The organism is Actinoplanes subglobosus, assembly GCF_042650585.1.
Classification (GTDB): Bacteria; Actinomycetota; Actinomycetes; order Mycobacteriales; family Micromonosporaceae; genus Actinoplanes; species Actinoplanes subglobosus.
On the sequence record NZ_JBHSBL010000020.1, the window covers coordinates 602,933 to 649,150 of the forward strand.

The 46,218-nt window shown below is 69.7% G+C and carries 49 protein-coding genes; 31 read left to right on the forward strand and 18 right to left on the reverse strand.

From position 1 onward, the window contains the following. Both ACFO0C_RS31915 and ACFO0C_RS31920 read right to left on the reverse strand, forming a co-directional pair. Window positions 1–1,028 (reverse strand): hypothetical protein (locus ACFO0C_RS31915; RefSeq protein ID WP_378070432.1); only part of this gene is annotated, 1,028 nt, incomplete at its 3' end. Window positions 1,029–1,291: 263 nt separating this feature from the next. After that, window positions 1,292–2,074, reverse strand: coding sequence for an SGNH/GDSL hydrolase family protein (locus ACFO0C_RS31920; protein WP_378070433.1), 783 nt, complete (start codon window positions 2,072–2,074; stop codon window positions 1,292–1,294). A 188-nt stretch (window positions 2,075–2,262) separates the two neighbouring features. Here ACFO0C_RS31920 and ACFO0C_RS31925 point away from each other — a divergent pair, with 188 nt between their 5' ends. Then, window positions 2,263–2,424: a hypothetical protein gene (locus tag ACFO0C_RS31925; protein ID WP_378070434.1), complete on the forward strand. Its 162-nt coding sequence runs from the start codon at window positions 2,263–2,265 to the stop codon at window positions 2,422–2,424. Window positions 2,425–2,480: 56 nt separating this feature from the next. Continuing rightward, window positions 2,481–2,933 (forward strand): hypothetical protein, encoded by a 453-nt coding sequence (locus ACFO0C_RS31930; RefSeq protein WP_378070435.1) that lies wholly within the window; start codon window positions 2,481–2,483, stop codon window positions 2,931–2,933. A 9-nt stretch (window positions 2,934–2,942) separates the two neighbouring features. On the opposite strand, the gene ACFO0C_RS31935 is transcribed toward ACFO0C_RS31930, so the two are convergent. Further along, on the reverse strand, window positions 2,943–4,952 hold the full coding sequence (locus ACFO0C_RS31935) for a M6 family metalloprotease domain-containing protein (protein WP_378070436.1): 2,010 nt from the start codon (window positions 4,950–4,952) through the stop codon (window positions 2,943–2,945). A 61-nt stretch (window positions 4,953–5,013) separates the two neighbouring features. Here ACFO0C_RS31935 and ACFO0C_RS31940 point away from each other — a divergent pair, with 61 nt between their 5' ends. The 7 genes from ACFO0C_RS31940 to ACFO0C_RS31970 all read left to right on the forward strand — a co-directional run bounded on the left by ACFO0C_RS31940 (window position 5,014) and on the right by ACFO0C_RS31970 (window position 10,191). After that, window positions 5,014–6,780, forward strand: a complete 1,767-nt coding sequence (locus tag ACFO0C_RS31940; RefSeq protein WP_378070437.1) for a CocE/NonD family hydrolase — start codon at window positions 5,014–5,016, stop codon at window positions 6,778–6,780. Between the two features lie 102 nt (window positions 6,781–6,882). Further along, a complete protein-coding gene (locus ACFO0C_RS31945; RefSeq protein ID WP_378070438.1) occupies window positions 6,883–7,035 on the forward strand; it encodes a hypothetical protein in 153 nt (50 codons plus the stop codon). 220 nt (window positions 7,036–7,255) lie between these two features. Further along, window positions 7,256–7,585, forward strand: a complete 330-nt coding sequence (locus ACFO0C_RS31950) for a hypothetical protein (RefSeq protein ID WP_378070439.1) — start codon at window positions 7,256–7,258, stop codon at window positions 7,583–7,585. Continuing rightward, entirely contained in the window at window positions 7,582–8,310 is a 729-nt protein-coding gene (locus ACFO0C_RS31955) for a hypothetical protein (RefSeq protein ID WP_378070440.1), read from the forward strand. The genes ACFO0C_RS31950 and ACFO0C_RS31955 overlap by 4 nt, the downstream gene beginning before the upstream one ends. After that, window positions 8,307–8,621: a type VII secretion target gene (locus ACFO0C_RS31960; RefSeq protein ID WP_378070441.1), complete on the forward strand. Its 315-nt coding sequence runs from the start codon at window positions 8,307–8,309 to the stop codon at window positions 8,619–8,621. The genes ACFO0C_RS31955 and ACFO0C_RS31960 overlap by 4 nt, the downstream gene beginning before the upstream one ends. A gap of 14 nt (window positions 8,622–8,635) precedes the next feature. After that, window positions 8,636–9,427, forward strand: a complete 792-nt coding sequence (locus ACFO0C_RS31965; RefSeq protein WP_360327385.1) for a hypothetical protein — start codon at window positions 8,636–8,638, stop codon at window positions 9,425–9,427. A 230-nt stretch (window positions 9,428–9,657) separates the two neighbouring features. After that, window positions 9,658–10,191, forward strand: coding sequence for a hypothetical protein (locus ACFO0C_RS31970; protein ID WP_378070442.1), 534 nt, complete (start codon window positions 9,658–9,660; stop codon window positions 10,189–10,191). A 536-nt stretch (window positions 10,192–10,727) separates the two neighbouring features. Here ACFO0C_RS31970 and ACFO0C_RS31975 read toward each other — a convergent pair. Genes ACFO0C_RS31975 through ACFO0C_RS31990 form a run of 4 tightly spaced genes read right to left on the reverse strand, consistent with a single transcriptional unit; the run spans window position 10,728 to window position 13,372 of the window. Further along, window positions 10,728–11,285, reverse strand: coding sequence for a hypothetical protein (locus ACFO0C_RS31975; protein WP_378070443.1), 558 nt, complete (start codon window positions 11,283–11,285; stop codon window positions 10,728–10,730). Further along, window positions 11,282–12,664 (reverse strand): hypothetical protein, encoded by a 1,383-nt coding sequence (locus ACFO0C_RS31980; RefSeq protein ID WP_378070444.1) that lies wholly within the window; start codon window positions 12,662–12,664, stop codon window positions 11,282–11,284. Before ACFO0C_RS31980 ends, ACFO0C_RS31975 begins: the two co-directional genes overlap by 4 nt. Next, complete coding sequence (locus ACFO0C_RS31985; protein ID WP_378070445.1) at window positions 12,661–12,984, reverse strand: type VII secretion target; 324 nt, start codon at window positions 12,982–12,984, stop codon at window positions 12,661–12,663. The genes ACFO0C_RS31980 and ACFO0C_RS31985 overlap by 4 nt, the downstream gene beginning before the upstream one ends. Next, window positions 12,974–13,372, reverse strand: a complete 399-nt coding sequence (locus tag ACFO0C_RS31990) for a hypothetical protein (protein WP_378070446.1) — start codon at window positions 13,370–13,372, stop codon at window positions 12,974–12,976. Before ACFO0C_RS31990 ends, ACFO0C_RS31985 begins: the two co-directional genes overlap by 11 nt. Window positions 13,373–13,470: 98 nt before the next feature. On the opposite strand from ACFO0C_RS31990, the gene ACFO0C_RS31995 reads away from it, so the two are divergent. Then, window positions 13,471–14,790, forward strand: coding sequence for a TIGR04013 family B12-binding domain/radical SAM domain-containing protein (locus ACFO0C_RS31995; RefSeq protein WP_378070447.1), 1,320 nt, complete (start codon window positions 13,471–13,473; stop codon window positions 14,788–14,790). On the opposite strand, the gene ACFO0C_RS32000 is transcribed toward ACFO0C_RS31995, so the two are convergent. After that, a complete protein-coding gene (locus tag ACFO0C_RS32000) occupies window positions 14,769–15,320 on the reverse strand; it encodes an NAD(P)H-dependent oxidoreductase (protein WP_378070448.1) in 552 nt (183 codons plus the stop codon). The genes ACFO0C_RS31995 and ACFO0C_RS32000 overlap by 22 nt on opposite strands. 71 nt (window positions 15,321–15,391) lie before the next feature. Here ACFO0C_RS32000 and ACFO0C_RS32005 point away from each other — a divergent pair, with 71 nt between their 5' ends. Continuing rightward, entirely contained in the window at window positions 15,392–16,156 is a 765-nt protein-coding gene (locus ACFO0C_RS32005) for a hypothetical protein (RefSeq protein ID WP_378070449.1), read from the forward strand. 26 nt (window positions 16,157–16,182) lie between these two features. Continuing rightward, complete coding sequence (locus tag ACFO0C_RS32010; RefSeq protein WP_378070450.1) at window positions 16,183–16,710, forward strand: holin; 528 nt, start codon at window positions 16,183–16,185, stop codon at window positions 16,708–16,710. A 38-nt stretch (window positions 16,711–16,748) separates the two neighbouring features. On the opposite strand, the gene ACFO0C_RS32015 is transcribed toward ACFO0C_RS32010, so the two are convergent. Together ACFO0C_RS32015 and ACFO0C_RS32020 are read right to left on the reverse strand one after the other, a co-directional pair. Next, window positions 16,749–17,915 (reverse strand): 4-hydroxybenzoate 3-monooxygenase, encoded by a 1,167-nt coding sequence (locus ACFO0C_RS32015; RefSeq protein WP_378070451.1) that lies wholly within the window; start codon window positions 17,913–17,915, stop codon window positions 16,749–16,751. Between the two features lie 40 nt (window positions 17,916–17,955). Beyond that, window positions 17,956–18,696 carry an IclR family transcriptional regulator gene (locus ACFO0C_RS32020; RefSeq protein ID WP_378070452.1) on the reverse strand — a complete coding sequence of 247 codons (741 nt, stop codon included), beginning with the start codon at window positions 18,694–18,696 and terminating at the stop codon, window positions 17,956–17,958. A 69-nt stretch (window positions 18,697–18,765) separates the two neighbouring features. On the opposite strand from ACFO0C_RS32020, the gene pcaH reads away from it, so the two are divergent. From pcaH to pcaDC, 5 genes are all read left to right on the forward strand, one after another. Next, a complete protein-coding gene (gene pcaH, locus ACFO0C_RS32025) occupies window positions 18,766–19,527 on the forward strand; it encodes a protocatechuate 3,4-dioxygenase subunit beta (protein ID WP_378070453.1) in 762 nt (253 codons plus the stop codon). Next, entirely contained in the window at window positions 19,524–20,087 is a 564-nt protein-coding gene (pcaG, locus tag ACFO0C_RS32030; RefSeq protein WP_378070454.1) for a protocatechuate 3,4-dioxygenase subunit alpha, read from the forward strand. The genes pcaH and pcaG overlap by 4 nt, the downstream gene beginning before the upstream one ends. A gap of 523 nt (window positions 20,088–20,610) precedes the next feature. Then, entirely contained in the window at window positions 20,611–20,748 is a 138-nt protein-coding gene (locus tag ACFO0C_RS32035) for a hypothetical protein (protein ID WP_378070455.1), read from the forward strand. Between the two features lie 735 nt (window positions 20,749–21,483). Continuing rightward, entirely contained in the window at window positions 21,484–22,695 is a 1,212-nt protein-coding gene (locus tag ACFO0C_RS32040) for a lyase family protein (protein WP_378070456.1), read from the forward strand. 129 nt (window positions 22,696–22,824) lie between these two features. Continuing rightward, entirely contained in the window at window positions 22,825–23,937 is a 1,113-nt protein-coding gene (pcaDC, locus tag ACFO0C_RS49060) for a bifunctional 3-oxoadipate enol-lactonase/4-carboxymuconolactone decarboxylase PcaDC (protein WP_449191353.1), read from the forward strand. Between the two features lie 128 nt (window positions 23,938–24,065). Here pcaDC and ACFO0C_RS32055 read toward each other — a convergent pair whose 3' ends face one another. Next, complete coding sequence (locus ACFO0C_RS32055; protein WP_378070457.1) at window positions 24,066–24,611, reverse strand: hypothetical protein; 546 nt, start codon at window positions 24,609–24,611, stop codon at window positions 24,066–24,068. 349 nt (window positions 24,612–24,960) lie between these two features. Further along, on the reverse strand, window positions 24,961–26,067 hold the full coding sequence (locus ACFO0C_RS32060) for a lytic polysaccharide monooxygenase auxiliary activity family 9 protein (RefSeq protein WP_378070458.1): 1,107 nt from the start codon (window positions 26,065–26,067) through the stop codon (window positions 24,961–24,963). Window positions 26,068–26,261: 194 nt separating this feature from the next. Between ACFO0C_RS32060 and ACFO0C_RS32065 the strand changes: the two genes are divergently transcribed. Further along, window positions 26,262–26,837 (forward strand): DUF2087 domain-containing protein, encoded by a 576-nt coding sequence (locus ACFO0C_RS32065; protein ID WP_378070459.1) that lies wholly within the window; start codon window positions 26,262–26,264, stop codon window positions 26,835–26,837. Between the two features lie 186 nt (window positions 26,838–27,023). Here ACFO0C_RS32065 and ACFO0C_RS32070 read toward each other — a convergent pair whose 3' ends face one another. Both ACFO0C_RS32070 and ACFO0C_RS32075 read right to left on the reverse strand, forming a co-directional pair. Further along, window positions 27,024–28,208: an MFS transporter gene (locus ACFO0C_RS32070; protein ID WP_378070460.1), complete on the reverse strand. Its 1,185-nt coding sequence runs from the start codon at window positions 28,206–28,208 to the stop codon at window positions 27,024–27,026. 105 nt (window positions 28,209–28,313) lie between these two features. Beyond that, window positions 28,314–29,243, reverse strand: coding sequence for a LysR family transcriptional regulator (locus tag ACFO0C_RS32075; protein WP_378070461.1), 930 nt, complete (start codon window positions 29,241–29,243; stop codon window positions 28,314–28,316). Between the two features lie 112 nt (window positions 29,244–29,355). Here ACFO0C_RS32075 and ACFO0C_RS32080 point away from each other — a divergent pair, with 112 nt between their 5' ends. The 5 genes from ACFO0C_RS32080 to ACFO0C_RS32100 are packed head-to-tail and all read left to right on the forward strand — an operon-like array spanning window position 29,356 to window position 34,418. After that, entirely contained in the window at window positions 29,356–30,450 is a 1,095-nt protein-coding gene (locus ACFO0C_RS32080) for an FAD-dependent monooxygenase (RefSeq protein WP_378070462.1), read from the forward strand. Window positions 30,451–30,461: 11 nt separating this feature from the next. Continuing rightward, window positions 30,462–31,403, forward strand: coding sequence for a VOC family protein (locus tag ACFO0C_RS32085; RefSeq protein WP_378070463.1), 942 nt, complete (start codon window positions 30,462–30,464; stop codon window positions 31,401–31,403). A gap of 14 nt (window positions 31,404–31,417) precedes the next feature. Then, complete coding sequence (locus ACFO0C_RS32090) at window positions 31,418–32,353, forward strand: fumarylacetoacetate hydrolase family protein (RefSeq protein WP_378070464.1); 936 nt, start codon at window positions 31,418–31,420, stop codon at window positions 32,351–32,353. Further along, window positions 32,354–33,496, forward strand: coding sequence for an alpha/beta hydrolase family protein (locus ACFO0C_RS32095; RefSeq protein ID WP_378070465.1), 1,143 nt, complete (start codon window positions 32,354–32,356; stop codon window positions 33,494–33,496). Continuing rightward, entirely contained in the window at window positions 33,480–34,418 is a 939-nt protein-coding gene (locus ACFO0C_RS32100; RefSeq protein WP_378070466.1) for a cyclase family protein, read from the forward strand. Before ACFO0C_RS32095 ends, ACFO0C_RS32100 begins: the two co-directional genes overlap by 17 nt. A 47-nt stretch (window positions 34,419–34,465) precedes the next feature. On the opposite strand, the gene ACFO0C_RS32105 is transcribed toward ACFO0C_RS32100, so the two are convergent. Beyond that, a complete protein-coding gene (locus ACFO0C_RS32105; RefSeq protein ID WP_378070467.1) occupies window positions 34,466–34,780 on the reverse strand; it encodes a DUF3817 domain-containing protein in 315 nt (104 codons plus the stop codon). Window positions 34,781–34,902: 122 nt separating this feature from the next. Between ACFO0C_RS32105 and ACFO0C_RS32110 the strand changes: the two genes are divergently transcribed. Then, window positions 34,903–35,439 (forward strand): hemerythrin domain-containing protein, encoded by a 537-nt coding sequence (locus ACFO0C_RS32110; RefSeq protein ID WP_378070468.1) that lies wholly within the window; start codon window positions 34,903–34,905, stop codon window positions 35,437–35,439. Between the two features lie 248 nt (window positions 35,440–35,687). On the opposite strand, the gene ACFO0C_RS32115 is transcribed toward ACFO0C_RS32110, so the two are convergent. Continuing rightward, on the reverse strand, window positions 35,688–36,476 hold the full coding sequence (locus tag ACFO0C_RS32115) for an SAM-dependent methyltransferase (protein ID WP_378070469.1): 789 nt from the start codon (window positions 36,474–36,476) through the stop codon (window positions 35,688–35,690). Window positions 36,477–36,554: 78 nt separating this feature from the next. Between ACFO0C_RS32115 and ACFO0C_RS32120 the strand changes: the two genes are divergently transcribed. Continuing rightward, window positions 36,555–38,861 carry a PAS domain S-box protein gene (locus tag ACFO0C_RS32120; RefSeq protein WP_378070470.1) on the forward strand — a complete coding sequence of 769 codons (2,307 nt, stop codon included), beginning with the start codon at window positions 36,555–36,557 and terminating at the stop codon, window positions 38,859–38,861. 4 nt (window positions 38,862–38,865) lie between these two features. Here ACFO0C_RS32120 and ACFO0C_RS32125 read toward each other — a convergent pair whose 3' ends face one another. Next, window positions 38,866–39,324 carry a hypothetical protein gene (locus ACFO0C_RS32125; protein ID WP_378070471.1) on the reverse strand — a complete coding sequence of 153 codons (459 nt, stop codon included), beginning with the start codon at window positions 39,322–39,324 and terminating at the stop codon, window positions 38,866–38,868. Window positions 39,325–39,385: 61 nt separating this feature from the next. Then, window positions 39,386–39,742 (reverse strand): cupin domain-containing protein, encoded by a 357-nt coding sequence (locus tag ACFO0C_RS32130; RefSeq protein ID WP_378070472.1) that lies wholly within the window; start codon window positions 39,740–39,742, stop codon window positions 39,386–39,388. 117 nt (window positions 39,743–39,859) lie between these two features. Between ACFO0C_RS32130 and ACFO0C_RS32135 the strand changes: the two genes are divergently transcribed. The 6 genes from ACFO0C_RS32135 (at window position 39,860) to ACFO0C_RS32160 (ending at window position 46,178) form a co-directional block, all read left to right on the forward strand. Then, on the forward strand, window positions 39,860–40,906 hold the full coding sequence (locus ACFO0C_RS32135) for a sporulation protein (RefSeq protein ID WP_378070473.1): 1,047 nt from the start codon (window positions 39,860–39,862) through the stop codon (window positions 40,904–40,906). A 357-nt stretch (window positions 40,907–41,263) separates the two neighbouring features. After that, on the forward strand, window positions 41,264–42,289 hold the full coding sequence (locus tag ACFO0C_RS32140) for an ABC transporter substrate-binding protein (protein WP_378070474.1): 1,026 nt from the start codon (window positions 41,264–41,266) through the stop codon (window positions 42,287–42,289). Further along, window positions 42,286–43,086 (forward strand): ABC transporter ATP-binding protein, encoded by an 801-nt coding sequence (locus ACFO0C_RS32145; RefSeq protein ID WP_378070475.1) that lies wholly within the window; start codon window positions 42,286–42,288, stop codon window positions 43,084–43,086. Before ACFO0C_RS32140 ends, ACFO0C_RS32145 begins: the two co-directional genes overlap by 4 nt. After that, entirely contained in the window at window positions 43,079–43,900 is an 822-nt protein-coding gene (locus tag ACFO0C_RS32150) for an ABC transporter permease (RefSeq protein ID WP_378070476.1), read from the forward strand. The genes ACFO0C_RS32145 and ACFO0C_RS32150 overlap by 8 nt, the downstream gene beginning before the upstream one ends. Before the next feature lie 11 nt (window positions 43,901–43,911). Next, window positions 43,912–44,808, forward strand: a complete 897-nt coding sequence (locus tag ACFO0C_RS32155) for a TauD/TfdA dioxygenase family protein (protein ID WP_378070477.1) — start codon at window positions 43,912–43,914, stop codon at window positions 44,806–44,808. Beyond that, window positions 44,808–46,178 (forward strand): LLM class flavin-dependent oxidoreductase, encoded by a 1,371-nt coding sequence (locus ACFO0C_RS32160; protein ID WP_378070478.1) that lies wholly within the window; start codon window positions 44,808–44,810, stop codon window positions 46,176–46,178. The genes ACFO0C_RS32155 and ACFO0C_RS32160 overlap by 1 nt, the downstream gene beginning before the upstream one ends. Window positions 46,179–46,218 lie beyond the last annotated feature (40 nt).

The following is a 46,218-nucleotide window of genomic DNA, read 5'->3' on the forward strand; positions in this document are numbered from 1 at the left end:
GCCGACTCCGGTGGCCGGGGCCGGCGGAGTCGGCGCAGCAGGGCCAGCCCGGCCGGCGTGAGGGCCAGCAGTACGGAGAACACGAAGATGCCGGACGCCAGGAGACGGCGCTGGTCGAGGGACGAGATCCGGTCGGCGAGCCCGATGTCGATCTGGGTGAGCAGTGCCGCGGAGAGGTCGGCCGCGGCGGCCTGCATCTCGTCGCGGGCCCGGCCGACCTGCTCCGGGTCGACGCCGGTACGGCCCGACTGCAGCGGCGTCAGCAGGGGCAGCAGGGTGTCGACGGACCGGTTGAACCGGTCCAGCCGGCTGAGCAGCGCGCTGCCGAGACTCTGGCTGCCGGTGCCCTCCACGGCGAGCCGTACGTCGTCGGAGAGGTCCCGCGCGTTGCTGGCCAGCGCCGATCCGGCGGTGCTGACGTCGATCAGCGTCGCCGACCGCTCGGCCGGCGACAGGTCGGACAGCGTGGTCAGGAGGTTGGTGAACCGGGCGGCCGCCACGATGCTCTCCGGCAGCTCCTGGGTCGCGCCGTCACCGAGGTAGTAGAGGTCGGCGTCGGGGTCGCGGACCAGCTTGGAGCTGTTGCGGACCTTGTCCATCAGGGCCAGCAGCAGGTCGCCGACGGTGCCGTAGGCGGCGATGATCTCCGCGTCGTCGCCCTCGGACGGCAGGGCCTCGATCTTGGCGCGCAGCCCGGACCAGCGGTCCTGGGTGCTCAGCCGTTCGCCGAGTTCCCGGTCGACGGCCGCCACCGCGTCGACGGCCCGGCCGAGCTCCTCGGGCGCCGCCTCCCGGTCGTTGACCGCGGCCGAGCCGGCGTTGGTGAGCGCGATCTCCAGCGGGCCCAGGGCCTGGATGTAGCGGACACCGTCGCGCTCCAGCTCGGCGAAGTCGGACTGCTCGCCGACCGACTGCCACACCATCGCGAACAGCGCGGTCACCGACATGGCCAGAAAGATCGGGAGCAGCAGCCGTGCCACGGCGCCGATCGGCCGGCCACGTTGGTGCTGGCGTGCCCTTGCGGTCATCATCGCTCGCTCTCCGGACGGCGTCGCTGCTCGCCCGCCCTTGAACAGTCCGGCCCCGGGAGGCCACAGGTTCGTCGGGAGAACGTACGACTGCGGGAGCGCATGGAGTGACGGCGACTCGACCGAATGTCACCGCGTATCGGCCGATAGATGGAAACGTTCGGTTGCCAGTGAGGTTTGTCACTTTGCAGGCGATCATGAGGCGCGTAGTGTGGCGCACCCCGTCCGGGGCCCCGTTGTCAGCGGAGCCCCGGGCCCTCCGGTCAGCCGGCCGAACCGGTGAAGGCGGGCAGGTAGCCGCTGGCGTAGCCGCTGTTGTTCGGGTGGTACGAGTTGGTGGCCGGGATGAGGGTCACGCCGTTGATCCACGCCGAGGAGGAGCACACCTCGTGCCCGGCGAACTCGTCACGGACCTCGGAGTAGACGAAGCCCGCAGCCTCCGCCCGCTCCTGGATCTTCGCGTCGAGGACCCGGGCGCCGTCGTTGATCGCCGCCTGCTTGGCGGTGCTCAGCGTGCAGCCGGTCGCCGGGGAGGCGTAGATCAGCGGGTACGACAGCACCACCACGCGTGCGCCGGGCGCCTTCGCCTTGATCGCGGCGTAGACCGCGTCCAGTTTGCCGCCGAGGGTGCTCGCCGCGTACGCCTTGGCCTCGTTGACCTTGGCGACACACCCCGAGTCGGTGGTGGTCCAGCAGGTGATCAGGGTCGACGTGAACCCGACGTCGTTGCCACCCACGGTGAGGCTGATCAGGTCGGCGCCGCTGCTGAGCGTCGGCACCTGGCCGGTGCGGACGTCGTCGGTGGTGGCGCCGGTGCAGGCGAGGAACTGGAACGACGCCGGGCTGTTCTTCGCCGCCCACAGTGGTCCGTAGGCGTTGTTGCTGCGCAGGCACGATCCCGACTGCCCGCTCGCGCCGACACCGGAGGAGTAGGAGTCGCCGAGTGCGGCGTAGTCGATGCTGCTGGCCGCTTGCGCGGGCGCGGCGAGTCCCAGGGCGAGTACGGACGTGGTGACGAGACAGGCGAGGGGGGTAGCCCTACTCATCGATGGCCTCCGGTGGCGGTAGCAATGGTTACCGGAGAGTAGATTTCGGTCGTGAGAAAAAGAACATCGTGAATTTCTTGTTACCGGCAGATATCATCAGCGGTTCCCGAGCAGGTCGGGCCGGGGTCTTGCCCGACCCCGGAGTCCAGCTTGAGGCTCCGCAGAGGTTGCTCGCCCAGGCTTGCCCCATGACGAACTCCCCGGCACTCGCCCCCGCCCGCACCGCCGAAGCCTCCCGCCGCCACACCGCCCCGGCGACCGAGCAGTCCGAGCCCGACATCAAGGCCCTGTGGGCGCCGCTGCTCCAGCTGCTCAACGGCTCCCCGACCGGCTACACCCCGTCCCGGTAGGGTTGCGCCGCTCGGCTACTCCTCGAAGGTGAGTCCCGCCGCCGAACGGAGAAGCGATGCGTGCCCTGAGAGCGACCCTCCTCGCCCTGACCGCCATGGTGGCGCTGGCCGCTTGCGGTGGCTACGAGTCCGAGAGCGGCCTGCCGGCCGACACCCAGAAGGCGCTGATCGACCAGGGCCGGATCCGCGAGGGCGAGAACGTGCTCTTCTACACCAGCCGCGGTGAGGACATCGCGGAGGCGGGCGCCTTCTTCACCGAGACGAGGGTCGCGGCGTACTGGCTGGTGGACGGCGACGACGAGGACATCAGCATCGACCTGAAGGACATCACCGCCCTGCAGCTGAAGAACAACGACGACTCCTGGACCCACGCCGACTACGTGACCGTCACCTGGGGCCCCGACAACCAGAAGACGAAGGTGTTCCTGCAGTCCGACGGCGAGGACTTCCCGGAGCACTTCTACGAGGCCCTGAAGAAGCAGTGGGAGAAGACCAGAGCCCCCGCCTGACCGCCGGCGTCACTTTCGTACGGTGCAGGCCGTCACGGCTGTTGCGGCAGGGTCGCTCTCCGATCTGACCTCGACCGTCGCCGCCGGTGCGCCCTTGACGTAGACCTCGACCGAGGCGGACCGGCGCCCTGCCACGGCGACGACCGCCCGGGGCAGCACCGCCCCCGGTGCGGAGATCCGGAAGACGTCGGTGGCCTGGCCGGTGTTGCGGATCGGGACGGTGCACCGGGCCCAGCCGGACGGCCCGGGGCGGGCCGTGGCCGGTGACGCCTTCACGCCACGGACCGACGGGCCGGCGCCGTCGAGGGAGCGGACCGCCACCTCGTACGAGAGCACGCCCTGCCGGTCCCGTTTGCGGTCCAGGACGTAGAAGTGCAACCGGTTGGCCGTGTCCGCGTACTCGAAGAGGCTGCCCGATCCGGTGCCGGCGTGGAACAGCGCGTCGGAGAGCTGCCGGTAGTCCCCGATCGTCATCTTCTGCGGTGTTCCGTCCGGCAGCACGAAGTCGACCTTGTCGATGTCCTGCGGGTTGGCGTCGACGGTCCAGATGAACGGCGCGGAGTCGTTGTTCTTCGTCTTGGCCAGCAGCACACCGGAGTCCGGGGTGAACGAGTCGAAGCCCATCCGGTCGACGACCTCGAGGGTGTAGTTGTGGTAGCCGCCGCCGTCGCAGTAGGGGTCGGTCGCGGTGTTGCAGGCGGGACTGCGGTCGCCGCCGTCCAGGGTGACGTTGATCCCGGCCAGCCGGCCGGGGCCGGGATCGACCGCGCGCGCCGTCACCCGGGTCACCACGACGCCGGACTCGGCCAGGGCCGCACGGGAGAGCTTCAGCACCGCGCTGTCGTCGACGATGCCGAGCTTCATCTTGTTGCGCAGCATGTGCTGCGCGCCCATCGACGAGCCGCCGGTTCCCGGGATCAGCCAGCGGCTGTGCGGTCCGCCGGGGCCGTTGAACGTGCCGCGGCTCAGCATCTCCCACGGTCCGCTGTAGTCGCGGCGGGCCGGGACCGAGTACGGGTTGTTGTAGTTGTCGCCGATGCCGAGGATGTGGCTGAACTCGTGGGCGTACGTCGACATGCCCGAACTCTCCGCCTGCAGTGAACTGCCCTGGGTGGCGTTGGGCCAGATGTTCGCCGAGGCCTGCCAGGAGGTCCACTCGACGTAACGGGTCGCGTTCCAGTTCGTCAGCGACGCGTCCGGTGGGCCGAACTCCTCGCTCACGTCCTCCTTGGTGGTGAACTTCATCGGGCCGAACTCCTGCCAGGTGGCCGACTCGTCCTGGCCGGCCGAGAGGAAGAAGACGAAGTCGTACGAGGCCGCCTCCTGCTCGCCGACTGCCGCGATCCAGGCGGCGCGCGCGTCGGTTCGCAGGTCGCGCCCGCAGACGTCGCCGGCCGGGCAGCCCAGCCCGCGCTGCATGGAGTTCTCGATGCCGTACTCGTGGCTGGCGTGCGGCATCTCGTACACACCGAACGCGCTCAGGTCGATGCCGAAGCGCCCGTTCGAGTCCTCCATCCAGTATTCGTGGATGGTGTGGCCGCGGTTGAGCGTCCCCGGCTTGTTCAGGAAGTCGCGGTAGAACGCCGGCACTTCGGAGCGATCCAGATTCTGTACGCCGGACGGATTCCCGTAGATCGTCGAGTTCGCCGGTTGCGTGACCACGAACGGCTGGTTCGGGTAGTCGACCAGCACCAGCGCCCCGTGGAAGGTGCGTTCCGAGCCGTGCACCGCCGGGTCGGCCCAGTCGGTGCCTGGTACCGCCCGGTAGTCGTCCCAGGTCATCGTGTCCGGCAGCTCGTACCGCTGGGGGTCGATCGGCTGCGGCGTGCCGGCCGGGCCGCCCAGGGTGACCGCCTCGTCGACCTGCCAGGGCTGGGTCTGCGGCCAGTGCCGCATGCGCCACGGCGTGTCCGGGTCCGCGGGCGGCGGTGCGGCCGTCGCCGGTGCGGCGTTGAGGGCGCCGGCCACCACGAGCGCCGCCACGGACAGTGCCGAGAACAACCGTCGCCCCGTCGTCATGGCGTCATCCTGGCAAACTTATCGACACTGCTCAATGGATGGCCGATTTTTTGGAGGTCGGATGAATCTACGCGGACGGGCGGCGGCCGCAGCCGGCGCACTGATCACGGTTGCCACTCTCGCGGTGGGCGGCCCGGCGACCGCCGGCGCCGTCTCGCCACCGGGTGTCACCCACGAGGAGAACCCCCGCGTACCGGAAGGTGCGGTGTGGACGGAAGCCTACTTCCCGTCCGCCGACGACAGCGGCGTCGAGCTCCACGCCGACATCCTGCGGCCGGCGCATCTGCCGTCGCACGCCCGGACACCGGTGATCCTCGCTGTCAGCTCCTACTTCAGCCACGCCGGCCAGACCGGGCCGGAGGGGTGGACCCGGACCGGCCCGTCCAGCCGGTTCGCGGACTTCACCACCGGCACCGGCCTCTTCGCCCGCGGCTACACGTACGTCATGGTCGACCTGCGTGGCTTCGGCGGAAGCACCGGCTGCCTCGACTGGATGGGCCCCGGTGAGCAGGCCGATGTCAAGGCCGCGATCCAGTGGGTGGTGGCTCAGCGGTGGTCGACCGGCAGAGTGGGCATGTACGGCAAGTCGTACGACGCCGTCACCGGGCTCGTCGGCAACAACCTGCGCCTGCCGGCCCTGAAAGCCGTCGTGGCGCAGGAGCCGGTGTGGGACATGTACAACTACCTGTTCAGCAACGGGGTCCCGCGGCCCAACGTGACCGGCACCCCGAACGCCTACAACGGCATCGCCACGATGGCGCCACTACCCGACGACACCTCCCGCTACCAGGCCAACGCTCAGTACGAGCAGAGCCACCCTTCGTGCCTCGTGGACAACCTCACCAACAACAACAATCCCGATCCGGATTCGCCCTACTGGCGGGCCCGCGACCTGGCGGCCCAGGCCAGGGGTACGAACACCCCGCTCTTCGTCACGCAGGGCTTCATCGAGAACAACACCAAGCCCGAGGACATGCAGGAGTTCCTCGACAACCACCACGGCGTCGAGCGGGGCTGGCTGGGGCAGTGGGAGCACGTCCGCGGCAACGAGACCAATGATCAGGGTCAGCTGCTGATGGGCCGCGCCGGGTTCTTCGACGAGGTCATGCGCTTCTACGACCGCTACCTGCTGGGCACCCGGCCGGCGGTGCACGACCCCGCCTACGCCGTCGAGGACAACACCGGCGCGTGGCGCGCCCAGCCGACGTGGCCGGCGCCGTCCTCCCGCACCAGCGCGGCCCTGGCCGACGGGCAGTACGTCGACGACGGCCTCGCCTCGGCACTGGCCGCACCCGCCGCTGCCGAGTGGGACATGGAGCACTACACCGATCCCGCGCCGACCGCCGCCCGGGGTCTCGCGCCGACGTCGAGCTACTTCACCTGGTCCACGCCGGTCGAGTCACCGCTGCGGATCACCGCCACCCCGCGGATCACGGTGCACGCGAGCGCGACGGGCAATGTCATGGTGAAGTTGTGGGACGTCGCCCCGGACGGGACCGCGGTGATGTTCGACGAGAACGTGGCCCTGATCGAACAGGCGGGCCGCGTCGCGTTCGACCTGAAATCCACCGACTGGACCCTCGATGCGGGCCACCAGCTGGGCGTGCAGATCGGGACGATCGGCAGCGGCAGCTGGCGCGACACCCCGAGCGGCAACACCATCGGGATCACCCGCGCCCGGCTGGACCTCGCGCTGCAGAACCCGCGCCTGGACGTGCCGACCCAGGGCGACCGGTCACCGTTCCTCGACACCTACCTGAGGCAGTACACCCGAACCCTCACCGGCGTCGGCCCGGGAACCTTCCCGCTCACCCTGCGCCGGCCCTGACGAGCCGCCAGCCGCCTGCCCGGCCGGGCAGGCGGCTGACAAATCACGGCATGAGCGGTCCTGACCTCGTCCTGGTGCTGCATTACCGCAAGGCGGTGGCAGGTGCACCGAGCCGCAGATCCGGGCCTGGCGGACGGCCCTGACGTCACCCACCTCGCCGGGGGAGCGCACGCCACCGCCGAGCCGGTGCAGACCCTGGACGCCGGCTGGGACATGGCGGCGATCGGTGAGGGCGAGTCGACTCTGCTGAGCTGAACCGATGGACCGTAGACGGCGTGTACCGCTTTGAGGGTGCGTTGCAGTTCCAGGCGGGAGATCCATGTCTGCCATCGGCTTGCTCAGCTTTGCGGCCAGACGCTCCCTGGCCTGCTCGTGCTTCGGAGGTAGTCAGGTGCCAAGAGAATCAGTCGAGTCGCAGCGTACGGGAGGGCTGGGCCTTTTCCTGTTCGCGGCGCCGGCCGTGGTGGAGTCCAGCGTGGCGGCGCTGGCTGCCGCGATGTTCGCGGAGATCGCGGACGTATCGCCTTTGGGCCGGATCGGCACGATTGCTGTCGGCGTTGCGGCAGCCGTGCTGTCGGCGTTCGGCGCGGTTCTTGCCTTTCGACGTACGGTTGGTGCCTTGGCCACGATTGTCGCCCTCGGGCTGGGCGTCGTCGGCGGACTCCTGGCGCTGATCGCTTTTGCTTTCCTCTTCGCCGGTGGAGCATCGCTGATCTTCGGCGTCCTACTGGTGCATGCGGTGTTCTCGATCGCGATGATCGTCCGCGCGGTGACGCACTCCCGATCGGAAGGAGCGACACCGTGAACAGCGACGTGCGACCAGAAGGCCTGCAGCTACTGCATCAGCGGGCCAACCGGTTGCGACGACTGGCGGGTGAACTGACCGCAGCGATCCCGCAAGAGTCCGAGGGTAGCGACTCGACTGGACGGGTATCCGTCTTCATAGGCCCGGCTGGGCTCCCCGTCGAGATCCGGGTCCATGAGGGCTGGGAACGTCGACTCGGACCGGAAGAACTCGGCGCGGCGGTCATGGACGCGTACGCCGATGCCGTCCGCCGGGCTATGCATGCCTGGGCTGGCCGTCTCGACGACGCTCGGTGGTGGAGGCGGCAACGGGACGCGGAGGAGAAACCGGACGTAAGCAGCGCCCCGCTTCCGCCGTTGTCGATGGACGGCCGGGTACGCGCGAACGTCCAGTTCAGCGAACCGGTCCTCCAGGCTTTGCACGCGGCCGGCCGTATCGTGGGGGAGCCGACGGCCTCGGCCGAAGCGTCCGACGACGGAGGCAACGCCATCATCCGGCTCGGTGCGGGCGGTCTGACCGGTTGTGAGATATCGCCGGACTGGGCGCGCAACCGAGAAGGGGCGACGATCAGTGCCGCCCTGGCGAGGGCTCTCATGAACGCGAGCCGTCAAGCGGCCGAGGTTAGGCGGGAGTTGCACCCGGGCCTCGACATGGGTCTCAGTGATGCCTTGGCGACCCTTTCGGCGTTGTCGGACCATTCGCCGAATCGCGGTGATCAGAGATGAGTCTGCCCACCCCGGACGAAGTGTCGGCCGCGACGAGCGTGCTACGCAGCGAAGCCGGCCAGTGGGAGGAGCAGGCCGAACGCCTCAGCGCTCTGAGTACCGAGGCGAGCGGCATGGAGTTCGGCAGACTGGAGGCAGGCCTCTTCCAAGTAATGGTCGGTCCTTACAACGATGTCATTCGGGCCGTCTCCAGCCGCTGTGCTGAGGGGGCGATCGCCATGACAGACATCGCGGCAACCCTCCGCAGAGCTGCGGACACCTACGAAGCCGAGGATCGAACAGGCGCACATCAGATCAAGGACATCTACTGACGGGGAGATCGGCGGTGTTCAGTCAGGCGCAGTACGAAGCTGTCATCCAGGAGATCGATCAGGGGACCAGGACACTTCAGGCCAAGCTCGCCGAGGTGAAGCCTGCCGCGCGGGAGGCGACCGATCGATGGTGGATCGATCCGGTGTCTGCTGAAGCGATCAACTGGGTCGCGGACAAGACCGTCGAGATCGGTACCACGATGCTCGAATGGATCATTGACGTCCTCAAGGGCGCGACCGCCCCGATCTGGATGTTCGTCGACTCCTATCATTGGACTGACCTTCGCGCGGCGGCGAACGCCGTATCCACTGATCTGGCGATGCAGAACCTGGTCATCGACGACTCCGACTGGTCGGGCAACGCCCGTGACAGCTACCTTGTCGTTGCTGGCGCGCAGGCCGGAGCCGCGGCCCGGGTGGGCTCGATCGCGACGACCACCTCCACGACGCTCGCCGGTTGCGCGGCAGCGGGACTGCTGTTCTACATCGCCGTGGCAGCGGTCCTCGCCAAACTGACCGCCGCGACGGTGGCCGCCATTGCGGCGTTCGGCTCGGCGGTCTTCTCCTGGGTCGGGGCTGCACTGGTCATCGAGGAAGCCGGTTTCAACACCGCGGTACTCGCCGGTGCGTCGGCCACGCTTGCCACGTTCCTCGCCGCCCAAGCCGGGGCCATGTCCGTTCTCCACGGGGAAGCGGTGGACCCGGGCGGATTCCCGGGCGGCAACTGGCCGCGGTCGAACAGCGAGCAGTACAGCGACGCGACCGTCGGCGACGGCGACGCTGATTGGTCGCTGAAGGAGGACTGACGTCCTTTCCCACGGCAGTCTCCCAAGCATGCATTCGTGATGAAGGCCTTCGCGGCGCGAAGCAGAGACGAGGACGACCTGCGAACCCCGCCGCCATTCTCGGCATTGCGACTTGGGAGCGTCGACCGTCCGCGTCCAAGTCGGCCCTTGACTGCCGAGTGCACCGTCGAGGACAACGACCTGCGGGAGGAACCATGCAATGGCCAGCCCAACTCCTGACTATTGTGGCCGTGCTCGCTGGTGCCGCTGGCACCTACTTCGTTGGGAAACTCACCGACCGCGACCGTTACGCTCGAGAACTTAGGTTTCGGTGGGACCAGCGCAGGCTCGACGCCTACACCACGTACGTCACGGCCGCCAAGATGGTCGGTGCGATGGCCAACACCATCCTGGATTTGCGCTTGGGTGGGCTTTCGGAAGAAGAGACCATGGAACGTGTAGCTAAGCTCGCTGATCTTGAGATGGAACGGAATCGGGCATTCGAGGCGCTGCCGCTGATCGCAGATGGCGCCACAATCGAAGCCGGTCATCAGCTCAACCACGCCGTATGGGGACTCGAGACGCCGATCAGACAAGGCCGGATAGTCGCCGAGGCGGAGTGGCTAGATCTGGCCGACCATTGGGTGACGGCGCTGAACAACTTCCACGCTGCCGCTCGCGAAAGTCTGAGCGTAGTCGGGACGTTCTCTCGTCGAGACGTTGCTGCTCAGGCGGTCGGTCGACCCGAACGACACAGAATCGACAGTTACCCAGAACTCACTTAGGTAACCGGTCTTAAACGTGGGTTGATCAGGGTTTCTGATCGACCCACGTGGGGTTCTTGTCGTAGCTGATGCCGCCGCACGGCAGGAGGTGAGTCCAGCTGACCGTCAACGGTAGATGCATCGCTTTCCCACCGGCAGGCAGCGCCTTGTCGAACTCGGTCGCCCCCATCCCGTCAATGCATAGCGGCCGATCGATGGATGGTGGCCGGTGGGACGGTCATGGCCATGGGTTCGGAACTCGATCCCCGGGCCCTGGCAAAATGGCGGCCTGGGTGGTGTTGAGTTCGAGGTGCGTTTCGGGGAGCGACCCGGCCGGCATCACCGGTCTGGCCTGCCGCGACGTCACCGGAAACCTCATCCGGACCGGTAGGGCGAAGCAACGGCCGCTCGACGACTTCCCCGGCTTCGCCCTGAAGTGGGACAGGTTCAACGCCCTCGAGATCACGCGCGGCCGCATTTACGCCTGCCCGTAGCAACCTGAACTACTACCTGTTCGTCCGCATGGTGACGTGAGTGCACAGGGCTGTTCGCTCGGGCTAGAGGGGTTCGATGACATAGCCGAATTGAGCGATCGAGCCGGCCCGGTCGATCTCGTCGAGGACATCAGGGGCGAAGCTCGGTAGTGGCGGGTCGTCGGCCCGTCTGCGCCAGCCCGCCATGCGGACCGACTTTAGCTCCAGATCCACCTCGCCGTTCTCGGTGTGAAAGCCGCCGCCCCGCTCGAACAGCAGGATCAGGGGTTCGAAGGGGTCCTCCAGTTCGTGAGGGAGATCGGCGTCTAACGTTGCTCGGACGGCGGCCCAGTGGAGGATGAAGGGCAGTAGACGTTTGACGCTGCGGCTTCCACGGGTGTTCGCCCGGGCCAGAACGTCGTCGATCAGGTTCTGATCGGCACGCACTGTGGAATTTACGCACGCTGCGATGTCGAAGAAGGGGAGCGGGGATTCGCACCCGTAGGCTGCTGCCCAGCGCGCTGCGCGACGGAAGTATTCCTTCAGAAGTACCGCCTTGGACCAGGCTTTGTCGCCGTGGCGTTCCCAATCGATGGCGCTGAGGCGGCTGGCCATGGTGCGTACGGCTTCGTCGGGTGTCATCTGTTCAATCCTCGCAGAGCGGCGGCAACGACTTCATCGAGGTTCGAGAGATCGGCGGCCAGACGCAGATGAGAACCATCGAGGCCGAAGAACCGCCAGTGCGCCAGCGGCGCGTCGGGCCGGTATTGGTGCGGCGCCAGGTCATGCGCCCCAGGGTGATCGCGGCTGAGGATCCGGTCGCCGTCGGCATCGAAGGCGTCGGGATGCGCCGATCGGTAGGGCAGGCCGGCGTCCATGAGCCTGTTCTCCACGTACTCATGGGCAGCCAGGTTGTGGAAGGCTTCTGCCTGCTCCGCGTCAAGCGTTCCGGCGGCGGCGCCGTCCCAGAGGTCGGCGATGTCGTCGTCGGGAGTGAAGTATCCGCGTTCGAAGTGGTTGGGACCCAACGGCACGTCGTGTTGCTGGACGAACAGATTCTGGCGCATGCCTTCGATTACGCGCGGGTCGATGCCGGTGTTCCTGGCGATGGCAGTGGTGTCCTGCGGGCTGTTGCGGATGCGTCGGTACGCCTCGGCGGCTCGTTCGGAGATGCCTTCGCCGTCGTCGATGAAATCGGCGCCGCGCGGGAAGTCAGGTCGGAACTCACTGGTTGGCGGGCTGGTGGGGTCGGTGCGGGCCAGGTCGTGGGTGCGGGCGCGCAGCGTGGTGAAGATGTCGCTGAGTCTGCCGAGCATGGGGTGCAGCCGGCGGAGGCTGGTGAGCAGTGCTCGGACGAAGTGCTGGATCTTGTTGGCCCAGGTGGTGACGAGGGTGGCGACCTGGCCGGCGACGACGGGGGTGGCGATGCCGAGGGTGAGTCCTTCGGCGGCGAGCCATTCGGGTAGGCGGACGGCGAGAGTGCCGATGAAGGCGGCGATCAGATCGCGGACGATGCCGCGGACCAGGGCGACGAGGAGGCCGGCGCCTTCCACGGCGTACGAGATGCCTTGTGCCGCGGTGGACAGCGTTTCCAGGACGTGCAGGTGTGCGTCGGCGTGCCGGCGGTAGGCGTCGCCGGAGGCGCCGAACCAGTCGGCGACCTCGGTGCGGATCTGGTCGGTGTATTGCTGGCGGGCTTGTGCGGTGAATGTGGCGACGTTGGCCCAGGTTGCGGCGTGGGCGGCGACTTCGTCGGCGTTGCCGGCGAGCCAGTCCAACGCTTCTTTGAGCGGCTTGACATGTTCCATCAGCCAGGCCACGCCCCAGGAAGCCAGTGTGCCCAGTGGGTCGATGGCCAGCGACAGCGTGTCGAGGGTGGCGCCGACGCCGCCGAGGGCCGGATCGACCCAGCTGTGGTTACGGATGCCGTTGGTGATGTCGGCGGCGTCCTCGACCAGGCCGAGGCCGGTGTACGACGTGGTCGAATCGCCACTGTGGGCCACCAGCGGATTGCTGCTCACGGCGACGGCCGGCCGGCGTCACGGATGCTGTCGCCGGCAGTGGTGTCCGTCGCGGTGATGCTGGCGGCCGCCGCGCGCAGGTGGTGTGCGGTCCCCCGCAGCGACTCGCCGGTGTCGGTGAGGGCACTGGCGGCCTCGGCGAAGATCGGGCTCAGCAGGCCGGGCAGGAACTGGCACAGCTGTCCGTAGGCCTGGGGGTCCATGGTGACCTCGCGGACGGCGGACCGGGCCTGTTCGACGGCGTCGGCCACCGCGTCGGTGCTGCCGGCATGCCGCAACACGTCTTCGGCCGGGAAGCGCAGCAGCTCTTCACCAGGCACGGCGGTCGGGGCGCTCGTCGTCGGGCGGTGCGGGAAAGCGGGTCGTGAAGGAGTGGAGGACCGCTCGCCCGGTTTCGGTGTCCAGGCCGACGGTCTGACGGATCTGCTCGGTGACCTGCGCCGTGAGGTGTGCCTGTGCCTGCCGGATCAGGGTCATGATGTGTCGGCTGAGCTCTGCGCCGGTCGTCTGCAGGGCTTGATCGTCGAGTCCGAGCGATTCCAATGCCCCGGAGGATCCGACCGTGAGGGTGATGGATCGGTCCCGGGTGCTGGCGTTGCCGGTCAGCCCCGCCACGCGGCGGGACAGCTCGACGGTGCGAGAAGCCTGGGCATCGACGCCGGCCACCCACGAGTCCAGCCATTCCTCGGCGGAATCGAGGTTCTCCATGGCAACCAACCTATGGATGTCGATGTCGATGCCACAACCCCGCCCTCGAGTGGTCGTCATCCCCGCGGCCGCGGCGATCCGGCTGGCAGAATCTCCGCATGGCTGGTCTGGATCTCGTTCTCGTGCTGCGCTATCGCAAGGCGGTGACGTACGGCTTTCACGCGCTGCTGGGTGCACTGGGCCAGCACGAGACCGCGACCCGGTACGAGGTGCGCTTCGGTGAGAGCGTCGAGGAGACCGCACAGCACATCAGGGAGGCCGGCAACGTCCGTACTCTCGTCCTCTGGTCCTTCTACTCGCCGGACGCGGCAGCGTTGGCCGAGGAGCTGAGTCAGATCCGCCAGCTGGCCGGCGGCCCGAATGTGACGCACCTGGCCGGGGGAGTGCACGCCACCGCCGAGCCGGTGCAGACGCTCGATGCGGGCTGGGACATGGCGGCGATCGGGGAGGGCGAGTCGACGCTGCTCAGCCTGGTCGATGCCAAGGGTGACCCGACCGGGATCACCGGCCTGGCCTACCGGGACGCCACCGGCAACCTGATCAGGACCGGCAAAGCGAAGCAGCGCGACCTCAACGACTTCCCCGGCTTCGCCCTGAAGTGGGACAAGTTCAACGCCCTGGAGATCACGCGCGGATGTATCTACGCGTGCCGGTTCTGCCAGACCCCGTTCATGTTCTCCGCGAAGTTCCGGCATCGGAGTCTGGAGAACATCCGCTGGCACGTCGATCAGATGCGGGCCCGTGGTCTGCGGGACGTCCGGTTCATCACGCCGACGGCGCTCTCCTGGGGTACGCAGACCGAGGAACCCGACCTGGCCGCGATCGAGGAGATGCTCGCCTCCTGCAAGGAGGGGATCGGGCCGGAGGGGCGGGTGTTCTTCGGCTCGTTCCCGAGTGAGATCCGGCCCGAGCACGTCAGCCGGGAGGCGTTGCGCCTGGTCAAGAAGTACTGCGCCAACAACAACATCATCGTGGGCGCGCAGTCGGGCTCGGACCGGGTTCTCGATGCGGCCAAGCGTGGCCACGGTGTCGAGGAGGTCAAGCGGGCCGCCCGCCTCGGGATCGAGGAGGGCTTCCGGATCAACGTCGACATGATCTTCGGGATGCCGGGTGAGAACGCGGACGACGTCGAGGACTCACTGACCCTGGCCCGTGACCTGGCCGATCTCGGCGCCCGGATCCACGCGCACACGTTCATGCCGCTGCCGGGCACCCCGTGGCGGGACGCCCCGCCCGGCGACGTGGACCCGGCGACGATCCGCGAGGTGGACCGGCTGTCGCGGCGCGGCGCCCTCTACGGCCACTGGCAGAAACAGCGCGACCACGCGGTCCGGCTGGCCGCGGCGGCCGAGGCCTACCCCCGGCCGGGCCGCTCCCGCACGATCCTGCCGACGGTTCAGCCGCGCGACGCCTGCTGAACGGATCGTCCGAGTCCGGCGGCCCGTTCCAGATGGGCGGCCCGGTCCGGTCCGCCGAGCACCACGAACTCCGACGACTCGGCGCGCGCCCCGATCCGGTCGTCGATCATCACGGTACGCATGGCCTGGTAGTGGCCACGGGCCCGCAGTTCCTCGACGGTGTAGCCGGCCGTGCACAGCACGATCGCGCGCTTCGCCGGCCGTACCACCATAGGTTTGTATGCCCATCCGACGGTCCACACCCGGTCGAACCAGCCTTTCAGGATCGCCGGGCAGTCCGCCCACCAGACCGGGTAGACGAACGCCCACACGTCGGCCGCCGCGAGGCGGGCCTGCTCGGCGGCTACGTCGGCGGGCACCGGGTCCGCGGCCGTCCGCGCATACTCCGCGGCGCTCATGACCGCTTCAAAACCGACGGCATGAAGATCGGTCAGGGTGTACGACGAAAGCCCGCCCAGAAACACGTCGAGGACCGAGCGGGTGAAACCGCCCGTCGACGGATGGGCGTAGACGACATGGACCTGGCTCACCGGCCGATCCTCGCATTGTCCGCTGCGTTCGGTGATGATGCCCTCACGCGTCAGCGTATCGAGGAGGTGCGATGAGACCGGTTCTGCGCAGGCTCGACGAGATCGCCGCGGTCCTGAGGGAACGGGACGACGTGATCGCCCTGCTCGGCCTCGGGTCGTGCGGCGCCCAGCCGGCCCGTCTGGACGACCACTCCGACCTGGACTTCTACGTGATCGTGGCGGACGGGGCGGGATGGCGTTACCTGGACCGGACGGACTGGCTGGAGGAGCCGGCCCCGGTCACCTACCTCTTCACCCACCAGCGCGGCGGGCGCCGGGCCCTCTACGCCGACGGTGTCCTCGTCGAGTACCGGGTGCTGACCGTCGCCGAACTGTCCCGGACACCGTTCTCCGGCGCGCGGACCGTGTGGCGCCGCCCCGGGACTCCGGCGGACCTGGTCACCTCGGGTGCCCCGGTTCCGCGGCCACCGTTCGACACCGAGGACTACCACCTCAACGACGCCCTGGTCAGCCTCTACATCGGCCTGCACCGGGAGTTGCGCGGCGAGCGCCTGGCCGCGGCCCGGCTGATCCAGCACCGGGCCGTCGACGCGGTGATCGCGTTGTTGCGCCTGGGCGGCGGCGAACCCCCGTACCGTGATGCCTTCGAACCGGCCCGCCGCATCGAACGCGCCTATCCGTCGGACGTCCTCCCGCTGGCCGCGATGGTCCCCGGCTATGCCGGGAATGTGGCAGCCGCCCGGTTCACCTTCGCGTGGCTGGCCAGGCGCTACCCTGTGCCGCCGGGGATCGGGGAGGCGCTGCGCGAACTGATCCGTTCGGTCGATGTTCGATGATCTTCGGAGCGAGCACTGTCGATGTCATGCCCGAGGTCGTTCCGAAATGGCGTGCCGTCGTCCTCGACTTCGTCGAGCGGGCCGGCTGGTCCGCCGGCCAGGTGTTCGTCGCGACCCTGCTGGCCGGCGGGGTCGGCTCGGTGATCAACCTGCCGTGGAGGTATGCGCTGACCCTCGCCGTCAGCGCGTTCGTCTCGTCGCTGGTGCTGACCGCCGTGCAGTACCTGTCGAAGCTGACGAACCTCGCCTTCTGGCCCGACCTGCTGGTCCGCCTGGCGAAGACGTTCCTCGCGGCGCTGTCCGGCTCGATGGTGGCCGGGGTCTTCGACATCACCTCGTTCGACTGGGAGAGCGCCCTCAACATCGCCTTCGTCGCGACCGTGGGCTCGTTCGGCAAGGGCCTGCTGGCCCGCGAGCCGGCCGCGCCGAACGGGCAGGTTCCACCCGGCGCCAGCCCGTCCACCCTGCCGATGGGCACCTACCGGGAGGCGGTCGACCACGCCCCGCCGCCGCCGACCATCGACGCGACGAACCCCCCGGACGGTCCTGTCTGAGGCACGGCCAGCCGGACGTCGGACAGGTTACGGCGGGCTCAGTAGCCGATGGGCAGGCCGGCGTAGTTCTCGGCGAGCCCGGTGGCGCCCGCCCGGCTGCCGGCGACCCACCGCAGCTGTGACAGCTGCAGCTCGGCGTCGAACGGGTCGCCCGAGGTGTGCAGCATCGTCGTCATCCACCAGGAGAAATGTGTGCAGCGCCAGACCCTGCGCTGCGCGTCGTCGGAGTACGCGTCGGCGTACACCCCGTCGTTGTCCTTGATCTTGGCGATGAGGGCCCTGCTGAGTAGGGCGACGTCGGCGATCGCGAGGTTGAGGCCCTTGGCGCCGGTCGGCGGGACGATGTGCGCGGCGTCGCCGGCCAGATAGAGGTGGCCGTGCCGCATCGGCGTCTGCACGTAACTGCGCATCGGCAGCACGCTCTTGTCGGTGATCGGGCCCGGGGTGAGTTTCCAGCCGTCCTGCCCGTGCCCGAGTCGCTTCGCCAACTCGTCCCAGATCCGGTCGTCGGACCACGACTGCGGATCGGTGCCGTTGGGAACCTGCAGATAGAGGCGGCTCACGCTCTCCGAACGCATGCTGTGCAGGGCGAAACCGTCCGGGTGCCAGGCATAGATCAGCTCGTCGGTGGACGGCGCCACGTCGGCGAGGATCCCGAACCAGGAGTACGGGTACACCTTCTCGTGGACGGTCGCGGCGGGGACGGCGGCGCGGCTGGGCCCGAACGAGCCGTCACAGCCGGCGATGACCGCGGCGTCGATCCGTCGTGCGGCGCCCGAGGCGTCGGTGAACGTGACGTAGGGCCGGTCGTCCAGGGAGTGCAGCGCCACGTCCGACACCTCGTAGTGGATCTCCTGGCCGGCCGCCCGGCGCGCCGCGATCAGGTCCTTCTGCACCTCGGTCTGGCCGTAGACCCACACGCTGCGGCCGGTCAGGTCGACGAAGTCCAGGTGGTGCCGCTCGCCCGGCCACTGCAGGTAGATGCCCCGGTGCTCGTCACCCTCGGCCCGGATCCGGGCGCCGAGCCCGGCCGCCTCGAGCAGCTCGACGCTGGAGTGCTCCAGGATGCCGGCGCGGATGCGGGCCGCGACGTACTCCTCCGAGCGGGTCTCCAGGACGACGGACTCGACTCCGCCCTGGGCGAGGAGGTGTGACAGAAGCAGGCCGGCGGGGCCGGCGCCGATGATGGCGACCTGGGTACGCATGCCCTCAGCGTCGTGTCCCGGACCGGCGGGACACAAGACCCTATTTCCACTGAACGGAAGCGAGGGTACGGCTGATCCCGTGCGCCGCCACCTGGAGTGCCGACACCAGCCGGGGGAGTTGACGTCGCAGGTCGGGCACCACCATGCCGAGCGCCGCCACCACCACGTCGCCGTTGCGCACCGGCACCGCCACCGAACACGCGCCGAGGCTCATCTCCTCGCCGGTGGTGGCGTAACCCTCGGCCCGGACCCGGCGCAGCTGCTCCAGCAGGCGGGCCGGCTGGGTCACGGTGTACGCGGTGATCCTGGTCAGGTTCTGCAGGACCTCCACCCGGACCTCCTCCGGGGCGTACGCCAGCAGCACCTTCCCGACCCCGGTGGCGTGCATCGGCAGGCGCGACCCGACCCGGCTGACCACCGGCACCGACACGTGGCCGGCCAGCCGCTCCACATACAGCACCTCCAGCCCGTCGCGGACCGCCAGATGCACGGTGGCCAGGGTGGTGCCGTACAGATCGTGCAAAAATGGCGAAGCGGCCTGACGTAGGCCGCTCTGCACCGGGGCGAGCAGGCCCAGCTGCCAGATCCGGCGGCCGATCACATAATCCCCGCCCGGCTCGCGGGCCAGCGCACCCCACCGGTGCAACTCGCCGACCAGCCGGTGCGCGGTGGCCAGCGGGAGACCGGCGCGGCGGGCCAGATCAGTCAGGGAGAGACTGCGATTCTCCCCGTCGAAGGCGCCGAGGATGTCCAGCGCACGCGACGTGACGGTGGCGCCCACCGCTCCCTCCTTCCGTTGAGTGGAAGAATTTTATCGCCGACGGCCGTCCGACCGCCTAGCGTCCGGAGCGTGAACACGGAGTCGTCACAAGCTGACATCAACCGGGAGATCGAGGCGGCGGCCCAGCATCCGGGCGGCCCACAGCCGAAGATCGACTACGCCCCGTACCGCAGCAGCATCCTGCGGCACCCGAAACAGCCGGCCCACCTCGTCGACCCGGAGTCGGTCGAACTGTGGGCGCCCGTCTTCGGCCACCGCGACGTCGCCGACGACGAGGCCGACCTGACCATCCAGCACGCCGGCACCCCGCTCGGCGAACGCATGGTGGTCACCGGCCGGGTGCTCGACGGCGACGGCCGCCCGGTCGCCAACCAGCTCGTCGAGGTGTGGCAGGCCAACGCCGCGGGCCGCTACCGGCACCAGCGCGACCAGCATCCGGCCCCGCACGACCCGAACTTCACCGGCGTCGGCCGGATGCTCACCGGACCCGACGGCACCTACCGGTTCCAGACGATCAAGCCCGGGCCGTACCCGTGGCGCAACCACATCAACGCATGGCGTCCCGCGCACATCCACTTCTCGATCTTCGGTACGGACTTCACCCAGCGCCTGGTCACCCAGATGTACTTCCCCGGCGACCCGCTGTTCGCGCTCGACCCGATCTACCAGTCGATCACCGACCCGAAAGCCCGGGAACTGCTGATCGCCCAGTACGACCACGACGTCACCACCCCCGAGTGGAGCACCGGCTACCGCTGGGACATCGTGCTCACCGGTACCCACCGCACCCCGCTCGAATCCGACGTCTCCGACCTTGAGGAAGAAGCATGAGCGCCGTCCCCGGCCAGACCGTCGGCCCGTTCTTCCACCTGGGCCTGGAATACGACGGAATGAACGAGCTGGTCCCGCCGAGCCACCCGAAAGCGGTCCGGCTGCACGGCCACGTCTACGACGGCAACGGCGCACCGGTCCCCGACGCGGTCATCGAGATCTGGCAGGCCGACCCGCAGGGCCACATCCCGCGCCAGCCCGGTTCGCTGCGCCGCGACGGCTGGACCTTCACCGGCTGGGGGCGCGCCGCCACCGACCCCGACGGCCACTACCAGTTCGCCACCCTCGAACCCGGCGCCACCGAAGCCGGCCGGGCCCCGTTCTTCGCCGTCACCGTCTTCGCCCGGGGCCTGCTGGACCGCCTGTTCACACGCGCGTACCTCCCCGACGACACCGCCACACTGGCCTCGGACCCGCTGCTCAGCGCCGTCGCCCCGGACCGCCGCGGCACCCTGATCGCGACCCGGTCGCCGTCCGCCCTGACCTTCGACATCCATCTGCAGGGCGAGGGCGAGACCGTCTTCCTCACCTACCCCCGCCTACGAACCGCATGGTCCTGACCAGCCGCCACGCCACCCCACGCTCCCCTACCGCCACCGCCACCACCGCCATGCCCGTCCGCCGTCCCCGCGCATCGCAGGGCGCATCGCGGATCGCGGATCGCATCGCACATCGCAGGCGCATCGCAGGGCGCATTGCGCACCGCACGGCGCATCGCGGATCGCATCGCGCATCGCAGGCGCATCGCAGGGCGCATTGCGCGTCGCAGGGCGCATCGCGCACCGCATTGCGCACCGCACGGCGCATCGCGCACCGCACGGCGCATCGCGGATCGCATCGCGCATCGCAGGCGCATCGCAGGGCGCATTGCGCGTCGCAGGGCGCATCGCGCACCGCACGGCCACCGTGCATGGCGCTCCGCCACCGTGCCCGGTGCCCGGTGCCCGGTGCCCGGTGCCCGGTGCATCGCGTATCGCGCACGGCGCACCGCCGCAGGTCCTGTCGCCCTCGCTGGCCCCAGCCGCGGATCTTGCGCGGTTCTTCCCCACGCCGCCGATCTTGGCGAGTTCACCACCGCCAGAGGTGGAGAAAGCCGCAAGATCGGCGCTGGAGGTGCTGGAGGTGCTGGAGGTGCTGGAGGTGCTGGACAGCGCGGGGCGCCGTGTAGCGGGCAGATGGCTGGGGTGGGCGGTGCTGAGTGAGGGCGGGAGTGTCTGGTGACTGCTCTGCTGCGGGTGGATCTTGCACGGTTCTTCCCCGCGACGCCGATCTTGGAGACTTCACCACCGCGAGGGGTGGAGAAAGCCGCAAGATCGGCGCGGCAGGCGGGGCGCGGCAGGCGGGGCGCGGGAGGTGCGGGCGCGGGAGGTGCGGGCGCGGGAGGTGCGGGGGCGCGGCCGGATGGCTGGGTGGGCGGTGCTGAGTGAGGGCGGGAGTGTCTGGTGACTGCTCTGCTGCGGGTGGATCTTGCGCGGTTCCTCTCCGCGACGCCGATCTTGAGGGCTTCGCCACCGCGAGGGGTGGAGAAAGCCGCAAGATCGGCGCGGCAGCTCGAGGCGGCGCGGGACGGCAGGGGCGGCCGTGGGGCGGCGCGGTGATGGCGCGGGACAGGTGCGGGAGGGCGCGGGCTGCGGAAGGGCGTGGGACGGGTACGGCAAGGCGCGGAACGGCAGGGCGGCCGTGGGGCGGGCTTGCTGGAGGGCGTGGGACGGCAGGGGGGTCGTGGGTGGCTGCTGGAGGGCGCGCGGGATGGCTGCTGGAGGGCTCGCGGGACAGATGCGGGACGGCTGCGGGAGGGCGCGCGGGATGGCTGCTGGAGGGCGCGCGGGACAGATGCGGGGCGGCTGCGGGAGGGCGCGCGGGATGGCTGCTGGAGGGCGCGCGGGGCGGGTGCGGGAGGGTGTGGGGTGGGGGATGGCCGGGTGGGTGGTGCTGGAGTGAGAGTGGGAGTGGACGGTGAGTGATCTGCTGTGGCCGGGGGATGACCGGGCCGGTGACGTCTTCGCCGACGCGTCGGTTCTGGCGGCGATGGTGCGTGCCGAAGCCGCCTGGCTGGACGCGCTCGTGCGGCACGGTGTCGCCCCGTCCGGGGCCGCCGACGGTCTGGACGGCCTGATCGGACCCGACGACGCGGCCCTGGTGGCGGCCGGTGCCGAAGCGGGCGGCAATCCGCTGATCCCGTTGCTGAAACTGCTCCGCAAGCGGCTGGAGTCCCGTAACCCGGTCGCCGCGCAGTGGCTGCACAAGGGATTGACCAGCCAGGACGTGATCGACACGGCTCTGGTTCTGTGTCTGCGGGACGCCAGCGACCGCATCCGCGCCGACCTGGCCGTCCAGACCGCCGCCCTGATCCGGCTGGCCGACGGGCACCGGGAGACGCTGATGCCCGGGCGGACACTGACGCAGTACGCCGTACCGATCACTTTCGGTCTTAAAGCAGCAACCTGGCTCACCGGAAACCTGGACGCGCGGGATCGCCTGGCCGCCGCCGCGTCGTTGCCCGCGCAGATCGGCGGCGCCGCCGGCAGCCTTGCCGCGCCGGTCGCCCTGGCCGGTTCGCCGATCGTGGTCCGCGGCCTGATCGAGACCGCCGCCGCCTCCCTCGACCTGCCGGTCCGCGATCCCTGGCACACCGCCCGGGCGCCGTTCACCGGTTTCGCCGATGCCTTGGTGACCTGCACCGACGCGTGGGGCCGGATCGCCAACGACGTCCTCGTCGGCGCCCGCCCGGAGGTTCACGAACTGTCCGAGGGTGCGGTTGCCGGCCGTGGCGGTTCGTCGGCGATGCCGAACAAGCAGAACCCGGTTCTGTCGATCCTGATCCGCCGTGCCGCTCTGGCCGCCCCGTTCCTGGCCGCCACCGTGCACGCCGGCGCGGCCGCGGCCGTCGACGAACGGCCGGACGGTGGCTGGCACGTCGAATGGTCGACGCTGCGCACGCTGGCCCGCCGCACGGTGACCGCCGGTTCGCAGACCGCGGAGCTGCTGGCCGGTCTCCAGGTGGAGACGTCGTGGATGACCGCGAACCTGGCCGCCGCCCGCCCCGGCATCGACGCCGAACAACGCTCGATGACCCCGGACACCGGCCCCTATCTCGGTGCCACGGACCAGATCATCGACGCCGTTCTGGCCCGCGCCGGGGAAGGCCGGAGGGGAGACCTGTGCTGACCGCGATGATCTTCACCGGCGCTGTTCTGGCCCGCGCCAGGCAAGAGCGGAGGGGAGACCTGTGCTGACCGCGATGATCTTCACCGGCGCCGTTCCGGGCCGGGCCGGGGAAAGCCGAGAGGGAGAGCTGTGCTGACCGCGACCACCTTCACCGATGCGCCCGGGAGGCCGTTGCTGCTGCTCGGCCCGTCCGTCGGGACCAGCGCCGCGACCCTCTGGACGGCGTGCGCCGAGCGCCTGTACGGCCGCTACCACGTGGTCGGCTGGGATCTGCCCGGTCACGGCGCGAGTGCCCCGGCGACCGGCCCGTTCACGATGGCCGACCTGGCCCGCGACGTGCTGGCGCTGGCCGACCGGATCCGGCCCGGGGAGATGTTCGCCTATGCCGGTGACTCGATCGGCGGCGCGGTGGGCCTGCAACTGTTGCTGGACGCGCCGGACCGGGTCGCCGCCGCCGCACTGCTCTGTACCGGCGCGCGGATCGGCGAGCCGGCGATGTGGCACGACCGGGCGGAACTGGTCCGGGCCGAGGGTGTCGAGGCGGTGGTGGCCGGTGCCCGGGAGCGCTGGTTCGCGCCGGGCCCCGAGCCGGCGGCGGCGGAGTCGCTGATCGCGGCGCTGCGGGCCACCGACGCGGAGAGTTACGCGCGGGCGTGCGAGGCGCTGGCCGATTTCGATGTACGGGACCGGCTGGCCGAGATCGCCGTCCCGGTGCTGGCCGTGGCCGGGGGGCACGACAAGCCGACCCCGCCGGACAGTCTCCGCGCGATCGCCGACGGTGTCCTGCACGGCCGGCTCGTGGTCCTCGACGGTGTCGCCCACCTGGCGCCGGCGGAGAACCCGGAGGTGGTGGCTTTCCTGCTCGATCAGCACTTCGACGAGACCCGGTCGGCGGGCATCACGGTCCGCCGGGAGGTGCTCGGCCCGGCGCACGTGGACCGGGCCACCGCCGGGACGACCGCGTTCACCCGCGACTTCCAGGACATGATCACCCGGTACGCCTGGGCGGAGATCTGGACCCGTCCCGGCCTGGCCCGCCGTGACCGCTCCCTGATCACCCTCACCGCTCTGATCGCTCTCGGACATCACGAGGAATTGGCGATGCATGTGCGGGCGGCCCGTACCAACGGCCTGTCCGATGACGAGATCAAGGAGCTGATCCTGCAGACCGCGATCTACTGCGGTGTACCGGCCGCGAACACTGCGTTCCGCATCGCGCAGAAGGTGCTGGCCGAACCATGAGCCGGTCCGGCCGGCGACCGTCGAGCCGGGCCCGTAGGTGACACGGTGTGATAGCTGTTGGCGCCATGTTCGCCGGGATGCGTCCGGGAGGGCTCGTTCGGCCGCAAGGCCAACGGCCGGCTGAGCCGTCAGCCCCAGATGCGGGTGCGCCGGGCGTAGGAGCGGGTGGCCACCGCCAGTGCCGGAACCCAGAGCGCGAACTGGGCGATGCCGTAGACGCCGGTCCACGGGCTGAAGATCGCGTCCGGAGAGTCCCACTGGGCCATCATCAGCACGGCGGCGAGCAGCAGGTAACCGCCCAGTGCCGCGGCCAGGGCGTATCCCGGGGCGATCAGGAACCGGCGGGGGACCCGCTGCCCGCTCCACGGCGTCCACTCGGGGAAGACCGTCCCCCACGGCCGGATCAGCGCGCAGGCGTGCACCGCCGGGAGGACGGCGAGTGCGGTGAGGGTCCACAGGTAGAAGCCACCGCCGTCGGCGTGCCAGGGCCGGAACAGCTCCGGGTCCGCGAAGAGCGGGATGCCGGCGGCCCACACGATGTGCAGTGGCATGAATCCGAGGGTGGCGGACAGCGCCGCGACGCGTCCGGCGAGCACCGCCCGTCGGCCGGGCGGTGGTACCTCGGGTCTTCTGATGACGACGGCCGTGTTCCGGATCTCCCCGTGAATGCTCATGGAGGCATTCTTATGGAACCTGCCAGTTCCGCGCCGTCCCGTATTCGACCCATTCCGGGCATGGCGGGGCAGCGGCACCGGCCCGGAGAACGTCCGGGGACTCGGTGCCGCTGCCGACGTGCTCAGCCGCGGCGGGGACCGTGGCTGGAACTGCTCCTCCGGCCGGCGGAGGGTGCGGGGAGTGAGGTGGGGCTGCCTCGTCTCCCCTGGAAGGAGAGGCACTGCGTGGACGGAGCCGTGCCACGCGGGGGTTTTCTGCCTCCGTTCTGCGGTGGGGGACGGCGTGGGATTCTGGGAGCGCTCCCACTTAATCGCACTGTAACAAAAATGAACCGGGTAGGGGAGGGGTTCAGGTCGTGGCAGTGCAGGTGATCGTCGGCGTGGAGGCCGTGCCCGAGCCGAGGAACCCGAAGCTCGTGCTGGCGCCCGCCGCCACGGCGCCGTTGTAGGACACATTGGTCGCGGTGACCGTGTTGCCGCTCGTGGTCAGTGTCGCGTTCCACGCCTGGGAGATCGGCGGCGTGCCGGGGTAGGTGAGCGTCACCTTCCAGGTCTTGATCGCGGCGCTGCCGGCGGTCACCTTGACCTCGCCCTGGAATCCGCCGGACCACTGCGACGTGACCGTCTGGGTGGCGGCGCAGGAGCCGGTGACCGGCGGGTTCGAGGTGCTGGGCGAGACCGACGTGGACGGCGACGGCGAGTTCGACGGCGACGGCGGGTTCGAGGGGGAGGGCGACGACGAGGTCGACGGTGACGGGTTGGTGGTGCCGCCGAAGTTCACGTCACTGCAGAAGTAGTACGACTGGTCCAGGTGGCTGGCCTGCCAGATCGTGTAGATCATGGCCCGCCCGGACCGTCCGGAGACACTCGCCGGGATGTCCATCTGCACGCCGTTGGACAGCTGCTGCGTCCACTGTGCGGCCGGGGTGTTCGGCACCGTCTTGATGAGTTCCAGGTCGGACCACTTGAGCGCGGTCGTGACCGGGTTGTATCCGGCCTTGGTCACGTAGACCCGGATGTAGTCGGCACCGTGCCGTGCCCCGTCGAACAGCGACACGGTGAACGAGTTGCCGATCGACGTGGCCTTCCAGTCGCCGACCACGTCCATGGCGTTGTAGCGGCCGCTCTCGGTGTGTCCGGCGCTGCACAGCTGACCGTCCGGGATGACGGTCTCGTGCTGGCCGGCCACGCCTTCGCGGAACAGGCCGTTCCAGTTCCACATGGCGTTGGGGTTGGCCTGCCACGCCTGCCAGCACATCGGGTCCTCGGTCGCCATGACCGGGTCCTGGAACCGGGAGCCCCAACGTTCCCAGCAGCCGTAGTTGCGGGAGGCGGGACTGACGATGTTGCCGTGTGCGGCGGCCGGGCCGCTCTGCACGGCGAGGACGGCGAACGTCGCGGCGAGAGCGGCGACGACCGCGGAGATCAAGAATTTGACGCGTACGGGTTTGAGCATCTGAACTCAGCACTCCTGAGCTCGGGACCGTTGTCGGAAACGGCCCGCCTGCGGTGGACGGCCCGCGAGCTGCCCAGGCTCGCGCGCGCCGCGTGGCTCCGGCGGCAGTGCTGGCCACAGCCTCGCCTAATGATCGAGAGAAGTCAATATGAAAATCGGGTGCCGCCGGGGCGGGGCGTGCCTACGGTGAGGGGATGTCCGTCGAAGCCGCGCACGCCGCGGGTCTGCTGATGCTCCTGTCCCATCCGATCCGCTGCCGGGCGTTCGCCGAGCTGGCACGGCACGGCACGGACGGTGTCACCATCTTCGAGATGTCGATCCACCTGGACGTACCCCAGTCCGAGGCCGCCGAGCTGCTCGGCCGCCTGGTGGGCGCCGGCGTGGCGACCGGCACCGGCAACGGCTACTACCGCGTTCGTGACGGGGTGCTCCGGGAGGCCGCCCAGGCACTCGACCGGACGCAGCCGATCGCCCCGCTCCTCAAGGAGTATCCGCAGCTCAAGTCGTTCTTCGCGCACGGCCGGCTGACCAGCCTGCCGGCTACGCTGAGTGAGCGCGCCCAGCAGATGGCCGAGCTGTTCGCGCGGTTCGTCGCCGTCGACGGTGTGCTCAGCGAGTCAGAGGTCAACGATCGCATCGCCCGCGCCGCCGACGACGTGGCAGCGGTGCGCCGCATGCTCGTCGAGTCCGGCTGGCTGGAGCGTGACCGGGCCGGCACGTCCTACGGCTCGGGCCGCGTCCTGCCTGTGGGATCACTGAGCCCGGCGTGAGCTACGGCTAGCCGACTGGCCTTGACCCGGACCCGGGGCCCTGGGCGTGTGAGGCAGCGGAGTGGGCGTGAGCCCGGCACAGCACCGGGAGCGGCGTCGACGCCTCATGTCGTGGTGGCCGGGCGTGGCCGTACCGGGAAGAAGCGGTCCGGAACCGCGGAGAGCGGAACCGGACCGCCTGCCTCATCAGTCGTGGGTGACGTCGAGTGGTCCCGCGGTGCGGGGGACGATCGCGAGTGAACCGGCCGCCAGGAGGGCCACCAGGACTCCCAGGACGCCGAGGGCGGGGCGCAGGCCGCCGGCCGCCCCCGCGATTCCCATGATCAGCACCGGGGAGAGGAACTCTCCGATGAAGAGGGTGCCGGTCCAGAGGCCGGTGCCGCGGCCGCGTTCGGCGAAGGACAGCCCGTTGGTGGCCCAGGTCAGCAGGACCGGGAGCAGCAGGCCGGTGCCGGCGCCGGTGAGGACCGCGCCGACGGTGATCACCGGGACCGAGGCGCTGGACCAGATGACCAGGAGGCCGGCGGCGGACAGTCCGAAGGCGACCGGCAGCAGTTCGCGCGGGGTGCGGTGGGAGAGTTTGGCGAACGATCCGGCGGCGATCGCGGTGGCCAGCGACATCAGGGCGCTGAGCGCGCCGATCGTGGCGGTGGCGGTGACGCTGACCTCGTCGAGGACGAACGACAGTTCCACGATGAGGGCGTAGAAGACGATCCCGCCGGCCAGCGTGACCAGGCACGGCACCCGAAGCTGGCGCCACGGGACCGGCGGGAGGGCGGTCCTCTCGCCACCGGCGGCGGGTTGCCAGATGAAGAGCGCCATCGGTACGGCCAGCACGCCCGCCACCAGGTAGAGCCAGAACGGGGCGCGCCACCCGGACGAGCCGAGTGCCCCGCCGACGCCGAGGAAGACGGTCGCCGACACGGAGGCGAGCAGTGTCTGGAGACCGAGATAGCGGCTGCGCCGCGGCCCCGACCAGTAGTCGGCGATCAGCGTCGTGCAGCACGTCATGATCGCGGCTTCGCAGAGTCCGACGAGGACCCGGCTGCCGATGATCGATCCGAGAGACTCCAGGTAGAGCGGCGCGGTCCCGAAGATCGTGTAGCCGATCATCGCGATGATCAGCACCCGTTTGCGGTCGATCCGGTCGGCGATGAATCCGGCGAACGGCGCGGTCAGGCCGATGATCAGGGCCGGCACGGTGAGGACGATCGGGACCAGTACGTCGGCACCGGGTGTGCCGGCGAAGTGGTCGGCCATCTGTGGCAGCACCGGCGCGATGAGGACGGCGCCGAGGACGGACAGGCAGCTGCCGGCGAGCAGCAGGACGAGCTGCGGCAGGCCGGCTTGTCGCTGGAGAGCAGCGGGCATGGAAGGCCCTTCATGATGAGTGGTCCAGGTCACACGTGGTGGTCCTGAACTATGTGCGGACGCGCACCATCAGCGGAAGACGGATCCGCTGATGCCCCTCATAACTCAGGCTGATGGACGCAGCTCGGCGGCGGCCGACAGGAGCACGTCGCGCAGCCACATGTGGGCCGGGTCGTTGCGGAACATCGGGTTCCACCAGAACGCCTCGGCCACCGGGACGACGTCGAACGGGCAGTCCAGCATCCCGATCCCGGCGACCGGGGCGAGCAGCCGGGCCAGGCGCTCCTGCAGCAGGGCGACCCGGCGGGTACCGGCGACCAGGAACGGCATCTGCGCGAACCCGTCGACGACCACCTCGACGCGGGCCTCGATGCCGAGCATCCGCAGCTGACGGGAGGCCGGGGCGAACGCCGTCGGCCGGTCGAAGATCACCACCCAGGGTAGTTCGGCGAGCTGGTCCATGGTGAGCGCGTCACCGACGTCGGGGTGGTCGGCGGAGACCACGCACACCCAGCGGTCGGCGTAGAGGTCCAGATAGGGCAGTCCGGTGACGAAACCGTGCGGGATGATCAGGCCGTCGGCGGTGCGCAGGGTGTCGGCGGCGTGGTCCACCGCGTACGGCGTGGTCTGCTGCAGCCGCAGCCGGGCCCCGGGCGCCTGGGCCGCGAACCGCCGGGCGATCAGCGGCCCGAGGACCGTCGCCGCGTAGTCGGAGCTGACGATGGTGAACTCGCGGTCCAGCCCGGACGGGTCGAACTCGGCGGTGGCGTCGAAGACCCGCCGCACCCCGGCCAGCGCGGGCCCGGTCAGTGCGGCCACCCGGGTGGCGAGCGGGGTCAGGTCGTACCGGTTACCGACCCGGACCAGCAGCTGATCACCGAAATGACGCCGCAGCCGGCTGAGCGCGCCACTGACGGCGGGCTGGCTGACGCCGAGCCGCTCCGCCGTCCGTGTCACGTTCCGCTCCCTGAGCAGGGCGTCGAGGGTGAGCAGGAGGTTGAGATCGAGGTTCGCCAGCACACGGTCGACGGCCATCCCGCGACTATAAGCCGGAGCTATGGCTGCGATCACCAAGTTGAGCTTCCCTGATGGCCGGACGGCACGGGACAGTGGTCCCAGTCACAGAGGAAACAGAAGGGAAACCGCCGTGCCAGCAGTTCGTAATGTTCTGGTCGTCGGTGGCGGCGCCGCGGGCACCGCCGTGGCGATCCTGCTCGCCGAGGGCGGCGTCTCGGTCGAGCTGATCGACCTGAAGCCCGATGTGGCCGCCCTCGGCTCCGGCATCACCCTGCAGGGCAACGCGCTGCGCGTGCTCCGGCAGCTCGGCGTCTGGGAGAGGATCAAGGCCGAGGGGTACGAGTTCGACACGCTCGGCCTGCGTGCCCCGGACCCGGCCGGCACCCTGATCGCCGAGCTCACCGACATCCGCACCGGCGGCGAGGACCTGCCCGCCACGCTCGGCATGTACCGGCCCACCCTGGCGAAGATCCTGATCGAGCGCGCGCGGGAAGTCGGCGTGACGGTGCGGTTCAACACCAGGCCGGCTTCTCTCGACGACATCACGGCGAAATACGACCTGGTGATCGGCGCGGACGGGCTGCGCTCGTGGACCCGTGGGCAGCTCGGCATCGACGTCGAGCCGCAGCCGGTCGGCATGGGCATCTGGCGCACGTTCACCAAACGGCCGGCGAGTGTGACCCGGACCGACCTGTTCTACGGCGGGCCCGCCTACATCGCCGGGTACTGCCCGACCGGTGCCGACACGCTCTACGCGTACCTGGTCGAGGACGTGCGGGACCGGTCCGGCCTGTCCCCGGAGGAGGCCCTGGCCACGATGCGGGAGCTGGCCGGCGCCTACCACGGCCCGTGGGACGAGATCCGGGAGAACCTGACCGACCCGGCCCGCGTCAACTACACCGCCTTCGAGAGCCACATCATCGACGGCCCCTGGCACCGCGGAAACGTGGTCCTGATCGGCGACGCCGCGCACAGCTGCCCGCCCACCCTCGCCCAGGGCGCCGCCCAGGCCCTGGAGGACGCGTCAGTGCTGGCCGAGCTGCTGCTCCGTGAGGACGCGCTCACCGAATCCCTCTGGTCGCAGTTCACCGCCCGCCGCCTGGACCGCGCGAAGACGGTCGTCGAGGCCTCCCTGCAACTGACCCGCTGGCAGCTCGCCCACGAGCGCGGCGACGTGCCCGGCCTGATGGCCCGCGTCGCGCACCTCGTCGCCTCGCCGGCCTGAAAGGAACCTCGATGAACGACGAACGCCTCATCACCCATCTGCGCCACGTCGACCTGGCCGTGCCGGACTACGACCGGCAGCTCGAGTTCTACACGAACATGTGGGGCCTGGACGCCGAGACCACCGATGAGGGCCTAGCCTTCCTGGCCGCGGCCGGTTCACCCGAGCAGTATTCGGTGCGGCTGCGCAAGGCCGCCGAGAAGCGGCTCGACCTCATCGCCTTCGGCGCCGCGAACCAGGCCGATGTCGACGCGCTCGCCGAACGTCTCGGCCGCTCCGGCGTCACACTGATCAACGAGCCGGGCAGGATCCAAACCCCGGGCGGGGGGTACGGCTTCCGCTTCTTCGACATCGACGGCCGTACCGTCGAGGTGTCCTGCGACGTGGCCGTCCGGCAGCACCGCAAGCTGGCCGAGGGCGAGGCCGTCCCGGTCAAGCTCTCGCACGTGGTGATCAACTCGCCGAACCCGGAGGCGACCGTAGGGTTCTACAACCAGCACCTGAACTTCGCTCTCTCGGACACCCTGATGCACCCGCGGATGGGCGAGATGATGTGGTTCCTGCGGACCAACCGCTGGCACCACAGCCTGGCCGTCGCGCGTGGCCCGCACGTCGCCCTGCACCACGCGTCGTTCGAGATGCGCGGCATCGACGAGTACATGCGCGGCACCGGCCGGCTGCTGCGCGGCGGCGTCGAGAAGGTGTGGGGGCCGGGCCGGCACATGGCCGGGAACAACACGTTCAGTTACTTCCTCGACCCGCATGGGAACACCATCGAGTACACCACCGAGCTGGAGGAACTCGACGAGGACAGCTGGCACCCGCACATCTACGACTTCTCCGACCCCACCGTGAGTGACCAGTGGGGGACGGCGAATCCGATGAACGAGTTCGTCGCCAAGCAGTCCTTCAACGACGTCGACCGCGGCATCTTCGTCGCCCCACCGGTCTGAGGGAGGTCCGGGACATGCGCCTCGCACGTTTCCAGCACGCGGGGGAGATCAAGACCGGCAGGATCGAGGACGATGCGGTACGGGTGTTCGCGGGCGATCCGGCGATGGAGGCGATCGTCGCCGGAGGGGTCGACGCGGCGTACCGGCTCGATGTCGCCCAGACCCTCCCGCTCGCCGAGGTCCGTCTGCTCGCGCCACTGAGACCGGCCTCGTTCCGTGACTTCGTCGCCTTCGAGGAACACGTGGACGGGGTGCGGCGCAGCATCGACGGCGCGGCCGGAGTCCCGGACGCCTGGTATGACGCGCCCACCTTCTACTTCACCAACCCGCACGCGATCTTCGGCCCCGGTGACGACATCCCGTTCCCGGCCGCGTCGGTGGCCCGTGACTTCGAGCTGGAGGTCGCGGCGATCGCCGGGCCCGGCCGGACCGTCTTCGGCTACACCGTATTCAACGACTGGTCGGCCCGTGACCTGCAGGGCCGCGAGATGCAGGTAAGGCTCGGCCCGGCCAAGGGCAAGGACTTCGCGAGCAGCCTCGGCCCGTGGATCGTCACCGCCGACGACCTGGAACCGGCCCGGGACGCCGACGGTTTCCTCGACCTCTGGTGCACGGCCGAGGTCAACGGTGTCGAGGTCGGCCGTGACCTGCTCGGCAACATGGGCTGGACCTTCGAGACGATGATCGCCTACGCCGCCCGGGACTCCCGTGTCGAGCCCGGTGACCTGCTCGGGTCGGGCACCGTCGGCAACGGCGGCTGCCTGGCCGAGCTGTGGGGCCGCAACGGCCGCCAGGATCCGCCACCGCTGGCCGACGGCGATGTGGTGACGCTGACCGTCGAGGGCATCGGCAGCCTCACCAACCGGGTCACCTCAGCACCTCCCACCGATGATCTTCCCCGTGTCCGGCGTCGCGACGCGTCGCGGGCACGCGCAGAGAGGCAGCACTGAATGTTCGAGTACTTCCCCGGCAACTACGTCTGGAACCTGGGCGTCGTCGCCACCCTGAACAGCGGTGGCCTGATCGACGAGGTGGACCGGGCCTGCCGCCCGATCAAGGAACTCGCCACCCGGGGCGCCGACGTCGGGACCCGTGAGTTCATGGCGTCGTGGGCCGCCGTGGCCGAGGACCTGGCGTCGCAGGCCGCGGCCGACGAGGCGGCCGGGCACCCGCGGACCGCCGGGCAGAAGTATCAGCGGGCCACCAACTACCTGGCACAGGCCGAGCGGATGCAGAGCGCCAAGGCACCCGACCGGAAGGCGTTCTACCAACGGCTCCTCGACCTTCAGCAGAAGGCGTTCGACCTGATCGACCCGGCGACCACCCGTGTCGCGATCCCGTTCGAGGGCGCGTTGCTCCCGGCGTACTTCAAGAAGGCCTCGGACGGCCCGGCACCGACGATCATCCTGTGGAACGGGCTCGACTCGACCAAGGAACACATGTACGCCTCCGGGTTCGCGCACGAGATGGCCGCGCGGGGCATCAACACGCTGATGGTCGACTGCCCGGGCAGCGGTGAGACGCTGCGCTTCCTCGGGCTGACCTCGCGGGTCGAGACCGAGGACTGGGCCGCGGCGTGTGTCGACTACCTGCTGACCCGCGACGACGTCGTCACCGGGAAGATCGGGCTGGTGGGATGGTCGCTGGGCGGCTACTACGCCCCCCGGGCCGCCGCCTTCGAGAAGCGGCTCGCGCTCTGCGTGGCCTGGGGTGCCAACCACGACTGGGGTGCCGTGCAGAAACGCCGGCTGGAGCGCGAGGGGGAGAACCCGGTCCCGCACTACTGGGACCATGTGCTCTGGGTGTGGGGCGAGACCGACCTCGACACGTTCATCAAGAAGGCGGAGGCGGTCAACCTCGACGGCGTGGTGGAGAACATCACCGTGCCGTTCCTGATCTGCCACGGTGAGAACGACCGGCAGATCCCGCTGGCCTACGCGCACCGTTCGTACCAGCAGGCGGTCAACTCACCCCGGCGTGAGCTGCGGATCTTCACACCGGCCGAAGGCGGGGCGGAGCACATCGGCCTCGATCACTTCGCGCACGTGCAGACGTACATCGCCGACTGGGTCCTCGATGTTCTCCAGGACTGACCCGGAGGGCTCGATCGCGGCGGCGGCGAAACGATGCTCCAACTGGGGCCGGTGGGGCGCGGACGACGTACGCGGCACCATGAACTTCCTGACCCCGGCGAAGCGCGTGGAAGCCGCGGCGCTGGTGCGACGCGGGGTGTCGTTCTCGCTGTCGCAGTCGTTCGACGCCGACGGCCCGCAGAAGGGCTGGCGGCGACGCACCAACCCGGTGCACACGATGCTCGACACCGGCACCGACGCGGCCGCCGGCGTGCAGGGTTTCCCGCACGGCATCGGCGGCGCCGACGACGTGATCGCCATGCCGTTGCAGTGCTCCACCCAGTGGGACGGTCTCGGCCACATCTTCGACCACGGCTACGCCTGGAACGGTCGCCGGGCCGCCGACGTGGTGACCAGCCTCGGTGACGGCTTCACCGGCATCGAGACGGTCGCCGACGTGATCGCCGGGCGCGGGGTGCTGCTGGACTTCGGTGACCTGCCCGACGGATTCGCCATCACGACGTCCCACCTGATGGCGAAGATCGACGAGCATCGTCTCTCGGTGGGCCGGGGCGACATCGTCCTGATTCGCACCGGGCAACTCGCCCGCGCCCGCCGCGACGGCTGGGGCGACTACGCGGGTGGCCCGGCCCCCGGGCTGTCGTTCACCACCGCCGACTGGCTGTACCAGAGCGAGATCGCCGCCATCGCCACCGACACCTGGGGTTTCGAGGTGCGGCCCAACGAGTTCGACGACGCGTTCCAGCCGCTGCACCAGGTCGCCATCCCGCACATCGGGCTCTTCCTCGGCGAGATGTGGGACCTGGACGCCCTCGCCGCGGACTGCGCCGCCGACGGCACCTACGAGTTCTGGCTGACCGCGGCCCCGCTGCCGATCACCGGTGCGGTCGGCTCCCCGGTGAACCCGATCGCGGTGAAGTGACGCCGATGGGGGCGCGCCCGCGGGCACGCCCCCATCGGCGGCGGAACTCAGGCGGTGGCGGCCGCCGGCTCCGCCGCCGGGCGGCGCCTGGCCACCCAGCGCTCGAACAGCAGCGTGGTGAGCGGCGGGATCGAGGCGGCCAGACCGAACAGCACCCGCCACCGCGACCAGCGCTCGGCCCACGCCACCCAGAGGGTCGCGGCCAGGTAGGCGACGAACAGGGCGCCGTGCAGCCGGCCGAACAGCCACACCCCGGCCTCGGTGGTCTCCGTGACGTATTTCAGGAACATGCCGACGAGCAGACCCGTCCACGAGAACGCCTCGGCGATGGCGGTGATCCTGAAAATCCGGAACGGTTGCACCCTGGAACTCCCCTCACATGACTCTCACCGCAGCGTACGACCGGGAAGATGTGCGTTTCCTGAAGGATGATCCTTCTCATTCCGGGTATTTCGACCCCCAGTCCACTGACAGAGGGGGAGCCGTGCCGGACATTGTGGAGATCATCAAGGAGCAGCACCGCCAGGTCGACGAACTGCTGACCCGCGCCGAGGAGGGGAACGAGGACAGTGCGGCGCTGATGCGGGAGGTGGCGAAGCTTCTCCTGCCACACTCCGAGGCCGAGGAGTCGTTCGTCTATCCCGCCATCCGTGACCTGGCGGGCGAGATCGGTGAAGAGATCAAAGACGGTGCCGCCGAGCATCATCAGGTCGAGGAGATGCTCCAGAACCTGCTGCGTGGCGACGATGACGACCCCGGATTCGACGGCACCATCGCGGCGATCGCCGGGGAACTGCGGCATCACGTCCAGGAGGAGGAGCAGGACCTGCTGCCGATCCTCACCGAGCGCCTCGACGCCACCGAGCGCGCGGAGATGGGCCGCCGCTTCCTCGAGGCCACCGGCGCCGACATGCACGAGTCGACCAGGCGCGAACTGTACGAGAAGGCCCGCGAACAGCAGATCCCCGGCCGTTCCCACATGAACAAGCAGGAACTGGCCGACGCCCTGAGCGAATCCTGATCGGCACGCCGATACTGGTCACGTGGGTGAGTCACGGCCGGAGCGGATGCGGCCCTGTCGCCGGTGCGGGCATCCGACCCGGGTGGATCGCATGGTGCAGGGGTACGGGCGCAACTGTGCCGCCCTGCTCGGGCTGATCGGTGGCACGGTCGACACCGGGCACTCCGGTCCCGACCTGCTGGATCTCATCGACGTCGAGCCGGAGGACAGCTGCGACGGCTACGACCGGCCGGCCGATGCCGGGATCGCTATCGCTCGCCGACGCCGGCCAGGGTCAGGTATCGGGCCGCGTCGGTGACCGGCTCGCCGTCGGGACGCCACAGCGGGCCGGGTACCAGACCGGGCTCGACCATCCTCCAGCCGTCGAAGAAGCGGGCCACCTGACCGGCGTCCCGGAGAACGAGCGGGGCACCGCTGCGGTTGTAGAGGTCGGCCACCCGGTCGGTGAGGTCGGGCGTGCCGCCGGGGGCGGCGTGCGAGATCACCAGCACGCTGCCCGGAGCGGCCGTGTCGCGGTAGGCCCGCAGCGCCGCGTCGAGGGCCGGCCCGTCCGGCAGGAAGTGCAGCACCGCGACCATCAGGACGGCGACCGGGCGGTCCAGGTCGAGCAGCCCCCGCACCTCGGGGCGGTCCAGGATCGTGGCCGGATCCTGCAGGTCGCCCCGGACGATCGCGGTGCGTTCGTCGTCGCCGAGCAGGTGCCGGGCGTAGAGGACCGCGGTCGGGTCCAGGTCGGCGTAGACGACACGGCAGTCCGGTGACACCTCCCGGGCGACCTCGTGCACGTTGCGTTCGGTGGGGATGCCGGAGCCGAGGTCGAGGAACTGACGGATGCCACGGGCGGCCGCGTACCGCACGGCCCGCTGGAGGAAGTCGCGGTTGGCGCGGGCGATCAGCGTGACCTCGGGCAGGATCTCGGCGGCCCGGGCGGCCACGGCCCGGTCGGCGGCGAAGTTGTGGCTGCCGCCGAGAAAGGCGTCGTAGATTCGGGCGGCGCTGGGACGATTCGGGTCGATCGGCGGCTGATCGGTGCTCACTCAACCAGATTTCCCCGAAATTCACAACCTGATACCGAAATATCGCAATAGAAGTATTTTAGGGGGTGGGAGGCATGGGTGGAGTCAGCCGGCATCCCGGGGCTCCTGCTCGACACCGCCCCGGACGCGATCATCGTGAGCCGTTCGGACGGCACGATCACCATGGCCAACCGGCGTGCCCACGACATGTTCGGCTGGGCCGGGGAGCACCTGGTCGGGCGCTCGGTCGACGACCTGGTTCCGGAGGAGTCCCGCGACGTGCATCCGGGGCAGCGGCGTGCGTACCTCTCGAGTGCCCATCAACCGCTGCGGCGGATGCCGCTGCGCGGCCTGCGACGTGACGGCAGCGTCTTCCCGGTCGAGATCTCGCTGTCCGCGGTGGCCGCGCCGGACGGGGAGACGTACGTGACCGCCGTGCTCCGCGACGACACGGTGCAACGCGAGGCGGCCCGGACGCGGTCGCTGCTCGCCTCGGTCGTGCAGTCGTCGCACGACGCGATCGTCACCATCGACCTGGACGGCCGGGTCCTGTCGTGGAACCCGGGCGCCGAGACCCTCTACGGCCACCCGGCGTCGGACATGATCGGCCTCCCGATCGACGAGATCATCCCGGAGGACCGTCGCGGCGACGAGGAGCAGGTCCGGCTGATGGTGCGCCTGGGTGGCCGGGTGGACCGCTACCGCAGTGTCCGCCGCACCGCCAAGGACGAGACCATCGCGGTGTCCACACTGGTGTCGCCGCTGCTCGACGAGCGCGGCACGATCGTCGGCACGACCAGCATCACCCGCGACATCAGCGATCGGGAGCGGGCCGAGGCCCGGGTGCAGGCGATCCTCGACGCGGCGCCGGACGCGGTCCTGGGCGTCGCCGAGTCGGGCGAGGTCGTGCTGGTCAACGCGGAGGCCGAGCGGCTGTTCGGGCATCCCCGATACGACCTGCTGCACATGCCGGCGGCGCTGCTCCTGCCGGACGGGCTGCCGGCGGCGTCGGTGGTGCTGCGGACCGCGGGGGACAGCACCCCGCTGGACGCCGAGCGGGCCGAGGCCGAGCCGGACCAGCGCTGGGCCACCCGCCGGGCGGTCCGGCGCGGCGGCGTCGAGGTTCCGGTCGACATCGCGTGCAGCGCCCTGCACACCGACAGCGGCGTGGTGATCGTCGCGGTGGTCCGCGACATCACCGACCGGCTGGCCGCCGAGGAGGAGCGGCGGCGGCTGCGCGAGGAGACCGATCGGCAGCGGCTGGAGGCCCGCATGCAGCAGGCGCAGCGGCTGGAGAGCCTGGGCCAGCTGGCCGGCGGCATCGCCCACGACTTCAACAACCTGCTCGCGGTGATCCTCAACTACGCGTCGTTCATCGTCGAGGACGCGGCCGGCACACCACCGGCGACCGACGCCGAGCAGATCGCCCGGGCCGCCCGCCGGGGCAGCGACCTCACCCACCAGCTGCTCGCCTTCGCCCGCCGGGAGGTGATCCGCCCCCGCCCGCTCAACCTGAACACCGTGGTCACCGAGGTTCACCAGATGCTGAAACGGTCGCTGGGCGAGCACATCGCGCTGACCGTGCGGACCACGGCCGAGCTGCCGTCGGTGATGGCCGACCCGGGCCAGCTGGAGCAGGTGCTGGTCAACCTGGCCGTCAACGCCCGCGACGCGATGCCGACCGGCGGCCGCCTCACCATCGACACCGCCCTGGTCGACGTCGACTACGAGCACGCCGCCGCCCGGTCCGGCCTGCCGACCGGCTGTTACGTGCGGCTCCGGGTGTCCGACACCGGCACCGGCATGCCCAAGGAGGTGATCGACAAGGCGTTCGAGCCGTTCTTCACCACCAAACCCAGTGGTCAGGGCACCGGGCTGGGCCTGGCCACGGTCTACGGCATCATCACGCAGGCCGGCGGGACGGTGCAGATCTACTCGGAGCCGGGCATCGGCACCACGTTCACCATCCTGCTGCCGGCCACCGACGTCGAGGCGCACCAGGAGGCCCCGGAGGACGTGGCGGCCGGTCTGGCCGGGCACGGCGCGACGGTGCTGGTGGTCGAGGACGAGAGCGCCCTGCGCGAGGTGACCTGCCGGATCCTGCGGCGTGGCGGCTACACCGTGCTGGCCGCCGACGGCGGCGAGGAGGCGCTGCGGCTGGCCGCCGAGAACACCGTCGACGTCCTGCTCACCGACGTGATCATGCCGAACATGCTGGGCAAGGACCTGGCCGATGCGGTCCGGTCCCGGTGGCCGGACACCAGGGTCCTCTTCATGTCCGGGTACGCCCAGCCGGTCCTGACCACGCACGGCACCCTGGCCGCTGACGTGCACCTGCTGGAGAAACCGTTCACCAGCGCCGAGCTGATGCGCGCGCTGCACGACGAGCTCCGCGCCCGGCCCTGAGGGGTCAGCCGGTCAGGAACAACCCCACGCAGGCGCAGACCGCCAGGGTGGCGGTGAGCAGCAGCAACACGGTGGCGGCAGCGGCGCCCGGGTACCGCTGCGGCGGGACGCCGAGCGCGCCGCGCAGGAACGACAGCATCGGCGCCCGGTACTCCAGCTCGACGGTCCGGCCGGGCACCGCGACCACCGTCGTGTCGGCCGAGCCGATCCGGGACGGGGCCACGCACGGCACATGGACGTGCACGTGGTGCTCGCCGAGCGTGACCGACTGCACGACCCGCCCCCAGTACGCCGGCACGCCCTGCCCGTCGATCTCCAGCACCGGGGCGGAGAACCGCAGCAGGAAGGCGAGCGGCGCGTGCCGCAGCGTGACCGCGATCGCCGAGTCGTCGTCACGGCGTGACGAGTCGACCGGCGGGAACCCCGGTGAGGAGGGCCGATAGGGCGGCGCGAGGATGGCCATGGCCCGCGCAGAATATGCCGGGGGACAGCCCCCGGAAAACCCCGCGGGCGTCCTGTGTGGATCAGGCCCCGGTGACGTAGACCTTCCGCAGCGGCTCGGTGACGTGCCAGACGGTCCGGGTGCCCGCGGCCAGCCGGACCAGGTCGCCCGGCCGGATCTCCACCGCCGGACCGCCCTCGACCTCGATCACGCCCCGTCCGGCGAGCAGCACGAACGCCTCCTCGGCCTCCACGTCACGGACCGCACCCGCGCTCATCTCCCACACGCCGATCTCGGCACCGAGCCCGTCGAGCGTGGTCACGGCGGTGGCACCGAGCGTCGGCGCCCCGCTCACGACGACGTCGGCGGACGCGGGCTCGTGCGCCACGGACACTTCGTTCAGGCGGAAAACGGTGACAGGCTCGGTGACATGCTCCATGACCTTGCACGATAGTCGTACCGTCTGTTAAGGGATCGCGCTGGACCAGTGCTTTCCCAGCGTTCGTACAGCGGGCGTTGCTAGGTTTCCAGGCACGTTTCGAAGCGGGAGAACATCGTGGTCTTCAAGAAGTTGCTCGGTGCCCTGGGAGTCGGTGGCCCGAGTGTCGACACTGTGCTGTCGAACCCGAGCACCTACCCCGGTGCTCCGCTGACCGGCAACGTCAACCTGATGGGCGGCACGCAGGACGCCGACATCGAGCACATCACCCTCGGTCTCGTCACCCGCATGGAGGTGGAGGGCGGCGGCGGTGACTACTCGGCCGTCAGCGACTTCCTCCGGGTCCCGGTGGCCGGCCGGATGCGCCTGGCCCCCGGCCAGCAGCTGTCGATCCCGTTCCGCATCGACATGCCGTGGGAGACGCCGATCACCACGGTCTACGGGCAGACGCTGCGCGGCATGGTGATGGGCGTGCGCACCGAGCTGGCGATCGCCCGGGCCATCGACAAGGGTGACCTCGACGCGGTGCACGTGCACCCGCTGCCCATCCAGCAGCGCATCCTCGACGCCTTCCAGCAGCTCGGTTTCCGGTTCAAGTCCGCCGACCTGGAGTACGGGCAGATCTACGGTGTCCACCAGACGCTGCCGTTCTACCAGGAGATCGAGTACTACCCGCCGCAGCAGTACGCGCACGCCATCAACGAGGTCGAGCTGACCTTCGTGACGAGCCCGCACCAGGTCGAGGTGGTGCTGGAGTTCGACAAGCGCGGCGGCCTGTTCACCCAGGGCCACGACACCTACGGGCGTTACACGGTGTCGCACGCCGACGCCGACACCACCGACTGGCGCCAGGTCGTCGACGGCTGGGTCCGCCAGTCGGTGGACCGCCGCAAGTCGATGCCGGGCTTCGGGGCGCCGCAGCCGGGTTACGGCCACCACCCCCAGCCGGGTTACGGGCACCCGCAGCCCGGTTACGGCCACCACCCGCAGCCGGGTTACGGCCACGGCGGGCACGGGCACCACGGTCACTACCGCCAGCACGGCCACCACGGCTCGGGCATGGGCGGCATGGCGATGGGCATCGCCGGCGGTCTCGCGGCGGGCTACCTGGCCGGTGAGGCCATCGACGAGGTCGGCGACGCGTTCGAGGACTTCGGCGAGTAAAAGGCCTGATCATAGGGGCGGGAGCGGTTGCTCCCGCCCCTCTTTCACGCCCTAATCTCTACTCACTCTATGGGAAATGTATGTGTCCTGGGTCACAAACCGGCTGACGTGGCGTGCACGGCCAATTACGTTGCTCCCATGACCCGAAGCAAGCGCCTCATCCGGCGCCGCTTCGTCGACTTCCTCCGGGTGTGTACCTGCGCCTGTTGAGCAGGACGGCGAAGTCCCGCCCCTCCAGGCCCCTCCCTGACCACGCCGGTCTCCGTCCGGCGCGCTGAACCCTGCCTTCTGCCCACCGGCGGCCTCCCCGGCCGCCGGTCGATGACGCACGCCTCTTCCCTCCCTAAGGAGTCCTCCATGACCACGCGCAGATCCGCACTAGCCGCCGTACTGGCCGGCGTCCTCGCCGTCTCCGGCCTTGCCGCCTGCGGCGGATCCGACGAGGCGGCCGCCGCCGGTGAGCAGGTCAAGGAACTCCGCTACCAGGGCAGCGTGGGCGCGGTGACACTGCCCGAACTGGCCGCCGAACTCGGCTACCTCGGTGATCTCAAGCTCAACTGGATCGGCAACACGATCAGCGGCCCGCAGGACATCCAGGCCGCCACCACCGGCGACACCGACTTCGGTGGCGCCTTCAACGGCGCGATCGTCAAACTCGCCTCCTCGGGCGCCCCGATCACCGCGGTCATCGGCTACTACGGCGTCGACGACGTCACCTTCAACGGCTTCTACGTCCTCGACGACAGCCCGATCAAGAGCGCCCGCGACCTGATCGGCAAGAAGATCGGCGTCAACACCCTCGGCGCCCACTCCGAGGCGATCACCAAGACCTACCTCGCCAAGGCCGGTCTCACCGACGACGAGATCAAGCAGGTCGAGCTGATCGTGGTGCCACCGGTCAACACCGAGCAGTCGCTGCGCGCCAAGCAGATCGACGTCGCCGCACTCGGCGGCACGCTGCGCGACAAGGCCCTCGACCGGGGCGGCATCCACGCCCTCTACACCGACTACGACCTGCTCGGGAAGTTCACCGCGGGCAGCTACATCGTCCGCGACGACTTCCTCAAGAAGAACCCGGACACCGTGAAGACCTTCGTCTCCGGCGTCGGCAAGGCCATCGAATGGTCCCGCACCACCCCGCGCGAGCAGGTGATCACCAAGCTCCAGGAGATCATCAAGAAGCGGGGCCGCGAGGAGGACGACAGCCAGACCAAGTTCTGGAAGAGCTACGGCGTCAACGGCAAGGGTGGCGTCATCGAGGAGCGCGAGTTCACCACCTGGATCGAGTGGCTGGACCGGGCCGGTGAGCTGAAGAAGGACATCAAGGCCACCGACATCTTCAGCAACGACTACAACTCCTACGCCACCGGCGGTGCCGCATGACCTCGAAGATCGTCTTCGAGAACGTCGGCAAGACCTTCACCGCCCGCGGCAAGACGGTCACCGCACTGCAGGACATCAACCTGGAGGTACGCGACGGCGAGTTCCTGGTCATCGTCGGACCCAGCGGCTGCGGCAAATCCACACTGCTCGACCTGCTCGGTGGTCTCAGCGAGATCTCCAGCGGCCGGATCCTGGTCGACGGCAAACCGGTCACCGGCCCCGGCCTGGACCGCGGCATCGTCTTCCAGCAGTACGCGCTGCTGCCCTGGCGCACCGCCCAGGGCAACGTCGAGTTCGGGCTGGAGGCCAAGGGCGTCGGCCGTCGCGAGCGGGCCGCGAAAGCCCGCGAATACCTGGACCTGGTCGGGCTGGCCGGCTTCCACGACCGCTACCCGCACGAACTGTCCGGCGGCATGAAACAGCGCGTCGCCATCGCCCGAAGCCTCGCCTTCGACCCGGACGTGCTGCTGATGGACGAGCCGTTCGCCGCTCTGGACGCGCAGACCCGCGACGGGCTCCAGGACGAGCTGCTGCGGATCTGGGAGAAGACCGGCAAGACCGTCGTCTTCATCACCCACGGCATCGAGGAGGCCGTCTACCTCGGCCAGCGGGTCGCCGTCCTCACCTCCCGGCCCGGGCGGATCAAGGAGGTCGTGGAGGTGCCGATCGACGCCCGGTCGGCCACCGAGGACCTGCGCTCCGACCCCGAGTTCACCAGGTACCGCCACGAGATCTGGACCCTGCTGCGCGACGAGGTCGACCGAGCCCGCAACGAGGAGTTGAAGGTCAATGTCTAGCATCAGCATCCGCACGCTGCCGGTCACCCGTCCGAAGCCGGTCCTCCTCGGTGCGATCAGAATCGCCGGGGCGGTCCTCACCCGTACCGTCGCGATCGGGATCCTGGCCCTGGTCTGGGAGATCCTGCCGCGCCTCGGCGTGGTCGACGCGACCTTCCTGCCGCCACTGTCCGAGGTGCTCGTCGCCTGGTGGGACCTGCTCGTGTCCGGCCAGCTGTGGAGCCACACCGAGGCCAGCCTGATCCGCTCGGCCGCCGGATTCGGCCTGGCCATCCTCATCGCCGTGCCGCTGGGCCTGCTGATCGGCTGGTACAGCCCGGTCGCCAACCTGCTGAACCCGCTGCTCGAAGTGTTCCGCAACACCGCGGCCCTGGCCATCCTGCCGGTCTTCGTGCTCATCCTCGGCCTGGGGGAGACCTCCAAGATCTCGATCATCCTGTACGGCTGCACCTGGCCGATCCTGCTGAACACGGTCAGCGGTGTCCGTACCGTCGATCCGCTCTTGATCAAATCGGCCCGATCGCTGGGCCTGGGACCGATCCGGCTCTTCCAGAAGGTCGTCCTCCCCGCGGCCGTGCCGACGATCTTCACCGGTATCCGGCTGGCCGGCGCCGCCTCGATCCTCATCCTGATCGCCGCCGAGATGGTCGGCGCCAAAGCCGGCCTCGGCTACCTCATCAACTACGCCCAGTACAACTTCGCGGTCCCCGACATGTACGCCGGGATCATCACCATCTCCGCGATCGGCCTGCTGGTCAACCAGCTCCTCATCGTCACCGAGCGCCGGTTCTCCACCTGGCGCACCAACAGCTGAAAGGACGTCCCATGAGCATCGACATCACGCGCATCGGTGGCCGGATCGGAGCCGAGGTCGCCGGCATCGACCTGAAACAGCCGATCGAGCCCGGCGACGCCGGCGCGATCCACGACGCCCTGGTCGAGCACAAGGTGCTGGTCTTCCGCGGCCAGCATCTCGACGACGAGCAGCACCAGCGGTTCGCCTCGATCTTCGGTGAGCTGACCCTCGCCCACCCGACCGTCCCGTCCGTCGACGGCCAGGCCAACGTCCTCGAGGTGGCCGGCGGTGAGGGTGCCCGCGCCAACGCCTGGCACACCGACGTGACGTTCGTGGTCGCCCCGCCCAAGGCCACCACGCTGCGCAGCCTCGTCATCCCGCCCTACGGCGGCGACACCCTCTTCTCCAACACCGCCGCCGCCTACGCCGACCTGCCCGAACACCTGCGCCTGCTGGCCGACCGGCTGTGGGCCGAGCACTCCAACGAGTACGACTACGCCGAGCACCCGCAGTTCCGGTCGGCCGAGGTCGACGAGTACCAGAAGGTCTTCGTCTCCACCCGCTACCGCACCGCCCACCCGGTCGTCCGCGTCAACCCCGACTCGGGCGTGCCGAACCTGTTCATCGGCAACTTCGTCACCGGGATCATCGGCCTGTCCAAGACCGAGGGCCGCGACATCCTGCGTCTGCTCCAGCACTACGTGACCCGCCCGGAGAACACCCTGCGCCACCACTGGCAGGTCGGCGACATCGTCGTCTGGGACAACCGGTCCACCCAGCACTACGCCGCCGACGACTACGGCGACCTGGCCCGCAAGCTGCACCGTGTCACCGTCGCCGGCGACGTCCCGGTCGGCGTGAACGGCGAGAAGTCGCGGATCCTCGAAGGCGACGAGGCCACCCACTACACCCCGCAGGTGCAGTGATGCCGTCCTCGTCCAGCAGCCGTCCGGGGCAGCTTCACCTCAACGCCTTCCTGATGAGCGTCGGGCACCACGAGGCCTCCTGGCGGCTGCCGGAGAGCGACCCGTACGCCGACCTCGACGTCGAACACTTCAAGAACCTGGCCCGGATCGCCGAGCGCGGCCGCCTCGACTCGCTGTTCCTGGCCGACGGGCCGGTCCTCTGGGACCAGGTCGGCCGCCGCCCGTCCGGCGTCCTCGAGCCGACCGTGCTGCTCACCGCCCTTGCCGGGGCCACCCAGCACATCGGCCTGATCGCCACCGCGTCGACCACCTACAACGAGCCCTACAACCTGGCCCGCCGCTTCGCCTCCCTGGACATCGTGTCCGGCGGCCGGGCCGGCTGGAACATCGTCACCACCGCGGGCCTCGACGCCGCCCGCAACTTCAACCTCGACCACCTGCCCGCCCACAAGGAGCGGTACGAGCGGGCCGCCGAGTTCGTCGAGGTCTCCCTCAAACTCTGGGACTCCTGGGACGACGAGGCCATCGTCGCCGACAAGGAGACCGGCGTCTGGGGCGACGACACCAAGATCTACCCGCCCGCACACAAGGGGAACTACTACTCGGTCGCCGGGGCGCTCAACGTCCCGCGCTCCGCACAGGGACACCCGGTGCTGGTCCAGGCGGGATCGTCGGAGAACGGCCGCAACTTCGCCGCAAAGTACGCCGAAGCCGTCTTCACCGCACACCAGACGCTCGCCGACGCGCAGGAGTTCTACGACGACCTGAAGCGCCGCACCTTCGAGTTCGGCCGCGACCCCGGCCACATCAAGATCCTGCCCGGGATCGTCCCGATCATCGGCCGCACCCAGGCCGAGGCGGACGCGCTGGAAGCCGAACTCGAACGCCTGATCCGCCCCGAATACGCACTGGCCCAGCTCGCCGGGCTGATCGGCGTCGACCCGTCGGACCTGTCCCTGGACGAGCAGCTGCCGGCGAACCTGCCGGAGGAGGAACAGATCGAGGGCGCCAAGAGCCGGCGCACCCTGGTCGTCAACCTCGGCCGCCGGGAGAACCTCACCGTCCGTGAACTGATCGGCCGCCTCGGCGGTGGTCGCGGCCACCTGACCTTCACCGGCACGGCGGTCCAGGTCGCCGACAAGATCGAGCACTGGTACGAGAACGGCGCCGCCGACGGCTTCAACATCATGGCCCCGGTCCTGCCGTCGGGACTGGAAGCCTTCGTCGACCAGGTCGTGCCGATCCTCCAGGACCGCGGCCGGTTCCGCACCGAGTACACCGGTCGCACGCTGCGCGAGCACTACGGCCTGCCCCGCCCGGCGAACCGCAACACCACCGTCACCGCGAACACGGGCGCGCTCACCCGATAACAGCAGCGCGCCCGGCCCTCCCGGCCCGGCGGGGGGCGGC

Excerpts from the sequence above, each read along its gene's own strand:
- ACFO0C_RS31920 (WP_378070433.1), bottom strand. The coding sequence starts at position 2,074 with ATGAGTAGGGCTACCCCCCTCGCCTGTCTCGTCACCACGTCCGTACTC.
- ACFO0C_RS31925 (WP_378070434.1), top strand. The coding sequence starts at position 2,263 with ATGACGAACTCCCCGGCACTCGCCCCCGCCCGCACCGCCGAAGCCTCC.
- ACFO0C_RS31930 (WP_378070435.1), top strand. The coding sequence starts at position 2,481 with ATGCGTGCCCTGAGAGCGACCCTCCTCGCCCTGACCGCCATGGTGGCG.
- ACFO0C_RS31935 (WP_378070436.1), bottom strand. The coding sequence starts at position 4,952 with ATGACGACGGGGCGACGGTTGTTCTCGGCACTGTCCGTGGCGGCGCTC.
- ACFO0C_RS31940 (WP_378070437.1), top strand. The coding sequence starts at position 5,014 with ATGAATCTACGCGGACGGGCGGCGGCCGCAGCCGGCGCACTGATCACG.
- ACFO0C_RS31960 (WP_378070441.1), top strand. The coding sequence starts at position 8,307 with ATGAGTCTGCCCACCCCGGACGAAGTGTCGGCCGCGACGAGCGTGCTA.
- ACFO0C_RS31975 (WP_378070443.1), bottom strand. The coding sequence starts at position 11,285 with ATGACACCCGACGAAGCCGTACGCACCATGGCCAGCCGCCTCAGCGCC.
- ACFO0C_RS31990 (WP_378070446.1), bottom strand. The coding sequence starts at position 13,372 with ATGGAGAACCTCGATTCCGCCGAGGAATGGCTGGACTCGTGGGTGGCC.
- ACFO0C_RS31995 (WP_378070447.1), top strand. The coding sequence starts at position 13,471 with ATGGCTGGTCTGGATCTCGTTCTCGTGCTGCGCTATCGCAAGGCGGTG.
- ACFO0C_RS32005 (WP_378070449.1), top strand. The coding sequence starts at position 15,392 with ATGAGACCGGTTCTGCGCAGGCTCGACGAGATCGCCGCGGTCCTGAGG.
- ACFO0C_RS32010 (WP_378070450.1), top strand. The coding sequence starts at position 16,183 with ATGCCCGAGGTCGTTCCGAAATGGCGTGCCGTCGTCCTCGACTTCGTC.
- ACFO0C_RS32015 (WP_378070451.1), bottom strand. The coding sequence starts at position 17,915 with ATGCGTACCCAGGTCGCCATCATCGGCGCCGGCCCCGCCGGCCTGCTT.
- pcaG (WP_378070454.1), top strand. The coding sequence starts at position 19,524 with ATGAGCGCCGTCCCCGGCCAGACCGTCGGCCCGTTCTTCCACCTGGGC.
- ACFO0C_RS32055 (WP_378070457.1), bottom strand. The coding sequence starts at position 24,611 with ATGAGCATTCACGGGGAGATCCGGAACACGGCCGTCGTCATCAGAAGA.
- ACFO0C_RS32060 (WP_378070458.1), bottom strand. The coding sequence starts at position 26,067 with ATGCTCAAACCCGTACGCGTCAAATTCTTGATCTCCGCGGTCGTCGCC.
- ACFO0C_RS32065 (WP_378070459.1), top strand. The coding sequence starts at position 26,262 with ATGTCCGTCGAAGCCGCGCACGCCGCGGGTCTGCTGATGCTCCTGTCC.
- ACFO0C_RS32070 (WP_378070460.1), bottom strand. The coding sequence starts at position 28,208 with ATGCCCGCTGCTCTCCAGCGACAAGCCGGCCTGCCGCAGCTCGTCCTG.
- ACFO0C_RS32075 (WP_378070461.1), bottom strand. The coding sequence starts at position 29,243 with ATGGCCGTCGACCGTGTGCTGGCGAACCTCGATCTCAACCTCCTGCTC.
- ACFO0C_RS32085 (WP_378070463.1), top strand. The coding sequence starts at position 30,462 with ATGAACGACGAACGCCTCATCACCCATCTGCGCCACGTCGACCTGGCC.
- ACFO0C_RS32090 (WP_378070464.1), top strand. The coding sequence starts at position 31,418 with ATGCGCCTCGCACGTTTCCAGCACGCGGGGGAGATCAAGACCGGCAGG.
- ACFO0C_RS32095 (WP_378070465.1), top strand. The coding sequence starts at position 32,354 with ATGTTCGAGTACTTCCCCGGCAACTACGTCTGGAACCTGGGCGTCGTC.
- ACFO0C_RS32100 (WP_378070466.1), top strand. The coding sequence starts at position 33,480 with ATGTTCTCCAGGACTGACCCGGAGGGCTCGATCGCGGCGGCGGCGAAA.
- ACFO0C_RS32125 (WP_378070471.1), bottom strand. The coding sequence starts at position 39,324 with ATGGCCATCCTCGCGCCGCCCTATCGGCCCTCCTCACCGGGGTTCCCG.
- ACFO0C_RS32130 (WP_378070472.1), bottom strand. The coding sequence starts at position 39,742 with ATGGAGCATGTCACCGAGCCTGTCACCGTTTTCCGCCTGAACGAAGTG.
- ACFO0C_RS32140 (WP_378070474.1), top strand. The coding sequence starts at position 41,264 with ATGACCACGCGCAGATCCGCACTAGCCGCCGTACTGGCCGGCGTCCTC.
- ACFO0C_RS32145 (WP_378070475.1), top strand. The coding sequence starts at position 42,286 with ATGACCTCGAAGATCGTCTTCGAGAACGTCGGCAAGACCTTCACCGCC.
- ACFO0C_RS32150 (WP_378070476.1), top strand. The coding sequence starts at position 43,079 with ATGTCTAGCATCAGCATCCGCACGCTGCCGGTCACCCGTCCGAAGCCG.
- ACFO0C_RS32155 (WP_378070477.1), top strand. The coding sequence starts at position 43,912 with ATGAGCATCGACATCACGCGCATCGGTGGCCGGATCGGAGCCGAGGTC.
- ACFO0C_RS32160 (WP_378070478.1), top strand. The coding sequence starts at position 44,808 with ATGCCGTCCTCGTCCAGCAGCCGTCCGGGGCAGCTTCACCTCAACGCC.